This window comes from Streptomyces sp. NPDC038213, assembly GCF_055600495.1.
The window spans coordinates 1-54002 of record NZ_JBVJYM010000036.1 but is presented as its reverse complement, the minus strand read 5'-3'; the positions used below and the strand labels follow the sequence as shown (position 1 = coordinate 54002).

The window sequence follows — 54002 nt, the reverse complement described above, 5'->3', positions numbered from 1 at the left end:
GGCTCAGCCGACTCCTGGACGGCTTCGCGATCCTGTGGGTCCTCTCTCCGTACGGCGGGCCGCGCAAGGCGCACGCCGCGAGCTCCCCGGGCCGGTACGGGTTCGACGCCCTCGGCCTGACGGCCACCCAGCTCGTCGAGCTCGGCCAGTCGCTGCGGGTGGGGGCCTCCGGCCGGGTGATCGCCGCCCACCTGGCGCCGCCCATGGCGGCCTCCGTCCTCGCCGAACCGGTTCCCGCCGGCGCCGGGCCCGGCGCCATCGCGGACTCCGCGATGTTCGCCGCGGCGCTCCAGCGGGTGCGCGAGACGGGTTACGCCGTCGCCCGCGGGGAGGTCCTCGGCTGGACCTCGGTTGCCGCACCTGTCTTGTGGGGTGAAGCGGTCTACGGCGCGGTGACCGTCCTCAAGCCGTCCTCCCTGATGCCGAGGGACCTGTCGCTGCCCATCACCGCGACGGCGGCCGCCGCCGAACGGCTCTCCCTGCTCGTCTCCGGAGTCGAGCCCATCACGCGCTCCTTAGAGGGCCGCTCGATGCGGCGAATCCCGGTCGGAGACCGTGTCGCCGCGTAGAGCCGTCTGTTGGTAGGACATGCGACGAATGATGATCACCGGCGCCGTCCTGCTGTCCGTCACCGCCCCGGCGGCGGCCGCACTTCCCGCAGCGGCCGCCACCGCGGCGGTGACGCAGGAGTTCAACTCCTGCGGCTACCACCCCAAGACCACGATCCACCTGCGCACGGGCCCGAGCGCCCGGCACGCCTCCCTCGGGCTGCTCCAGCCCGGCGACTCGATCCGGGCGTACGAGGAGCGCGGCGGCTGGTACCGGGTCGACCTGGACTACGACGCCAAGTCCGGCCTGCGTGCCGGCCGGAGCGGGTGGGTGGCCAAGAAGAACGTCGAGCCCGCGGTCTGCATGAGGCTGAGCTGACCTCCTGCACGCACGAGAGCAGAAGAAGAACGCCGCGCACGGCTGTCCGTGCGGGGCGTTCCCACGTATCAGGGTGCGGCGCCACGGGGGGAGCGCCGCACCCTGATGAGCAGCGTATCGACGCCGTCTGTCGTCCGCCGCCTCATTCCGCGTGGAGAAACGGCCGTTCCCTCCTTCCTCAAACTCACCTCTTAAGAGGTGAGTTTGAGGAAGGAGGGAACGGCCGGTGGGCTCAACGGCCCTATCGGCCCTGTACTCCCGAAGCTGCGGCGAAGTGACAAGTAGCCGAGAGTGACGCTCTGGGGTCTGCTCCCTCTGGTGGGGCTCCTCCGATAGCTTGCAGCCGGAAGACCTGGCAGAAGGGGGCGGAACGGTGGCGAAGCGGTGGGTCCGGTACGTGGTGCCGGTGATGGTCGAGGTCGATGTTGACGACGACAAGGTGACCCGTGTGGTCACTCTGCCGGAAGAGGTTCGCGAGGACCGCGACGACATGGGCCACTTCCTCATCTACGACGAGGAGTTCGTCCGTCGGAGCGGCGACGACCAGCCCCAGGTGCACGCCTTCTGCGTGGGGAAACCTCGATGGGCAGACGATCGGTTCCGGGTCGGCGGCCCGGCGAACTGGCCGGAGCGCTGGGAAGAAGGCTTCGGCCGGGATGAGTCCGACGACCGGTACGAGGAGATCAGCCCGTACGAGCTGCGCGAGCGGTAGAACCCCCGCTGGGCCCGGTACTCCCGAAGCTGCGGCCAGGTGCCAATTGGCACCTGGCCGCAGCTTCGGGAGTACCGGGCCCTATCGTGGCGGCATGACACCACGGCTCGACGACACCCTCGACGCGCTCTCGCTGGACGACCGGCTGGAGATCGTGCGGCGGGTCCGGGTCGGCTCCCTGACCCTGCGGGAGGGCGACCGCGTGAAGGCCGCCCGTCGGCTTCGCGGGTCGTACCTCGACGAGGACCTGGAGGCGGAGGGGGAGGACTGCCGCGAACCGTACGACGTGCCCGCCGGCGCCCTCGGCCGCATGATTCGGGTCCGCCGCTACGTCACCCCGTTCCCGTATCGCGTCGTCTTCGACACCGGCGTCGAGCTGAGCCTGGCCGTGGGCGACATCGAACGGACCGAAGAGCAGCCCTCGGAGTGGGAGCGCGAGCAGGACGAGACGCTCTGGCACATCCCGGACGCTGAGTTCTTCAGGAGCCGCTGCTCGCGCTGGATTGACCGGGTCGGTCGTCCCTGCCCGCAGCTCCCCTCCCATCGGGGACCGTGCGGCCTGCCGCCGCAGCGATAGCTCCCAGGGCCGTCCTTGCCCCACGTACCGCTTACGGTGAGGGCGTGTCCTCCGATCCGCCGCCCGCTCCCGTTACCGTCGTCATGCCCGACGGGCAGACGCTCGCGGCGCGTCTGATCGAGCGGGAACAGGTCCCTGGCGGCTGGCGCTACCTCGTGGGCATCGCGGTCTGGAGGAACACTGATCAGGGCCAGGTGGAGGCGGCGGAGTACCGGGTGTGGCTGGACCCGGTGGCGCAGGTGAAGCCCATTGATGGGGTCTCGTACGACGACGTCCCGCGCAAGCTGCTGCCTCCGCCGCCGACGTACCCGGACCCGGGGCCGGGCGAGCCGTGGGGCTGGGTGCTGGAGAAGCTGCCGCAGCGCGGCCGCGGCCGCGGCGAGTCGGTGCTCCACGTCTCCGACTGCCCGGAGGCACCGGCCGGTGCCCCGGTGCTCAAGCTCGAAGCGGCCCTCACGGCTGCCGAGAACCCGCGGGTGAGGACGTGCACCGTGTGCCGGGCGGCCATCGAGCTGGACCCCTTGCTGCGCGGGTTCGGGCGCGAGAACGACTGAGGCCCGCGCGCAGACGACGGTGTGAGGGTGCACGAGGCACGCCCCCTCCGTACGGGGCCGAGGGCGCCCACGGTGGTGGGGCGTTCCTCGAGCACCCGCCCCGAAGGGGGCGTGGGGATGCGGGGTGTTCAGGCGTTGGCGGCCGCGAGCGCGGTCCCGGCGGGAGCCCCGGCAACGGGGTCGCCAGGGGCCGCCGGCCGCGGGGTGAAGATGTTGCCCCGGCCCTGGGACATGCGCACCAGGACGTCGCGCGCCGCGAGGGCGTCACCGACCGCACGGTGGCCGCCGCCGAGCCGGAGCCAGCGTGACGATCCCAGCCACTCGGCGTACGCGTTCATGAGGCAGTACCAGGACTCGCGAGGCTCCAGGTGCACCGGCTTCTTCCCGGCCCGCCGGACGTCGCCCAAGATCACTTGCCTGTCGAAGTCGACGTTGTACGCACACACGATCCTGTCCTTGGTGACCTTCCGCAGGCGCGGGAGGACCTTCTCGAAGGGCCGGGCGTCCGCCACGTCCTCGTCGGAGATGCCGTGCACGTAGTAGGCGCCGCTGGTGATCGGCTCCGTGGGCTTCACCAAGGTGTCCTGGAGCACCTTGCCCGTGGCCGCGTCCACGACGCCGAGCTCGATCGTCTGCCCGTACAGGTCGGTGGTCTCGGTGTCCAGGACGACCGCAACGTCCGGCTCCAGGAGCTGCCGGGCCCGGCGGGTGATCCGGCCCCAGGTCGGGCACAGGGTGATCTCGTCGGCGTAGGAGCCGACGACCGGGTCGGCGGCGAGCTCTGCGCGGACCGTCTCCTTCGTCGGGCCGCCCTCGGTGCGGGCCCAGTCCAGCTCCCACCCGCCCGAGTACGGGGAGTGCCACGCCCACACCGTCGTGCCGTGCCGGTCGGCGAGCTTCTGGCAGAAGCCCTTCACCGCGTCGGCGCGGGTGGGCGCGAGCTTGGCGTACTCGCGCAGCGGGGACGGCTTGCCCTTGGCGACGCCGCGGGCGGCCTCCCAGTCCACCCCGGGCATGTCCCGCAGGTCGCGGACGTCGCCGAGCCGGTAGAGCACCACGGTGACGGTGCGGTAGCGGCCGACCTCGCGCTCGTACGTATCCGCCGGCGCGATCCATCCGGCCGCCTCGACGTACTTCCAGTCTGCGGGCCTGATCTCCAGGACATCGGCGGCGGCCTGCGCGGTGATGTACTGCTCGCCGTCGGCCTCGGCGGCGAGCTTGTCCAGGTCGGCAATCAGGTAGCGGTCCGCGCGTCCGGTGGTGATGCGGCCCTCGCGGCCCATGCGGGCGATGTCGCGCCAGTGCCAGCCGATCCGCTCGGCGGCCTCGTCCCTGGTCAGGCTCGCCTCGAACCACGCCACCCGCTCGGCCACGATCGCGCGCAGCAGCTCGATGTCGACTTCGCGCGCGGCCTCCGTGGAGTACATCGGCCAGCCCTTGTACTCGTCGACCGCGACCAACACCTCGCGCTCGACGAGCACTTCGACGTCCAGCGCGCGGACCGGCTCGCTGGTGACCTCGGCGAGCATCCCGGCCAGCCGTTTGGCGCCCAGTGCCTCCGGCCACGTCTTCTCCTCGGGCGGCGCTGCCTGCTCCGGGACGGTCGCCTCTGCCGTCGTCGTGGTGTCCGTCATCGGTGTACCTCCGTGGTCTGCGAATCGGTGGGTGGGGCTGCCCGCTGCGGGGCGGCCGTCAGCTCGGTGGGGGGTGAATCGGTGGCGGGGGCCGGTGGTCCCGGGGGCCTTCGCCGGCCCCCGGACCCCCGCTCCCCCGGCACCGCCCGGCGCGGTCAGGTCGTGGGGGGTACCTGCCGTTCGCGCCGGTCGGCACCGGGGCCTGGTTCTGCGGGTGCGGGCTGTCTCAGGCCGGGGACTCGGTGCTGTCGGAGGGGGCGAGAGCGCGACGGCGGATGCCACCCCGCGGGCCGAACTCCAGCACCGCGTAGGGCGTGCCGGCGGGGCGCGGGTCGGTTCCGGGCTCGCCGTCGACCTCGTACAGGAAGATGGCGGACTCCTGGTTCCCGTAGAACTGGGCGTCGGTCTTGACCAGGCCGTCCGCCCGGCGCTCGGGGTCGATGTTGGTGGTGCCGGGCTTGCGCGGGCTGCGGGCTCGGAGCGAGGCCTCGGCGGCGCGGCCGGAGGGCCACCACTCCAGCGGGCGGGCGTAGATGCTGTTCCGGGGGTAGGTGTCCGTGGCGATCGGCTCCCAGACGCCCCAGGTGCGTGCGGCGATGCTCACTGTGGCGCCCCCTCGTCGTTGCCGCGCTCGGTCAGGGCGATGACGGCCGCGTGTTGGTCCGGGCTGAATCCGAGGGGCTTGTCCCTGTCCTGCTCCTGGTCGCTCAGGTACAGGTGGTGCTGACCGTCGGCCCACTGCCGCAGCAGTGCGCGGGCGTCGTCGGGGCTGATGTCGAGCGCGGCCGCTACCTCGGCCCAGGTGGCGCCCAGCTCCAGGGCGGTGTGCAGGCGGGTGCCCCGGCCGTTTTCGACGTCCCGGCGGATCGACTCGCGCAGCGCGAGCTCCGCCACGGCGTCGTGCGCGGTGCCCCGCTCGACGGGGTGCGGGAAGTCCGCCGGGAGGTTGTTGTCCCAGACACGGACGGCGTGCTCGTAGGCCCTGTCCGCCTGCCAGCTCAGCGGAGTACCCGCAGGCACGTCGTCGGGTCGGCTGACCCGGAGGGCCTTCCACTGCTCGAAGTCGGCCATCAGGTGTTCTCCTCGGTGTCGGTGGTGGTGGCGTCCAGCTCGGACGCCACCCACTTCGCTGCTGCGGTGACGCTGGTGAAGGACTTCTCGCCGCTGTTCTTCGCCCAGACCGCGTAGCCCGAGAGGCCGCGGGCGGGCGGGTGGAACTTGGGCCCGATCGCCGCGTGCCACACGGTGGCGCCGCGCTTTCCTCGGCCTTCGGTGACCGCGCCGACGATGTCCTCTTCCGACAGCCGGTCGACCTTCTCCCGGGAGCAGAGGTAGGCGCCGGGCGTGTTGTACTCCCGCAGGCGGAGGAGCGGCGGACCGGGGTAGAGCCACAGCCCGGCCACCCGCTTGGGGGTCTGCCCGTAGCCGATGCGCGCCGTGGTGGTGGTCTCGGTGTCGTGCTCCGTGCCGCCGATCAGGCGGACCGTGTCGCAGGCGCGGCACAGCAGCCGCACGGTGATCCGGTCGTGGCGGTCGCCGTGGCCGCACTCCTCGTTGGGGCACACGTGCTCCGCGCCTTCGTGGCGGGGCCGCAGCTTGCCGTACACGACCTGGTGGTCGACCTCCCACACCGGCTTGGAGCAGTCCGCCCGGTGCGCGAACGGCTCCCACTCCAGGTGGGCGGCGAGGGCGTCGGAACTGCTCATCGAGCGGCCTCCGTCGCGGCGCCGGCGGGCGGGAAGCGGTAGTCGTCGCCGAGGTCCGAGCCCGCGAACAGCTCGTAGTACCGGTCCATCCGGCCCTCGGCCTGCTTGGCGGCGGCGTACTGCTTCACCGCCTCGGCCAGGTCGAAGCCGGGGATGCGCGTGATCCACTCAGCGGTGAAGCAGCCCGGGGGGAAGATCCGTCCAGCGTCCGGGTCGCCGGCGGACAGCCGCACCAGGTTGGCGTCCAGGACGGTGGCGGCCGCGAGCTCCTGGGCGTGATCGCGGGTGTACTCGTCCGCGGCCGACGCCCAGGCCCGGGCCGCCGGGGCGTCGGGGTGCTCCTCGCCGAGCTCCATCTCGTACTGCTCTGCCGCCGCGCGGCACCGCTCGTCGATGCACAGGACGCGGATCTCGCCCAGCTCCCAGGGGCCTTCCTGCCGGAAGGTCACCTTCGTCTTGGCGGTGGTGGCCGCACGCAGCGCGGCGCACTCGCTGGTCTCGCTCTCGACGGCGAGGTTGTGCAGCAGGGTCGCGACGAGTTCGGCGCGGTCCTCGCTCTCCCCGCGGCCGAGGGACTCGGTGTGCACGACGGCCGGAGTGCCTTCGGGCAGGGTGACGGTGGTGATCAGGGACATCGGGCTACTTTCCTTCCGCGGTGAGCCACCGGAGGAGTCCGGTGCGGGCGTCATGGATGGCGTCGTCGTTGCCCGTGAGAACGGCGTTGAGTAGTCCGAGGCCGGGCGTGTCCTCCCGGTAGACGAGGACCGCGGCGCTGTCGTCGGCGGGGAGTGACTCCGGGAGGGTGCGCAGCGACATCACGCTGCCGGGCCCAAGGCCTGCGGCTCGCGCCTCCCATACGTCAACGATCTTCGGACGGTCGCGGACGCGGTGCAGCAGATCGTGGGTGGGGTTCCCGTCCGGCTCACAGTCGTGCGGCCAGCGGTCCGGGCAAGTCGGCCGGGACGCCTCGCCGGAACTGGCCGCCGCCCCGCTGGCCAGGAGGGCGAGACGGGCTACGACGACGTGGCGGGTGTCCCCCTCGGCAACCTGACGGGCCACCTGCTCCAATTCGCGGACCAGGTGTTCCGGCGCCATGAAGGCGACGTCCTCCGGGCCGGGCGTCCAGGTGGTGAGGGAGGTCTGTCCGTCCGCATCGGTGATGCGGTGGGTGGGCTCGACGGGGAACGGCTCGCGGCCCTGTCGGATCAGCTGCTCGATCTGCGCCGTGGCCTCGTCAGCCGTCATGCCGGGGAACATCCCTCCCTCGCGGACCAGGTGGGCGAACTCGTCCAATCCGAGAACGACGCGATCGGTGGCACCTCCGGTACGCCAGCGCTGGGAGGCCAGCACGTAGTCGACCAGGTCCTGAACGGTCTTGCCGGGCATCGCCGGTTCCAGCTCGCCCCGCAGCCGCAGGAGTTCGACGCTCTGGTCGGTGAGCTGGCGGGCGGCCCAGTCGCGGGCGGCGTCGGCCTCGATGTCCTCGTCGGCGTCGCGGCGGTAGCGCTCGGCGACGGCGGCGCACTGGTCCTCGGTGCACAGCACGCGGGCCACAGCCTCGGCAGAGCCGTCGGGGTTCTCGGTGACCTCGACGTCGGCGTTGGTCAGTTCGGCGGCGATGCACTCGGAGACCAGCCGCAGGCCTCGCTCGGCGTTGGCCCCCAGCGCGCTGAGGTGGTCGGCGGTGAGCGGCCGGGAAACCGAGCCGACGCTCCAGCGCACGCGGTGCAGGTGGACGGTGTAGTGGCGGTCCGGCTCTCCCGGTGTGAGGAGGAGCGGCACGTTCAGCGGCATCGGATGGTGACCTTTCCGGACGGCGGGATGGGGAGGGTGGAGGCGGTGCGGGCGAGTTCCTGGAGCCGGTCGAGGTCCTCGTCGGTGAGCGGGCCGCCGTCGGCGCGCGCGTAGTCGATGACGATGGGCGGCTTGGGGGTCGAGAACAGGGCGCCCTGGTCGGGGTGGACCTGTACTGGCTCGTCGCTCATTCGCTGGCCGCCTTCTGCGCGGAGGGGGCGATCTTCCGGAGGCGATCGGCCAGGGCCTCAAGCCGGGTGATCTCGACCCGGATACCGGCGTGCGCGTCGTTGTCGGCCGGGATGAGCCCGGCGCCCTCGTCGAGGAGCCGGGCCACCATGCCGAGGACGTCGGCGGCGTCGGTGATCCCGCCGGCCAGGTCCCCGTCGGTCACCAGGCGCAGTTCGGTACGCGCGAGCCGGTCCAGGGGCTCCAGGCCGCCCCGGTCGAACTCGGCACCGCCGTCCTGGGAGCGGTCGACGCGTACGGTGGTGAGCCCCAGCCCGGGCAGCATCAGCGGCGGCTCGTCGGGACGGTCCGGGTCCGGCTGGCCGATCGCGGCGGCGCAGTGCGCGACCACGACCTGGACCGGATCGGGGTGCAGGGCCTGGTCGGAGCGGACGTGCTCCTCGACGAAGAGCGGGGTGTCGGCGGGCAACGCGGCGGCGAGCGCCGCCAGTTCCCCCGTGGTGTGGATCTCGCGGGACGTGGACAGCACCTCCTTGAACCGCGCGACGTCGGCGGCGTTCTTCCGACGGTGTTCGGACTCGGTCATCACACGGCCTCCCTGCTGGTCAGGTCCTCGTCGGTGCGGCCGCGGAGGATGCCCTCGGCGATCTCGCGCTCCGCCGTCGCGCGACGGCGGCGTTCAGCGGCGGCGGGTTCTTCGATGGCGGCGAGCCGCTCGAAGACCTCGGCACGGGCGAAAAGCCGGGCGGCCCACACCGCGTTCTTCTCCTCGGCGGCATCCGTGCCGACGGCCTCCATCGCCGCGCGGTACGCCTTGTCGCACTCCACTCGCAGTTCCTCGGCCCGTCGCTCAAGGTGTTTCACCTCGGCGCGGCGGTCGTTGGCCTCCTGGCGGGCGGTTTCGTCGCGCAGGGAGGTCAGGTGGCGGCTGATGCCGCCGGGCGCCTCCCCGGTGAGGCTTGCAAGCCACTGATCCAGGTTGTGGGCGTGCTCTGCCGGGTCGGCGGGTCCGCGGCTGATGCCGTTGCGCTGGCGGCCCATCATCATCCAGGCGGCGACTTTGGTGTTCCACCGCTCGTGGGCGGTCTGCCTGGAGGTCCCGGCGGCGTTGCCGATGGCGGTCCAGCTGGAGCCGCGCTCCCGCTCGACGATCACCGCCTGGTCGACCAGCCGGTTGGCGATCCCCTGGACGAAGAGCGCGTCGCGGAGCAGGCCGCCGGGGTCGTCGAGCGGGTACGGGGCGTCGACGTCACGCAGCACCGCCTCGCCGAGCTCGAAGAGCGTGTGCGCGCGGGCGAGCATCGCCTCGTCGACCGGAGTGAGGGCCGGAGGCCGGGACTGCTCGTCGGGTTCGGTGGTCTCATCCATGAGCGTCAGGCTAGACCTGACGACTGACAGTGTCAGGGTTTTGCTGACATCTTCGGCCGAATTCACCCGCCCGAGTGACCGGAACGAACGCACAGGATAATTACAGTTATCCTGTCGGGATGCTGACACCGGATCAGAATGACCCGCAATCAGGTGAATCACCCGACATGCCGGGTCCGGAGGTGGCGTCCGCGCTCGTTCCCGTCCCGCCGGCCGGAGAACTGTCGACCGGCGTCCGCGATCCGCGCGACCTGTGGCCGGAGCACGCCCGCAGGCTCTACGCCCATCTCGTCGACCTGTACGGCGACGGTGACGTCCTGCCGCCGCTCGCCGGGGCCTGGATCGCGAACCAACGCTCGGACAACACCCGGCGCGCGTACGCCCGCGGGTTCCGGGTGTTCGAGGAGTTCGCCCGCGAGCACGGCACCCACCCGATGGCCGTGAAGTTCGCCCTGGCTGATGCGTTCCGGCTGTGGCTGGAGCAGACGCCGACCTGGGTCCGGGTCAAGGGCGGTGCACGCAACGAGATGGTCCGCAGCGGCCCGCCGTACTCGGACGCCTCGCGGGCCAACGCCCTCTCGGCCGCCTCTTCCTTCTTCTCCTACTGGGACAAGGTCAGCGACGCGGGGGTCAAGAACCCGTTCGACGCCGTGCAGCGGCCGGTGATGGATCCGGACTACTCGCCCACGCCCGGCTACACCGAAGCCGAGTGGGCGACGCTCGTGGCCACCGCCCGGGACCACCACCGCATCGCCGCGTACCGCAAGCGCGCGTACGCCCTGCTGCTGATGCTCTACACCCTGGCCCTGCGCATCGACTCCCTCCTCAACGCCCGCGTGGAGGACCTGGGCGAGGACCAGGGTCACCGGGTGCTGCATCTGGAGAAGATGAAGGGCGGCGGCCGGAGGAAGAAGCCCATTCCGCCGGTGGCCTGGAACGCGCTCCAGGACTACCTCGACGGACGCACCACGGGGTGGCTGTTCTGCACGGCGTCCGGCGCCCAGCTCGACGAACCGGCCGTCTGGCGGCTGTGCGCCGCGCTCGCCCGTCGCGCTGGCCTGCCCATCCGCGGCCCGCACGGCGCCAAGGGCGACGGCATCACCCACGCCCTGGCCAAGCCGAACGCCCGCCCCGACAAGGTCCAGAGCTGGGCCGACCACAAGGACTCGCGCACCACCCAGCGCTACAACGCGAGGAAGCAGCTCCTCGACGACAGCCCCGGCTACGGCCTCGGCGCCGACCTCGCCGGCGCGTTGGCGACCGACACCGACTGAGAACCGCCACAGCGTCCCCCAGGGCCCTGAGCTAGGCATACGCCCAGCTCAGGGCCCTTCTCACGTGGTGCGGAGGTCGCTCAACTCGCGCCGGGAGAGGGCCGGTTCACTCGTTCGTGCAGAATTCTGGCCAGATTCTCCCGGGGTCTGGACGGGCCGGTCTCGGTTCCGCCATGCTCCTCCCATGCAGAACCGAAGTAAGAATCGGGCAAGAATTCACCGGAGGCCTTCGTGAAGATCACCATCGAAGGTGCCTCCCCGGACTTCGAGCGGAAGTTGCTCGAACTGCTCGCCGAGCACCGCGAGGAGCTCGCCGTGGCGGTCGACACCGCGTGGAACGTCGAGCGCGCCGTGCAGTATCTCGCCTCGCTGCCGGCCAACGGGCTCACCTTCGCCCGTCTCGTCGTGGAGGCCGACGGCGACAAGAGCGCCGAGGAGCTGCGCGCGGCCTTCGACGGCAAGCTGCGCGGCCCGACCATCGCCCTGTCGCGCGCCATCGGCCGTGGCGAGCGCCGGAAGTGGTGGCCCGCGGGGCTCGAAGCCCCGATCTACCCGCACTACGACCCCAACCACACCAGCTGGGAGAAGGCCATCGCCTACCGGATGACCACGGAGAACGTGGCCGTCTTCCGCGAGGCCTTCGACCGCATCTTCAACCCCAAGTAGAGGAGAAACGCCCATGTCACGGACACAGCAGATTGGCGCCCCCGACCCCGACGAGGTAATGGCCGCGGCCGCGCGCGCTCTGCTCCTGACCCGCTACCCGGCCGCGACGTTCGACGCAACGGGCAAGGTGTCCACCGCGGGGTTCCTGTGCGGCTCCGGCCTCCCCGGCGCCGCGCAGGTGCGCGTGAGCCACCGCACCCCCTTCCCGGGGAGCGCCCTGAACGGGCTGTCCTTCGCCGACGCGGCGGCGGAGGAGTACGTGCTCGTGTCCGCCTACGCCGATTTGCTGCGCGAGCACGGGTGGTCGGTCCGCGAGCTGCCGACCGATCGGCACCGCCTCCTGCTCTCCGCGCCGTTGTGCCCGGAGTGCGCGGCCTCGACTCAGCCCTTCGAGGCGGAGGGTGAGTCGCTGTGGCGCTGCCCCGCGTGCTGCCGGCGCACGTACGGCACGGACGACCCGGACCGTGACTCCGACCTCCCCTCGTACACCGAGACGGACGCCGACGGGAGCGTCACCGTCTACCACGGCAGCGGGGAGGTCGACATCGAGGCGACCGCCGAATGGGCCTCTCAGAGCAGCGAGGAGACGACACTGTGAGCCTCTTCGACCACCCCGCCCTCGCCGCGGAGACCCTGTGGCGCCGCCTGGTCGAGCACCAGCCCGCCGTCGCGGCCGCCCTCGGCCTGCACGTACGGGAGCTCCCGCAGGACTGGCCGCAGCGCGAGCTCGGCGTCTTCCGCCCTGAGGCCGCCTTCCGCCTGGCGCCGTCCGAGCAGCACGAGCGGGTGGAGATCGAGCCGTACGACACCGACTGGGAGAACTGCGGCGCCTGCTCCGAGGCCTCGGACCCCTGCCGGTTCCACACCGGCTTCGAGACCGGCTACAAGGCGCTGCATCAGCCGCTGCTCGACGCCATGGCGCTCGACCCGGCGGCCACGGTGGCCGCCGTGCTCCAACGGCTGGCCGACGACCACGACACGGACAGCGACCCGCAGGTCGCGCCGGAGAACACCGGAAAGGCGCAGGGATGAACGACACCACGCAGAACAACCAGCAGGAGCCCCGACCGCTCTTCGTCGCCGTCGGGCCCGCCGGTTCGGGCAAGTCGACCGCCGCCGCCTGGTTCCCGGTAGATGCCGTGGTGTGCCTGGACGAGCTGCGCCGCGAGATCAGCGGGGGCAACCCGGGCGACCAGTCGGTGACCCCGGCCGCCGTCGCCCGGCAGAACAGTCTGCTGGACGAGCACCTGGCCGCCGGCCGCGCGGTGTTCGTCGACTCCACGAACGTGGAGCCGCAGGTCCGCGCGGGCCTCCTGGAGCTGGCCCGTCGCCACGGACGCGGGGCCTTCGCTCTGCGCTTCCCGGTCGACCTCGACACCTGCCTGGCCCGCAACGCGCTGCGGGCGGACGACCGTCGTGTCCCCGAGGCCACGCTGCGCTGGCAGCACGGCCTTGCCCAAGAGGCCACTCCGGAAGCCCTGCTGCGGGAGGGCTTCGCCGAAGTGCACGACATGCCCGACTTCGACCCCGCAGCGGCAGGAGCGACCATGTCCATGGACGACGCCCTTGCCCCCGAGCGGATCGCGGATGCCGTCGCCCTCCTGCGCAAGGCGCAGGAGGGCGACCAGGAGGCGCACGAGGACCTCGGCAACTACTTCCCCGGGTACGAGAGCCTGGTGATGCAGACCGACCACCTGCGCTACCTCGAACTCGCCGCCCGGGCCGGTCTGGAGGCCACGCACCTCCTGATCATGCACATCGAGGCCGACACGTGGGGGGCGTCGGTGGACACCTACACCTCCGACCTGGGGAGGCCGCTGGCGTCCGTGAGCCTCGGGGACTACGCCAGCAGGACCGAGGCGGTCCGGGAATCGGTGCGCGCCGCGACGGACAACGGGTGGGTGCTCGCCCCCGAGCACGAGTGGGCGGACTTCGACTGCGGCGGCGGGGAGATCCACATTCCGATCCACGTGCGGCCGGTCGCCGGGTGAGCGCGGCCGCCGACGCCCCGCGTCTGGACCGGGCGGAGACGTACGCGGAGACCACTCACCGGATCTACGGCGACCAGCGGGCCTCCCCGCCAGCGCGGGAGCTCCTGCTCGCCGTGGCGTACGCCCTCTTCGTCGCCCCGGGCGAGCCCGGGCGGGTGCTGAGCACCGCCGCCCGGGCCCTGGGCCGGAGTTCGACGACGGGCCGCCCCTTGTTCGACGCCCTGGTCGCCGACGACGCACCCCGCTACGAGCCGCCCGCCGCGGCGGGCGACTGGGGCCCGGGCGGCGCGCCGGGCTGCGAGGCGCCCCGCCTGCGCCCCTACGTCTACCGGCCCCGCATCAAGACCACCGGGCCGGAGGAGGGCGCCGCAGTGCTCCTGCGGCCGCCGCCCACGCCGCTCCTGCACGCCTCGGGGGGCTTCTCCCCGCCTCCCGTCGACCACCGGAACGCGGAGGGCATCTGCGGGTCGAACTCCCACCACAAGGTGCTGGAGCTCGACCCGCGCACCGGCTGGACGATCCCGCACTGGTTCTGCAAGCGCCACCACGACCACGCCGAGCGCGTCGCCGGGCAGGTGCGCGAGCAGAACGCCGAAGCGCCCGAGCCGATCCCCAACCGGGGCGGGCTGCTGCCCTCGTACTTCAAGGCTCCCTGGGAGAAGGTCTACCGACACTACGCCCCGGCGAGCTGGAGGCCGCCCGCGTACGGGCTGGCCGCCGACGACTGGCCCGACCCGGGCAACCCTCCGCCGCGACGCCGGCGGCGCCTACACGCCGTCTCCGACTGACCCTCCTGACCCCTCGGCCGCTCTGCACCGGATGCGGCACGGCGGGGAAAGACGCACAACAACGCGAGCTCCACCCCTCCCTCACGGAGCGCCGGAGCTCGCGGTTTATCTGGCCAGAAAGACCAAACCAGGGGCGGGGCCACCCGCCCCCCTACGGAAGGAGATCCGGGTGGGTACCTACGAGACCGACCTCGCGGCCGCGAAGCGCTCGCGCACGGCGTGGGGTTGCACCTGCGGGGCCGACAACCCGCCGTCGTACGACGCCTGCCACGACTGCCAGCGCCCGTCGTGGTCCTGCGCGGCCTGCGGCACCGTCAACCCCTCCGGCCGCAGCCATTGCGACCTGTGCGACGGCACGATGCCCGCCGAGCTGCTGGGCGACCGCGAGGAGGGGTTCGAGATGACCTACGAGGAGTGGATCGCCACCCAGGTCGGCCCCCGCGTCGTCGGTGGCCGGTACGACCACGGCCACGCCGAGAGCGTCTACGAGGTCCTCGCGATCGAGCGCGGCCCGCGCCCGCTCGGCGTCGGGCTGCCCGTGTGGGACATCACCGTCCGGTTCGAGAGCGACGGCCGGGAGAGGACGCACTGCACCGGCTGGGACCCCCGCCGCGACAACGTGGTGGCGCCGCCGGCGGCCGCCGAGGAGGGCTCGTGCTGAGCACCCTGCTTGCCGTCCTGGGGACGCTGCTCGGCGCGATCGTCGCCGGAGCGATCCAGCACCGCACCACCCGCGCCAGCCTGGACGCGGCCCGGCAGGAACAGCGCCGGGACAAGGAGTTGGCGGCCGCGACCTCCTTCGCCTCCGCCCTCGCCGCCCACCGCCGGGCCATGGCCGTCCGCGAGGGCCTGCGGCTCGCCGGAGCCGCTCCCGGGGTCTTCGCCGCGGCCCGGGCCGAGTCGCACGCCACCCGGTCCGCCGTGGAGGCGCCGATGGTCACGGTCTCCATCCTGATGCCCGACCTGACCACGGTCGCCGAAGCAGCGGCGCGCGCCACGTACGCGCTGCGTGACGCCCCGGACGACAAGACCCTCGACGTGCTGCGGGCGCACGCGCTCGCGGCCGCGGACCGGTTCGTCGCGGCCGCCGCCGGCCACTTCTCCAACCAGGGCGGCTGACCCCGGCGCGGCCTGAACGGCAGGCACCGAGGAGCGGTAGACGCACAACGACGCGGGCCCCGGCTCCCCTCTTGCGAGGGGGAACCGGGGCCCACGGGTTATCTGGCCAGACAGACCGTTCCTACTCGGCGGACTCCGGTACGGCGAAGCTGTGCATACAGTCGCCGCACATGATGTTCCTCTTGGCCAGGGTCTTGGGTGAGACCCGGATGACCGCCGGCGCCGGGCACTGGCACTCGGCCTTCACGTAGTTCCGGTCCTCTTTCTCTGGACGCGGCGGCTTCTCCTCGCCGTCATCGTCGGCGTCGTCGTCGAGCCCGGTCTCACCCGTGGTGGTCTTGCCCTTGCCCCCGCCTCCGGTACTGACGGGGATGTAGGCGGGGACGCGGGTCGCCTGGATGGCCTTGTCCAGGGCAGCGATCTGGTCGGCGTACGCCTCCTTGGCCTCGGCGGAGAGCACCGGGAACGCGAACCCGTACTTCTTCTTGTCCCTCGGGTCGACGGTCTTCGTGTAGACCATGCCGAGCTCCAGCGCCACGGCCTTGAAGTTCTTGTTGTGGTACTGGCTGATCGAGCAGTCGTCGATGCCGCGCACGCAGTTGACCCCGTGAGTGGCCTCGTGGACCAGGGTCTCCATGGCCTCCACCGCGCCCCTGAGGAGCGACTCGGCGGTGACGAAGACTTCGTGGTGGGTCGCGTCTCCCGCCCTCGCTTTCCAGCGGTTGCGGGAGAAGTGGGCGAGCTTGACCGCCGACTCTCGGCCGCCGGTGGCCATCGTGATGATGGCCTCGGGTACGTCGCTGTGCCGGGCACGGATGGCGTTCCAGGCCTCCACCAGGGCGTTGGTGATGGCGAGGCCGATCTCGGAGATCGGGGTCGTGGGGAGGTCGGGCACGAGCTCCAGCGACGGGGTGGGCGCGGGCTCGGGGATGACGGCGATGTCGACTGCGGCCTCTGTGGTCATGGCCCCACCTTATCGAAAACTCACCTCTTAAGAGGTGAGTTTCTGGGGTGAGTTGGGCTCGTCCCAGTTGACGGAGACATGGGCGAGCCCCTGCCGGGCCGACCCGGCAGGGGCTCTGGGCGCCTGTGCCCCACGGGGGGAGGCCACAAGGCGGTCTAGGTAGGGCGCTCGACGAGGAGCTCGGCCCCGGCGGCGGCCCGGTGGGAACCGCCGTCCGTGAAGCGGATGGTGAGCATCAGGCCCCCTATGGCCCCTGGCGCCGAGGAGGGGGTGCCCTGCACGGTGCGGGTGGTCCCGTCGTCCAGGTGGACGACGTCCCCGCTGCGTACGGTCGCGGCGACGCGCGGCCGGGGATCAGCCACGGTGCCCGCACTCACTGGGCGGTCGCCCGAAGTTCGGGCAGTGCGTCGGCGGCGGCGTTCAGGACCTCGGCGAGCGCGGTGGCCGTGCCCGCGTTGCAGCCGCCGAGCTCGACCCGGCCGTTGCCGTTCACGGGGAAGCCCGCCTGGAGGCTCGGGAAGACGATGCCGACGCGGGCCAGTGCCTCCTTGAGTCCTGCGGCGGCGACGTCGCCGGCGCGCAGCGCGTCCGACTCCCGCGCGTTGTGGGCTGCTCGTTCCTTGGCCGTCATGGTCATCGGTCTACCTCCGTCGTCTCGTACAGGGCGTCCAGGGCGATCTCCCACTCGCGGCCGCCGCTGGAGTCGGCCCGCCGCAGGAACGCGGTACGGCCGATCTCCTTGTCGGACACGGGATCGCGGCGTATGACCAGGGCCGTCACCCGCCACCGCTGCTCCTCGTGGTCCCGGAAGACCGTCTTGCGCAGAGCGGCGGGGAGCTCGCCCGCGTCGCGGTACTCCAGCTGCGCCATGGTGTCGACCGTAGGACGACATGACGCCCTGTCAGGGGACAAGCTGTCCCCCCACGTCCAGGGGGACAGCTTGTCCCCCTGCCGGGCGGCGATCGGAGGGAACCGGGCCCGTACGCCGCGGCGGGCCACTACCGTCCTGCACATGACCGACGAAGCCGAGTTCCCGGTTCTCTACCTGGTGAAGCGCTGGCTGTTCACCTGGGAGCAGCACCGTCCGGGCGGCTGTCGGTGCGTGTGCCGCATCTACCACGGCGGATCCGGGACGTGCTTGGCGGCGGCCGAGCCCGGCCGTCTGCTGCGCCTGATCACGCGCCCCGCGGTGGAGGCGTTCGGGCCAGCGGACATCACCGAACCTCTGCCGCTGTGCGGCGCCTGCTACACCTCTCTGGCCCCGCTCAGCGAGCCGGAGGGCGACCCGCTCCTCGGGTAGCCCTCCGGCGCCGGCGCGCGTTCCGGGGTCAGGCAGCGACGCCGATGTCCTCGGCGAGCTGACGCGCCGTGAAGGCGAGGGCTCCGGTGGACGTGCGCTCCAGGTCTGCGGCGAGGGCCCGGCCGGAGGGCACGTACCGCACGGCCTCCGGGGAGGTCTCGTAGGCGAGGCGCAGGTACTGGAGGGCGGAGGCCCTCTCCTTGCGTACGTGCTCGGCCTTGGCCGCGTCCAGGAACAGGCGCGAGCGCCGCTCGACGGAGGGGATCGAGCCGGGGTCGGTCTCGGTGAGCTGTTGCAGCGCGATGCCGGGGGTCCGGAGGTCCGCGCCGATCGTCACGGCGTGGACGACCACGTTGCCGGTGCCGAACATGGTCCACGGGTGGGCGTACTGGCTGCCGAGATTGGTGGCCGTGCGGTCGGCCTCGCCGTGCCAGCGCCACGCGTCGCCGTCGCGGCCGTCCTGGGCGGCGGTCACCGCGGCGTGCAGGCAGAGGCTGCCGAACATGCCGCGCAGCCGGTCCGAGCCGCCCTCCAGCTGCGGGCGCAGGATGTCGGCGGCGTCGGCCACCATCCGCAGAGCCTCCTCGGTGTAGCCGGAGACCCTCAATCCGTTGCCGATGATCCAGGCCGCCGAGGCGAGCGCGATCGGGTCGTCGGCCTGCTCGGCGGCCATCCGGGCCCGGTCGACGATGACCCAGTACAGCTCAGGCTCGACGATGTGGGCCACGTACTGCTGGGCGAGGGCGTAGGTCTCGGAGAGGACCACCGAGGCTCGGCGCTTCTCGGCGCCCTCGGCGGACCGCACCGTGGCGTGCCCGGCCTCGATCAGGCCGGGTAGCACCGAGGCGACCGCCGTGCGCTGGTCGCGGGCGCGGTGCCAGACGTCCCACGCCTGCCGGACCCGTCCGGCCAGATGCCCGACGTCTTCCGGCGTGCCGGCCGCGGCGAACAGCGGCGCGTGGATCGCCGAGCGCAGCGCGGTCACGCCGGAATGGGTGACCTTGCCGCCGTCGTACACCGGCACGGAGACATCCGCCCGGGTCAGCTCGTTGACGTCCTGGCAGCCCAGTACCCGGGCCAGCTGCACGATCATCGCGAGCGACCGGACGGTGCGGTCCCCGCGTTCGACCTTCTTGACCCAGTCCTCGCTCCGGGCGACCAGGCCGCCCAGCGCCGAGCGGCTGAGCCCGCGATGCTCGCGGCGCGCCTTCAACAGCTCGCCGTCTACCGTCATCTGCACGTTGTCATCAGGCATGTGAGCCCCCTCAGCAGGGATATACCCGCCAGGGTAGGGGCTTCCCCGGGGCCGGGCGGCCAATCCCGGGGAAGCCCGCAGCTAAGGGGGCGTCAGGCGTCCTCGCGGCGCCATGCGCTGGGCACGATGCCGGGCATCCGGTGGTCGACCTGGTGCTCGCCCTTGGTGCAGCCCGCGAACGGGCCTGAGGAGGGGCGGAGCTGCGCGAGGCAGGGGTCGAGATGGTCGCGGTGCCACGTCGAGGGGCCGGTGTAGCCGCAGGTGGCCGGGTCGGTGAGCTCCTGCCACGCGAGCCAGCACGCGTGGAGCCGGGCGACGGCCACGGGGTGCTCGAACCAGTTCGGGCACCAGCGGGCGTCGCTGCTGGGCTCGGCCAGGTAGCCGGGGACGAGGACCCCTTCCACCCACTCGATCAGGCCGCGGAGCTCGTCGTCGTGCTGTGGGGAGTCCAGAAGGAGGATGAACGGCGGGAAGGCCCACTCGTCCCCCTCCTCGTCCGTCTCCTCGGGCTCCTCGCCGGCCGCCTCGTCGTCGTCGGCGAAGGCCTCGCCCGTCCCGCCCGCGCCGCCCTCGGTCAGGGTCTTGACCTGGGCGGACAGGGCGGCGACTTGGGCCTTGAGGTCTTCCATGTCCTGGAAGAGACCCATCGGGACCTCGAAGTCGGGCCCCGGCTCGGGGTCATCAGCCACGGCGGGCGGCCTTCCTCTCCTCGTGCGCGGCCACGGCGCGCTTGGTGATGGCCGCTTCCTCGGCCTTCATCTGCGGTCCGATGTAGGCGAGGTCCTTCTCCTCGTACCAGGGCCTCAGCGCGATCTGCGCGACGGGCATACCGGTCGACATCAGCAGCGCCGTCCCCTTCTTCATCGCGCGGATCTCGGCGGGATCGAGGATCTGCTCGCGCTGCTCGGACCAGCTGCGGCTGCCGCCGTCCTTGCTCTTGGAGTACGAGCCGCGCTCGATGTAGTGGGCGCCGACGAGGTTGGAGAGGTCCTGGGCGAACTTCGCGTCGTCGATACCCACGCCGATGATCTTCTTGGTGGCCGCTCCCCACATGGCGTCCATGCCGACCTCGCCCCAGCTCTTCACGCCCTGCCGGTAACTCTGGAGGATCACGAAGGGGTTGATGCCGCGCGAGCCGAGGTGGCTGAACAAGTCGGGCAAGTCCGCGATCTTGCAAATGTTGGCGGCCTCGTCCAGGACGGCTCGCATCGGCTCGGGCAGGCGGCCGCCGTGCCGCTCCCCCGCCTCGGCGCCGGCGGTGAACACCGCGTCGGCGACGGCCGCCACCAGGGCGCTGGACGGGCCGCCCTTCTTGCTCAGCAGGTAGAGCGTGTCCTTGCTGGTCGCGAAGGCCTCGGGGTCGAACCTGGGGAGGTCCTTGTCGGGGGTCACCCACGCGAGGACCTTTTCGTCCCGGAGCGCGCTCATGGCTGTACGGGCGTTCTGGAAGATGCCGCTCTGGGTCTCCTCGGCGATGTTCACCGAGGAGTCGACCTGTTCGGCGAGCACCGGCTCGTGCGCGTACAGGATGTTCATCGGGGCCTTCTCGCGCGGGTCCGACAGCCAGCGCATCACCTCGCGGACCGTCGCACCGTCCCACCACGCGGCGCGGAAGAGACCGGTCAGCAGATCCGCGGCGGCCTGCGACCAGAACGGGTCGGCCTGCTCGCTCGTGATCTGGTTGGTGAAGTGGCTGGCCAGCCGCTCGGCGCCCTCCAGCGTCTCGGCCTGGGCGATGAGGTCGATCCACATCTTCCGCTCGGCCTGGGCGACGCCCTGGGTGTCGAAGAGGAAGGTCTGCCCGATCTGGGAGCGCGAGCCCATCGTCGCCGCGTAGACGTCGGCCTTGTTCGACGTCATCAGCAGGGCACCGGGGGCCTCTTCGGCGACGGGGATCGCCAGGGAGGTGGACTTGCCCGCGCGGGGCGCCATGATGGCGACGAACGTGTCCTCGTCGCTGCCGCGGAGCTCCACGCCGGAGGGCATGTGGTTGCCGAGCAGCACGCCACGGTCCCGGGGTGCGACCTCCTTCGGCTTGGCGCCCTTGAGGGAAGCCCGCAACCGGGTCGCGGTGAGGGCCGCGGGCACGGGGGTGAGCTCGCGCAGCTGGTGGAGCGTGGCCAGCGAGCTGGGGTTGCGGAACCACTTGAAGGACACCTTCAAGCCCCACACGATCAGGGCGACGACGGCGACATCGAAGAGCCCGGCCCCGATGCCCGAGGCGACCGGGGAGCCCGCCCACACGGTCCCCCAGTCCTCGACCATCCGGTAGACGGTCAGCGGGGACAGGGGTGCCACGTCTTCGCCCGTCACCACCGCGCCGGCGGCGGCCCCGGCCCACGTGGAAGCAGACAGGGCCACCACGCCGCCGAACACGATTCCTCCGGCCGCCCAGTGGCGGTCGTTCTCCGTCATCATCAGGCGTCGCCCCCCGTGTGCCGTGCCCGGCGCTGGTTCGTGTCCGTGCGGTACAGCCGCTTCTCGGTGTTGGTCAGCTCCAGGGCCGACGCGATCCCGGGGCGGGTGCCGATCTTGATCAAATACTTTCCGCGGCCCGGGTGCCGGGCGCCTTCCTCCTCGACCAGCGGCCGGTCCTCGCTGCCTTCGCCGAGGACGGTGGGGTCGATGTCAAGGCCGGTGGAAGTCGCCGAGGACCAGGAGCCGATCATCATGCGCTCCTGCTCGGTCAGGCTGCGCTTGCCGGTGACGCGCCGGAGCTCCTCCTCGGACGAGGCACCGATCACCCAGGTGTCGCACCGGTCCATCAGGCCGCGCGCCTTGGCCCGGTCCTGCTCGGTCGGCAGGGCCTCGACGTCGAGCAGGGAGTGCGTCACGTAGATGGTGACGTCGTCCGTCGTCCTGTTCAGGCGGCTGATCGCGTCCATGGCGTCGACCAGACCCGGGCCCGAGCGAAGGGCCCGCCACATCTCGTCCATGGGCAGGACCAACTTGCGGTCCATCAGCCCGATGGACCGGGCGGAGTCGATCGAGCTGTAGGTGTACGCCCACGTCGCGATCATGCCCGCGCTGACCACGTCGTTTCCGCGGGCCCGGAGTGCGGAGATGTCCACGCTGACCGCGGGGGCGTTGATGTCCAGCGCCGTGGTGGTGGGGCCGTCGAAGAGTCCCCGCAGCGGTCCGCCTATCAGGTTGTCCAGTCCGGCGATCACCGAGCGGGTCAGGTCCTGGTAGCGGTCGCCGTCGGCGGCGAGCTTGCTCCTCAGCTCCTCCGGGGCCGCGCGCAGGACGCGGACGACGTCGGCGACGATCGGGTCGCTGCCGGACTCCTGGGCGTCGGAGGCCACGTGAACGGCGGTGTCGAGCGCGCTGCGCTCGATCTCGTCCGGGGTCCGGCCGAGACCGTGCTTGGTGGACAACAAGGCGACCAGGGTTTCGAGCCGCCGGCCGTTGAGGACGTCGAGCAGTGCCTGGCGCCGGTCGACCGGCAGCGTGGCGACCCGCCCCTTCAGGGGACCGGAGTCCAAGGGGTTGATGCGGCCGATGCCGTCGCCGATCCGTACGACGGACCCGCCCAGTTCGGAGATCAAGCCGCTGTACTCGCCCTTGACGTCGCCCGGCACACACACCATGTGGCCGTACGCCGAGTAGACCAGGCATACGCGCTTGACCAGGGCAGATTTACCCGCACCCGGCTGCGACATGACCCAGACGCCTGGGTTGGTGGTCAACTTGCCGGTCCAGCCGGACGGGTCGATGCACACCAGTTCGCCGGTCAGGACGTCCCGGCCGACCGGCACGCCGCGCGGCGGCAGACCGGATCCGAGGAGGAACGGGTAGATGCCGCCCACCTGGGTGCTCGGGCCGGTGTAGACGGTGCCGGAGTCCTCGACAGCGACGCGGCCGCCGAAGCGGCCGCCCCACCCGAGCCGCGGCGCGAACCGGGCCCGCAGCTTCTTCGCGGCCCGCCGCTCCTCGCGGGTCGGGCCCTGCTCGGCCACGCGGACCACGCGCTTGGGCGTGGTCACCGCGGGCGTCTTCGTCTTCTTCGCCATCGCCGTCAGCCCTTCACCAGCGGGTTGTAGCCCAGCGGCAGACCGGCGGCGAAGACCGCCGCCTGAGCGCCGTACGCGGGCCTCATCCGGACGCCGCGGGTGGCCTTGACTGCGCGCTCCAGCTCCTGCCGGGCGGCGGGAAGGTCGGCGGCCCGGCGGGCGGTGACGGTGACCATCAGCGTCCAGTCGACGACCTGCGCGCCGCCGGCCACCTGAGCGGCGGCCTCCTCGGCACGCTGTGCGTCGGCCTTTTGCGACCACTTCGCCCGGCCCTTGACCTCGGCCGTGGCCTGCGCGGTGTTGTAGGCGGCGCTGATCTCGCGCTCCAGGACCGCCTCGCCCTCGTGCGGGTCGAGCACCCGGTAGGCGAGGGTGATGCGCCGCTGGTACCGGCCGGGTGCGAGGAGCGGCAGGAGCACGCTGTAGGAGATGGGGCGGCGCGGCATCTCGCGCAGCACCCAGGAGACGGAGATGCCTCCGTCGTGGGCGTACTCCTCCCACCCGTCGTCGGCGGCCTGCGGCCCGCACTCCGACCACGACAGGTCGGCGAACTCGGCATCCCTCGCGTTGAACACGTCCGGGTCGTAGGCCGACCTCACCAGGCGCCGCAGGTCGATGTCGGTGGCCCGGCGCTCGATGTCCGTGCCGGTGCCGGACAGGTCGATCGAGTCGACCGCCTTGAGCGCTTCGGCGACCTGCTCGGCAAGGTCCGTCGGGGGGTTCACCGAGGCGTTGGGGTCGACGGTGACCGACATCCACGGCGCCACCGAGGCGGTGGCGTGCGGGGTGGTGCGTACGAGCTCCTCGACGATCTGCTTCGCCAGGGCCGGGGCTCCGGGGTCCTGACGCGCCTTCACGTCGTCGCCGAGCGCTTCGCCGGCGCCGGGGGTGATCTGGATCGTCACCGAGGCGCCCTTGATCTGGTCGTCGGTGCTCATCGCTTCCAGCACGGACGACCAGGTGCGCAGCGAGCTCTGCACGGCCCCGGTGGGGGCCATCAGGCTGCCGCCCGGGGCAAGCAGGGTGCTGATGGTCATGTAGCCGGTGGCCCGGTCATGCACGACGCCCACGCTCCGGCCCGAGGTCGGGTCGTGCGCCTTGACCAGGGTGGAGGAGGCCCCCACGCCCGGGAGGTCCAGGGCGTAGGGGAGCTCCAGCAGGAGACGGCGGTAGGAGTTGGCTTCCGACTTCGACGCCCGGCTCCACGCAGCCTTGGCCCAGTAGTACGTCAGGGCGGACATGCCGTGACGGCGGGCGGCAGCCAGGCCGACGCCGACGAGCGCGGTAGGCAGTGTCACCAGCAGGGTGACCGGTGACTGGGTGGCGATGAGCCCGACGGCGAGCAGGGTCAGGGCGGCGCCGATCGTCGCGCCCTTGGACAGCCCGCCGATCCCGAAGGACTTGCGGACCCGAAATCCGTTCACCATCAGCGCCTTGGGCACTTCGTGCGCTGAACTCACACTCACTGCTGGTTCCCCCCGCCGCCGATCTGTCCGGCCGCCCCTTGGATGCCGTCGTTGATGCCGTCCAGGACCTGGACGCCGAGGGCGACGCCCGCCGTGGCGGTTCCGGCGGCGACGGTGGTCGCCGTGCCGGTCGTGCCTGCGGTGGTGGTCGCCCCGGTGACGCCTTCGGGTCCTGCCTGTGCCGGGATGCTCGCGGTGGCCTCGTTGCGGGCCGCCTGCGCTTGGACGTCGCCTCCCTGGCCGCCTTCCTGTCCCTGGCCCTGGCCCTGCTTGCCCATGCTCTGCTCGACGAACTGGGCGTGCTGGACCGCGTTCACATCGCCGCCACCGCTGCCGCCGCTGTCGCTGTCGCCGCCGCCGGCCTTGCCGCCGATGTAGCCCGCGGCCGCGCCGAGGGCTCCGCTCGCGCCGCCGGACGCCATGCCCGCACCGACGACCTCGCCGAACGGGGCGAAGATCCGGGTGAGCGGGCCTGGCGCGATGACGCCGAGGATGAGGGTGGCGCATCCGCGCAGCCATTCCGCCAGGGTCTGGGAGTGCCCGAACTCGGCGAAGCCGGTGCAGATGATGATGGCCAGGATCGGCTTGTACGTCACGACGACGAGACCGGCGGTGATGAGCTTGGGTGCCCACTGGCGGGTTGCGTCGCCGCCGGTCCGGCCGCCGCCGGCCACGGGCAGCAGCAGGCAGATGATCGGGATCGCGGACTGCCGCAGGAACACCATGATGAGCTGGATGAAGCCGACGATGAGCAGGACCTGGACCACGCCGAGCATCAGGATCGGGTTGGAGATGCCGTTGGGCATCATGACCGCGAGGATCCGCTCGTAGGCCTTGCCGTCGTCGGCGAAGGTGGCGTTGACGAGTCCGGCGGACAGGGCGTCGGCTGCGATCAGCAGGAGCGCGAACAGGGACACCCCGATCGCGGACAGGATGATGTTCTCCACCCACCCCGCCATCGCCCGGCCGAGGTGTTTGACCTGCCCGGTGACTGCCATCTTGCCCAGCTGCCACATGACTCCGCCGGCGGCGATGACCAGGCCTAGCCACATGAGCATCCCGGAGAGGGTGGCGTCCTTCCCCCACAGTCCGGTGGCCGCGAGGTCGACCGATGGCCCCAGCAGGGCGACGGTCAGAACCTTCTTGATGATCCACTTCACGCCGTCGGCGGCGGACTTGATGACGTCGCCCAGGACGGAGTCCCAGACGTTCTTCCACTCTTCCTTGATCTTCTTCTCGGCCGCGTCGCCGAGCTTGTCGCACAGCGGCGAGCCGGTCAGGCCGCCGATGCCGGTGACCTTGCCCTTGATGCCGAGGATCGTCCCGAGGACCGGGCCGGAGGCGAAGCGGCATCCGCCCTCGATGGCGTTGCCGATGGGCCCGTCGGCCCGGGCGGGCTGGGGTGCGGCTACCACCGAGACGCCGAAGACCGCGACGAGCGCGAGCAGCAGTGCTGCGAGTCGGCGCGTCACGATGCCTCCCGGATAGCCGTCCATCCAGCGGTGTTGAACACCTCGTCGCCGGGGGCGGCCATCGTCGGCTCCGCCTTGCCCTGGGTCTCCTGCTGGGCCCGGGCGGTGGCGTCCGCGGTCATCTTCCAGTCCCCGTCCACCCACTGCGCACCGACCAGGGTGCGGGTGTACGAGCCCTTCTCCTCCGCCGTCTCCCCGTTCTTCTGGACCACCCGGGCCAGCAGCCACGCGGAGACCTCGTCGCCGGACTGCTTGATGACCTTGTAGCCGACGACGTGGCTGCGCACGTACGCGCCGGACGGCAGCGGCTGCCCGGCCGGAACGCCCATCTCCTTCGCGAGCGACTTGTCGGTGGCGATCGCGTTGAGCTCGATCTGCTCGGCAGCCTCCGACGACTGGTCGGCCTTGCCGATGTACGTGTTGTAGATGCGCAGCTGCTCGGTCCTGTTGGACCGGTCGCCCTCGATGCGCGTGGTGTTGCCGGCCGCCATCATGGCCACCGCGCCTTCGGCGGTGTGCGGGAAGCCGAGCTGGCTGCCGCGCTCGTCCGTGCGCTGCCCCCGCGGAAGCGCCGTCCATCGCTGCGGCTCGGTCCAGTCCGGCGGCTGCGCGTACGTCGGCTCCGGGCTCGCCGAGCCCGACGCGCTCGGGTTGGCGCTGCTGCCGCCCTTGCCCCCGGTCCTCGACTCGTCGTCACCACCGCCGCTGAACGCGGCGTAGGCCGTCAGCAGCAGCATGGCGGCCAGCGAGATACCGGCGATCCATGTGCCCTTGGTGTTCCACGTCCCCCTGGTCCGCGACATGCCTGCCTCAGCCTCCCGCGATGCCGTTGAGGATGGTGATCAGCGACCCGGCCAACAAAATCGTGGCAACGCCGCCGCCCATCCACTTGAACGGCTCGGCGCCGCCGCCGTTCCTCGACTTGTCGCTGACGGCGAGCTTGTAGACGCCGAAGCCGGTGCCACCGACACCGGCGAGGATGAGCAGCCACAGGCCGTATCCGAAGATCTTCGACACGGGGCCGTCGAGCCCCGGGATCTTCGTGGGGGTCGACCCCGGGATCAGGCCGTCGGCCGCGAGCGTGATCAGCTCGTTGGTCATGGTCATCGTTTGGTCCCTTCCATCGTGCGCCGCAGCCTCTCGGCAGCGGTCAGAACGCTCTTGTGCTCCATGGCCTCGGCCGGATCTTTAACGGCGCGAAGGACCGGCAGGTACGGCACCCGCGCCACGCCGGCCAGTCGCCCCTCCAGGGCGCGCACCAGGAACCGGGCATCGGGCACCGGCCGGGTGGGGGCGTCCGAGATCAGCACCAGCCACGGCTTCGGCAGGGTGCCCCAGCGCGCGAGCATCGCCTCGACCTGGTGGGCGCCGTACACGGTCGTCTCGGCCAGAAGGACCGACTGGGCCCCGTACGGAATGGGCTCGGCCATGCTGAGGAGCCGGGCCCGGGCGCCGTCGGAGTCGTCGTCGAGCATCCGCGCGACGGTCGCCACCGCAATGCCGTACCCGTGGACGGGAATCAGCGCGTACCGAAGTGCAACCGGCGGATTGACGGCCGGGGTTCGGCTCTCCGGATGGGTAATCACACCGCAACTCCCCCCTACAAGCGTGTGTTTCCACCACGGCTTTGGGCTCGTGGGACTCCTGAGGCTAGCGTGCACCGGGGACAAACCCGATCACGGTTTTCAGGCCCTGGGGAGGTCAGGTCAGGTGAGGTCGCTGCACGGGACGGTCCGCACGCACGAACAGCGCTCCGGGACCGCCCTGCGGAATGCGGAAATGCGCCATGCCGGATTCGGCCACATCGCCGATCGTCGTGCGGAGCCGAATAGCCATCAGTCACACCCCCGAGTTCCCAACGCCTGCACGTCCGAGCCGTTCATTTCGCACAGCGAAATACGGCAGGCGGGATTTCGCTGTGCGAAGTCACCCGACGCGAGGCGTGAGCTGACCCTACGTGAGGCCGGAAGGAAGCTGAGCGCTGACCCTGCCCCCTTCGCCGACCTGACGATCTCGCGCACAACACCCGGACGGCGTAGCGGACACCGCCTTCCCGAGCACCCCCGCCGGCGGCCCGGGACCGCACGCAAAGAGGCCTCAGCCACAAGGACGCTCATGATCTAGTACGCCGAATCCACACAGCAGACAGGACAGCGAGCGCACGGAACAGCACGGGGGGAAGCATGAAGTGGTTGGTCGGGATCGTCCTGGCGCTGGTCGGCATGATGCTGGCCGGTGTCGGACTGATTGTGATGCTGCTGATCGACAGCGACGCCAGCGCCACCGAGAACACCGACGGCGGCGGCGGCCTGCGCGGCGTCCCCACCGAGTTCCGCCCCTGGATCCTCAAGGCGGATGCCGCCTGCAAGCACCCCGAGATGACCCCGGCCTACCTCGCCGCACAGCTGTGGAAGGAGGCCAACTTCTCCACCAAGCGCGACAAGAGCGCCATCAGCGACATGGGCGCCCAGGGACCCGCCCAGTTCATCGACGGCACCTGGGCGACCTGGGGTCGCGACTACGACGGCAACGGGGAGATCTCGCGCTGGGACATTGGCGACGCGGTGATGGCGCAGGGCGCCCTGATGTGCTCGCTCCTCGGTGACGCGAAGTCCTCCGGATACCCGGGCGACCCGCGGGCCCTCGCGTTGGCCGGCTACAACGCGGGCTGGGGCCGGGTCGTGGAGTTCAAGGGCGTACCGCCGATCTGGTTCGCCCGCCGCAAGGGCGAGACCGAGGGCGAGACCTACGCGTACGTCCGGATCATCATGGCCAAGATCAAGGACTTCGAGGGGCCGGGCCTGCTGGAGGTCTCCGGCAGCGGCATCGGCGCGGACGCTCTGCGCCGGGCGGCGGCCCGGGCGGGCACTCCGTACTCCTGGGGCGGCGGTGGCCCCGGCGGTCCCTCGCTCGGGTTCTGCGACGGTCTCAACGGCTATTTGAACGGGCAGTGCAGCGCCTCCAACACGGTCGGCTTCGACTGCTCCAGCTTGGTCCAGTACGCCTACTGGCCGACCACGAAACTCCCCCGCGTCGCGGCCGCCCAGTACGGCGAGACCTCCCACCGTGCAGTCGCCCGCGACCAGCTCAAGCCCGGCGATCTGCTGTTCTGGAGCAAGGGCGGATCCGGCTCGATCTATCACGTGGCGATCTACGCGGGCGACGGCAACGTGCTGCACGCGCCGCGCACCGGCCGGGTCGTCGAGCTCCAGCCGCTCACCTCCGCCATGCCCGCCGACGACTACTTCGGTGCCACCCGGCCCTGACCCGCACCACCCCGAGAACGACGTGTGCCGCAGACCCGGACCGGGGTCTGCGGCACACGTGCGTCGGGCGGACTACTTCGCCTTGCCCGGCTTGGCCGTGGGACCGGTCTGCCGGTGTGCAGCCACCCCGGCCTCCGCAGGCGCCGCCGCCTTGGCAGCCTGCGCCTTAGTAGGACCCACCGTCGTCGACTGCGACCGCGCGGCGGTGGTGGACACCTTCGGACGCGCCGCCGGCGGGGCCTCCCCCGGCGCGTGCCGAAGAACGTGGTTGGTCGCCTGGACCAACCGCGAACCGATCTGCCCGTTCGGGCCCGCCGTCCAGGACACGTCCTTCGCCAGCCCCGCCAGATGCTCGGCGACCGGCTTCTTCTCGCTCTCCATCTTCGCCATCCGCGCAGCAACCAGCGGCCACTGCTTCGCGGTGATCGCGAGGTCGACCTCGCGCCCGTAAGCGGGCAGCGCGTCCTTGAGCATCCGGGCGTACCGCACGTTCTCCTGCGGGGAGATCGCCAACTGCCGCAGGGCCCTTTCCCGGTCGTTCAGGTCGAGATCCTTCGGGATGTCGAGTCCGTCGGTGAGCGGTCCCCACGACAGCAGTGCATCCCGGCTCGTGGCCGGAGCCTCGCCAGCCGCGATCACCTTCGCCACGGCCTGGTCGACGCCCAGTCCCTCGTCGTGCGCGGACGCCAGGATCTTCCGCACGTCGACACCACGCTCGTCCAGCTTCGCCATCGTCGCCGCAATGTCGGGCCACGTCGGCGAGGACAGGATCGCCTCACGCACCGGACCGGCGGGCAGGGTCTCGCGGAGCATCCGCTCCCACTCCCCCGTCCCCTCCTTCGCCACCCGCTCCGCGTTCGCGGCCACCTGATCCCGCACGGTCACCGCGATCTCGCCGACCCGGGGCAGCAGCTGCTCCAGGTCGACCCCGGCCTTCTTCAACGCCATGAGCTGCTGTGCCAACTGCGGCCAGTCCGCACCGGACAGCAGGGCCATGGAGACGTCCGCGGGGAGGAGGTCCTTGAGCTCTGCCTTCGCGTCCTCCTTCGCCTGCTCGGCGGGCGGCAGCTCCTCCTCGGCTCCCTTCTTCTGCCGCTGCTGGTGTCGCCGGACCGCGTCGGCGATGGCCATCACTAGCTTCACTGACATGACGGCGGTCTGCACCGCCTCGCCCGCCGCTTCGGCGAACGGCTCCCCTGGTGACGCTGGTGTCGTCATCTGCTGCTCTCCCCTCGTTAGCGGGTCCTTCGCGGACCCTTGCGCGGCTCGTCGCCGGGCGGCCTGCGCCGAGGCGCGGGTGCCGCCTTGCGGGTCGGTGCGGCGCTTCTCCCCGTGCCGCCTCCGGCCGTCGACGACGGGCGTGTTCCGGCGGACGCATCTGCGGTGGCTCCGCGCTGGTTCCGCCATCCGACCAGTCGCCATGAAAGCACTTCGGCGACCGACTCTGCTGAGCTCAACTCCCGGCGGGCTGCGACCGTTGCCAGCACTTCGACGGGGTCTTCGCCCGCTCGTTCGAGCTCGATCAGAACGTTCCGCAGGGTGGGCCAGGCCGGGTCCGCCAGGATCACCCGCGCGTGCTTGGGAACGGCCTGCTGCACCACGCCCGCCATGGGGCGCTCGCCGGGCGCGGCTGCCGCACGTTGGCCTGCTGCGGGACGCGCCGCGGACCGTTTGGGACGGGGGCGGTACTCGCGCGCCGCGCTCGCGCCGGCGGTTACCTCGACCGCTTCTCGTAGCAACCGCCCGGCCCGCCCCGAGGCCTGCGCGTGGATGCGGTGCTCCTGTGCCTCGTGCCAGCGACGGGCTGCCTCCACGGCTTGCACCAGGGCGAGCAGGAAGCCCAGGGCGGCGGCCGCGTTGTTGTGGCCGACAGCGGCCGCCGACTGCGAGAGAACCTGCGCGGACTCGCGGTACAGCGCCCTCGCCTGACCCTCCAGGGCGCGGTCGCCCGGGGCTCGTGATGCCCGCTCGAACTCTCCTGCCGCCTGTCTGATCTGCTCGCGTACCAGGCGCGGCGAAACGATGGCGGCGACCACAATGAGGTCCCCGAGAGCGGCTACCTCACCGGCGCCGTGGTGGAGGCCTTCGGCCCCGAGTCGACCAGCTGCTTCGCGGACCTTCTCTTCGGCGATCCGCCACATCTCCGCCGGCGCCGCGCGCGGTGCCGGAACCGGGTTCGCCCAGCGTTCGCGGACGCGTGGCAGAGACAGGTCCGGTGCGAGCTTGGCGCCGGGGAACCAGATCGGTGACTGCTCCGGATTCCGGTCGCCCTGCATCGCCACCGAGTAGCCGGTGATGTTCCCGTCCGGGGCGATGCGCTGCTTCACGCGCACGCCCGAGGCGGCGAGACGCTCGAAGAAGTCGGCGTCGCTCGTCGCTGCGGCCGCCGCCTCGCGCACCGTCCGCTGAAGAGTCACGCGAGGGGCTTCGCTCAGGCCCCGCCGCTGCGCCTTCTCCAGCTCGCCCGGCTTGCGCCAGCGCGATGCGGTCTTGTCCCCGTTCTTGAGCCTGCGCAGTCCGAGCTGCTCCTCGAAGATCCGGGCCGCAGCCTGCATCTTGAAGATGTCTCCGCGCAAGTTCGGCTGGCGTCCGTCTTCCCGGGCCTTCGTCGCCACGAGGTGGATGTGGTCGTCGGCATGGCGCACGGCCACCCATCGGCATCCCTCGTCGTCGCCATGCTCGGCGATCCCGGAGGCATGCATCATCTCGCGCGCGATCTCGGCCCATTCCTCGTCGCTGAGGATCCGGTCCTTCTCGTCGTTCCGGACTGCCACGTGGTACACGTGCAGCTTCGGCTTCTTGCCTCGCATCGCGAATACGGGTGCGTCTAGAAGGAGCGCAAGGTCCGAGATCGTCATGTCGGGCGAGCGTGCCGGATCGTCGACGTAGGGGTCCCACGCGGCGACCATGTGCGGGTTCGTGTGCTCGTCCCGCCGGCCGGGCCCGTACAGGTAGGCCAGCAGGCCGAAGGTGTCGCTGCCCTCGTCGAGCTTCTGCGGGATCACCCGCGCTCCTTTCGCTCCCGCATCAGCTGGAGCGTGGCCGCGTCCAGGCGCTGGATGGCGGTCACCAGGGCTCGGTGCACGGCGGCCATCTGCGCGTCAGGCACCTCGCCATCGGAGTTCATCACCTTGGCGATCTGGTTGTAGTTGGTCCCGACTCGCTTGAGCTGCTTGCGTGCCTCGATCAGCTCTCCGACCACTGCCTTGGCGTTGACAGGCGTCGGGACGAGCATCTCTTCTGCAACGTCTAGGGCGACGCGTCCGATCCAGGATGCTGTCGCTTGGCGGTCGCGTTCGGCGGCCGCTTTGACGAGCTCGTGCTCGTCGTCGTTGTACGAGACCTTGATGCGTGTTTCGCGAGCGCCGCCGGCCTCGCGCTCACGCCTCCGCGTAGCGGGGCGCTGGCGTGTCTCATCCGCTGCTGGCTCTGCCACAACAGCCCCCTCCGGGGTTCCCCGGTCCGTGCTCGGACCCATGATCACCGGCCGCCAACCCTACTGGAAGAGGCGGCCGGTGATCCGCTTACTGGGCCCAGTAAGCACTATCTTGCTACCGGCGTCTAAGGGGGTGCCCTTAGACGCCGGTAGCGCTCTGACCTGCGGTCAAAACCCTAGGGCGTGGTGCTGATTGCTCAATTTCGAGCGGTCGAATCGACCTCGGGAAAGTACGATGCGCGCATGTCTGCACACGAGATGAAGCAACGGATGGAAGCGATCCTCAAGGCTCGGGCCGAGGCCATCGAGCCGCTGGTGGACGTCCAGGGGCAGCGGGCCGATCTCCTTGACCAGCTCGCTGCACTCGACGAGCCGTACGGCAGGGCCTACGCCGGTGCCGAGGCGGCTGGCTGGACCGCCGAGGAGCTGGCGGAGATCGGCGCGGAGGAGCCGACGAAGCGGCCGAAGGGGCGGCCGCGGGGTCGGCGCACGTCGGCGCGGAAGGGAGCGTCGGCCGCGGGGTCGGAGGCATCCTCGCCGGCGGCGAGCGTTCCGGCTCAGGACAGCACCGGGAGCATTCCGCCGGTCGCGGCGGCCGGGCAGTCCGGCTGACGTCGAGCAGCACGAAGAGGGGGGCTCCGGTTCGTCGGGGCCCCCTTCTTCGTGTCCGACGGACGGTGCGCACATCTGGGCCGCAAAGAGCCCCGGCGGGCCGCTGGTTCTGCGGCCCGCCGGGGCGGTGGGTCAGGCGGCCTGGGGCTGGCCGCTGGCCTCCTCGTCGAAGAGAATCATCTGCTCGATCCGCTGCCGCGGGATGGTGGGGACGGCATAGATCCGGCGGACGTAGACCCGGGTCTTGTCCTCCCAGTCCGCAATGCCGAGGATCCGGCCAAAGACTGCGGCGGCGACCATCGGGCAGACCGCATCAGCTGCCTGCTGGGCGACGTTGCGGACTCCGCGGCCGCGCCCGACGTGGCGCCAGGGGAAGTCGCCGGGGAAGCCCACCAGACGGCCGATGTCGGCCTGGGTGATGCGCTCGCCGGTCTCGGAGTCCGTCCACCCGTAGATGGTGGCGGTCACGCAGGTGGAGGGTCGGTCGGCGGACCGGCTGCCGCCGCCCTTGGCTCGGCCGGTCTCGGGGTCAACGGGCCTGTGGCCCCGCGTGAGGATGGTCCTGCCGGTGGGCCACCCGACGACCTCCGCGAACGTCGTGGCGGGGAACGGGGCGGTCGGCGTGAGGTCGACGAACGGCTTCGTCTCGCCTCGGTAGGCGGCCATGAACCGGCGCTTGCGGTGCGAGGCGGCGCCGTAGTTCACCGCGTCCAGGGTCCACGCCTCGGTGGTGTGCCATCCGGCGCCGGTGAGCTCCGCGAACAGTGCGTCCTCGATCTGGGCGGGCAGAGCGGAGGACTGCTCGACGGCCACCCATTCCAGGGAGTCGTTCCACCTGGCCAACATCGCAAGCGGCCAGATGATCACTTCCGCCATGAGTCCCGCACGCTCGTCTTCGAGCTCGGCGAGCGGCGCGCGGACTTCGTCCCAGGTGAGCCCGGACCGGGGCGCAAAGCCGGTCGGGGAGCCGTCCCAGGGGAGGAATCCGGCGGCCGCGGTGGCCTCCCAGATGACCGACAGAATCAGGTTGATCGCTCCCGCGTACCGGCCCTTGCCCAGGCCGCTGGGGGTGAACGCCTGGCACGGCGGGGTGAGGGCGATTCCGCTGACCCACTGGAGCGCGGGCGACTCGGGGTTGAGGTCGGTCACGTCGGCGTGGATGACGCGGAATCCGGCGGCGACAGCGGTGGCGACGGCGCCGCCATCCAGGTCGATGCCGACGATGTCGACGTCGGCACCGAGGACGTCGCGCAGGCCGACCGAGAGCCCGCCGGGGCCGTGGAAGAGGACGATGACCCGCTTGCGGATGATGCGTCCGAAGGTGTCGCGCTCGGGCTCGAAAAGCCACTCGATCGGGAACGGGGCGGCGTACCACTCCAGGAGTCGGCGGGTGTCGGCGTCCAGGGCGGCGAGCGTGTCGGCGGTGACGCGGCCGCGCTCTTCCAGTCGGCCGCACGCCATCGCGGCGCGCTCTCCGCGGGCGGCGGTGTAGCACTCCTCGACTCGGTCGGTGTCGCCCTCGGTGATGGCGCGGGCGCAGTCGACGACGCGCTCGACCGCTTCGAACTTCCACTCTTCGGCCGGGCGTCCGGGGTGGAGGCTGGCGTATTCGGTGAGCAGTGCGGCGGCGGTCTGGCACTCGACGAGGGCGGGGTGACCGGCGGCCGCGGTGATGGCGGCGGCGTCCTCGGCTTCGTGCTGTGCGATGTCCTCCAGGGCTGCGGCGCTGAGGGGCCGGGGGCCAGGGCGCAGCAGGCTCATCAGCCCGCCGGCGGGCACGCCGGAAGTACGGGTCTCGCCCATGAGATTCCTGTCGGTTGAGGTCTTCGGTGTGGTGGGCCTGGGCCCGCGCCGGTCCGGAGGATTCCCGCCCTCCCTCTCGACGTACTAATACTCTCAAGTTTTGCGGTGTGGGTCAAGACTAAAAGGCCAGGTCAGAGCACATTTCTCGGCGAGTTGCGCGCGTCGGCTCGCGGCCGGAGCGCCCCTCCGGCCACCCGGAAATGCCCGGCGACCCGCGCGGAATGGGATGGCACCTGCCACATCGCGGCAGCTGCTGCTCCCCCTCAACCACGACCTCGGGGTGCGATCGCCTCACGCTCCTGCATCCGCGACGGCGTGGGTACGGTCCGCGCCCCGTGCGGCCCGGCAGTGCGCCGTACCGGAGCGCAACCCGGCCACCCTCCCCTCGCTGCTGGCCGTCTTTTCCTCGCCCGAATCACCCGCAGCCGCCGACGCGCGTGGCCACGGAGGCTTACGGACCGTGGGCGCCTCGCGGGTGCACACAGCAGGGCCGCACGCTTCACTTTCGCGGGGCTCATCGGACCGACTCGCTGCCGGAATCCGGGCACGGGCGCGATGGCCTGTGAGCACGGAAACGGCCAGCACCCCCGGGGCGGTTTGGGGCGTGCTGGCCATGGTCGTGACCTGCTACTGCTGCGCCTTTTTGCGGGCTTCGGTGACGACCTTCTTCCAGGTGTCGATCGACTGCCCGTGCTCGCGAGCGAGTTCGGCGGCGACTTCGCCGGCGGCTCGCTCGGGGTTCGCGGCCAGAGCTTCGGCGGCCCGCTGGAGGCGGGCGGCGGCCTGCTCCTTGTTGCCGCCCGACGGGCGGCCGCCGCGGCTGCCGAGGCCCGGGTTGGCGTCCGCGAAGTCCCACAGCTGCTGCCGGGTCCTCCATCGCCGGACGCGGGTGTTCAGCTGCTCGGCGCGGCCCTGCGGCCACCCCGGCGGCGGCTTCTTGTCGTACTGGGTGATGCGGCTGGGGTCGACGCCGAGGACCCGCGCCTGCGCTGCCGGAGGGAGTTCCTCGTCCGGGTCGCCGGTCCGGTCGACCGTGGGCTCGGGGCGGGGCGCCTTGGCCTCCTCCTCCTGGCGGTGCTGGTCGAACCAGGCGATCCACCCGTCGAGCTCCCAGTGGAGGGCGCCGTCGACCGTGAGGGCATCGGGGTGGCCGTTGGTCTCGCGTGCGCTCCACAGTTTCCACAGGGTGTCCCTGCTGTAGCCGCTGCGCTCGACCAGCTCCTCGCGGGTCGCCCACTGGTGGCCGTCGATCGTCTTCACGGGGTCTGCTCCTGGGTGTCGCGGTTGATGGATACGATGGTGCCTGGTTCGGTTTGCGGCCTGTTGAGGGCCCTCGGTGCCGAGCCGCCGGCCCGGCGGGATTCCCACGCTCTTGCGCCCCGCCGGGCCTCTTGCTGTCTGCGGTCAGTTCTTCCCGCGCTCGATGATCTCGCGCAGGGAGATGTTCGCCTTGAACTGACCGAGCCTGTCCTCGACGGCGGCGTACTCCGCGAAGAGCTCCGGGTTGAGCTGGGCGGAGCGAACGAGGTCGTCGGTGTGGGCGAGCGGGCAGGCCCGGCAGCTGAGGCGGCCCATTCCCATGCGGTAGGCGTCGTGGCGCTCGATGCCGTTCTCCTCGTGCATCTGCCACACCTGGTCGGTGGTGAGGTGATGGATCGGCAGCCACGTCGTCACGACGCGCAGCGTGCCCTTGCCGCTCATGCGGTGCCGCTCCACGACCGGCTTCTTCGCGCGTGCCCGGGACTCCTCGGCGCGCATCCCCATCGCGTATCCGGCACGAATCGGTTCGCGCAGCCGGAGCTCGGCGCGGAGCTCGTCCACGTAGGCGCGGCCGGTCGCGGTCTTTGTGTCGCTCGTGCAGTAGCGCGCGAAAAATCCAGGCCACCGGCCGTGGGAAATCATGCGGTCCCACAAGGACGGCCACCGGGTGCTGCGGCGTACGGCGAAGGGGACGCCGTACGAGGCGGCGCGGCGACGGGCGACGTCGGCGGCGCCCGGCCATTCGATGCTGTGTCCGCCGGGGGTGCTGCCGAGGTCGCAGTGCAGGATGCGGACCTTGTGCAGCTGGCCCGCAGCCTCGGCGGAGCTGCACACGGTGTGCACCGTGGCGCCGCTGTCCTTGCCACCGGAGTCGCCGATCACCACGACGTGCTGACTGTCCCAGTCGAAGGTGTCAGTGGCGGGCGCGGCCGGCGGTTCGGCCGGCTGGGAGAAGAGCGCGAGTTGGGCGGCTCCGCACTGGGCGGCGCACGGGGGAAGGGTCTTCGTCATGACGGGCTCCGTGGTGTTGAGGTGTTCGGTGGGGCCCGGTCGGCGGGGATTCCCGCCTCGCCGGCCGGACCGGTGTGGGGGCCGCGTGGCACGGGCGCACGCGGCCGGGGCCCGGGCGGGCGTCGTATCCCGCCCGGGGCCAGGGGGTCAGCTGCGGGTGGCGGCGGCGTTGAGGGCGGCGAGCCTGCGGGCGTGGTCCGCCGCCAGGGCGGCGGACCACGTCGTCTCGGGGTCGTTGCGCCAGTCGACGACGTACGCGGCCAGGTCGGCGGTGTCCGCGGCGGCGAAGGTGCGGCCCTGGAGCTGGGTTCCGTCCGCGTCCCACAGGAGGACCACCCACTCGTCGGCGTCCGTGATCTCGCGGTCGACGGTCATCTCGTCCTCGTCGTCCCGGTCGTGGAGGTAGACCGCGAGGGAGGGCTCGTCGCCGGTCGGGTAGGGCGAGCGGTGGAGCGAGTCGATCTCCACCCAGCTGGTGGGCCCCTGACCGATCACGGCGCGTGATTCGCGGTGCAGGGGCAGGCCGCACTCGGCGAGCGCGTCGCGCAGGATCCACTCGGCCCGTCGGGCGGTGTACTTGTCGGCGGCCTCGGCCAGCGTGAGGAGGTGGGCCGCGGCTTCCTCGGAGGAGGCGAAGCTGCCGGACCACACGGTCGCGCCGAGGGGGATCACCCGCCAGATGCGCCCGCGGCGCGCCATGTAGCCCAGCCGGTGGGCGCCGCGGCGGACCGGGTAGTGACCGGCTCCGTCGGCGGGGTGGACCTGGTAGCCGACCGGCGGAAAGTCGGCGTCCTGCGTCGTGTGCTCGCCGCCGTGCGCCGCGATGAGGTCGCCGACGGCGTCGGCGGGGACCTCCAGGCAAAGGGTGCCGCTGGCGGTCTGGCCGGTCAGTACCAGTTCGTCGTCCTCGGCCTCCCAGTCGTCGGTGTCGGGGGCGGCGAGGCCGGGCGCGAGGTAGACCTCGTCCAGCACGGCGGAGTTGGGCATGGCCTTGACGTAGACCATGAGGTCGTCGGCGAGGCGGATGCGGGTGTACCCGCGGCCCGTGCCGGCGGCGGCGATGCGGTTGAGGCGTTCGGTGAGCATGTGGGGCTCCTTCGGTCGGTGAGGGGGCCGGGCCCGGCGTCTGCCGGGCCCGGCGGTGGTCCTGCTGGGCGGGGCCTACTTCTGGTAGGCGGCGATCAGCTCGCGGACCTTGTCGTCACCGATGCACCCGGCGGGCGCCTTGAACTCCGCGGAGGCGGGGTGCCGGTGGGTGCTGGGCAGCCCGCCGTTGCGGCCGCGCTGGTGGGACCAGTAGCGCGGGCCCTGCCAGCCGCACAGCTCGCACTCCTGCCACCACGGGTTGTCGCTGCCGGGGAAGCCGGTGTACGGCTTCCAGCGGTGCAGCGCCAGGGCGGCCATGACCTTCTCTGCGGCCTCGACGTTGCGGGGGCTCTGGGGCATCCGCGGGTGAAGCAGCGGCACCGGGCCGTCGAGCACGGGCACGGCGGCCGTGACGTCGGCCAGGGTCATGGCGGTGATGCGACCGGCGGCGTACTCGGCGGCCACGTGCCCGGCCGCCGTCTGCGCCGCCGCCCGGGGCACGCCGCGGCGGCCCTTCTCGGGGCGGCCGAGGTTGTGCTCGCCCTCGCTGGTGAGGGCGAGCCAGTCGCGGTGCCAGCGGAAGACGGCGCCGATCACGGTGTCCGTGCCAATCAGGACGGGGTAGCGCTGCTCCCAGTCGGGCTGGCCGAGTCGGTACGCCAGGGTGGTGCTGGTCATGGTGGTGCTCCTTGCGTGTTGAGGTGTTTCGGTGCGACCGGGCCCGCGGGCGGACGGGGATTCCCGCCCCCGTCCGCTGCGGGGAAGCCGGTCAGTTGGTGGTGTCGCCGAAGTTCGCGGGGTCGAAGGCGAGCTCGTCGGCGAAGAACACGTCCTGGAGGGCCTGGAAGGCCTGCTCCTCGCGGTACGCGCGCTTGGCCAGGAACGCGGCCTCGCCGTGGCTACGGGCCTCGACCGTCAGGAATCGCAGCGGCGACTGCGACGCCAGGGCCGAGTGCGTGAAGTCGGCGCGCTGGAGCTCCCGCTCAATGTCGCAGTCGGCGGCGCGCTGGACGTCGAGCACGTCCCGCTCCCCCGCCCAGTCCGCCTGCCACTCCTTGCCGCTGTAGACGCCCTCGTCGTCGGCGATGACGTAGTAGGTGCCGGGCTTCTTGAAGAGATCCACGCGGTACTCGACGCGGTCCATGTCGGGGCCCATGAAGGGCCTCCTTCCGTTGAGGTCTCGGTGCGGTGGGCCGGGGGCCCGCGTCGGTCCGGAGGATTCCCGCCCCCCTTCTCGACGTACTAATACTCTCAAGTTTTGGGGGGTGGGTCAAGCCGAAAAGGCCAGGTCACGGCGTGTTTCTATGCGAATTTTCGGGCACCTTGCCGAGCGCCCGACCCTCGCGATGCCCGCAGCGCTGGACAGCGATGCCGGGTTCGGCCACATCGCGGCAGCGGCCCGCTCCCCCTCGGCCACGACCGGCGGCGCGGTCGCCTCACGCGCCCGCATCCGCGACGGCGGGGGTACGGTCCGCGCCCGACTCGGCCCGGAATTCCGGCAATCCGGACAGCCACCCGGGCACCCCTCCCCCCGCCGCCAGCCGTCTTTGCTCAGCCCGGAGCACTCGCGGCCGCCGGCGCGCGTGGCCACGGAGGCTTACGGACGGTGGGCGCCCCGGCCACCAGTCCGCCCGCCGGTCGAGACCGTACGGAGGGTGCACGAGGCGCGTCGGCAGACCGTACGACCGGAGGTTCGCCCACCGGCCGGGCCGACGCTCCTCGAGCACCCGGCCCCCAACGGGGCCCGCCCCTGGGAACTCACCTCTTAAGAGGTGAGATTAACGCCCGGCCCCTCCGCTGGCCCCTGAACACGACGGGCCCGACGAGAGGGTTCTCGTCGGGCCCTGGGGTCGGTGCCGGTCAGTACAGCTGTACGCGTGTGAGGACGATCTGCGGCGGCTCGGCGTGGGCGACGATGACGTACTCGGCGACGCCGAGGGCCCCGTCCTCGCCGAGCGGCATACGCCGCTGCTCGGGCCACTTCGCCGACGCGGTGGCGCCGGGTACCTCGCCCCTCGTCGTGTTGATCAGGACGGTGGCGGCCACCACCGCGGCGAACACCTCGGCCGGGAGAGCCTTGTCCAGGAGGAGACTGGTGACCTCCTCGGACAGCACGCACGGCCAGCCGTCGCGCTGCTCGTGCGAGTCACTCAACGAGGCCGCCCGCCTCACGCCGGCGGCGGACGACGTCGGCAACTGCGGTGATCGACAGGGTGCCGTCGATCGCGGCGGCGACCAGCCGGTCTCCTTCGGGGTCGGTGTCGAGCATCGCCTCGCACCACCAGCGGCGCAGAACGCCCTCGGCCTCCTCGGGCGCGGCCGCCAAGAGCTGCCGGTAGAACTCCGCCCGGCGCGGGCCTTCGAGTGCATCCGCGATGCCGTTGGCGTTGCGCGGCACCCGCTCGGGCTCGTGGTGGTGGATCGGCTGTGCGGTCATCGCGCGGTGCCCCTTTCGGTCTGCTTCGAGTCTGCCCTGTCCCCCGGGTGCGGGTCGACCTGTTGCTCCGGACCGGGAGCCTTGGTGAGCATCATGTTCGCCGTCCTTCGTGTAGGGTCTCGCGGCCCGTGGCACAGGCCGGGCCGCTGACCAGCGGCTTTCGATCTGTCTCGCGGCGATGGCACACGGCTCAGTCTCACGAAACGTGGCACTTCCTCCGGACCTTCGCGAGGGCTTGGGCCCCTGACCTGCGCGTCTCACTGATGTGCCGTCATGTGCCAAGATCGAATGAGACTGTGCCACGGGATTTGAGACCCCACACTTCGGTCTCAGAAGTCCTGGCCCATGGACTCGATCTTGCTGAACCGGCCGCGGAACCCGGCGGTCACGATTCCGGTGCTGCCCTCTCGGTTCTTAGCGACGATCAGGTCGATTTCGCCGGCGCGCTCGCTCTCCGGCTCGTAGTAGTCCTCGCGGTGCAGCAGGACGACCGCATCGGCGGCCTGCTCGATCTCGCCGGACTCGCGCAGGTCCGACAGCTGCGGGACCTTGCTCTCGCGGCCGGTGGTCTGGCGGGAGAGCTGGGCGGCGGCGAAGACCGGGAGGTCGAACTCAAGAGCAATCTCCTTGAGGCCGCGGGCGATGGCGTCGACCTCGTTAGTGCGGTTCCCCCCGCGCCCCTGGAGGTCGGGCTTGGCGATCTGGAGGTAGTCGAGCGCGAGCGCGTGCGGCAGGCGGTCATCGATCTGCCAGCGGCGCAGGGCCGAGCGGATCTGCGGCACGGTGATGCCACCGGGCGGGACGATCAACCGCAGCGGCGAGGCGACGATCCGCCCGCGGACCTTGTCGTACTTCTTCCACTGCGCGTCGTTCAGTGAGCGCGTACGGATGTCGTGCTGCGGAATCTCGGCTTCAGCGGCGATCAGCCGGTTCACGATCTGGCGCCGGTTCATCTCCAGCGAAACGAACGCGGCCGGACGGTCATGGACAACGGCGAGGTGACGCATCAGGTCGAGCAGCGCCACCGACTTACCCATGCCGGGGCGGCCCGCGACGATTACCAGGTGACCGGGGACGGTGCACAGCATCGTCTGGAGGTCCTCCCACGGCATGGGCAGGCCCGGGTTCTCCCCTGCGGCCTGATCGTCCTCCCAGGCCTCAACCAGCTCCTCCATGGGCGTGTCCCACCCGGCGGGGTCCTTGCCCGTGTCGAAGGTGGCCTGGAGCGCCAGGAGGCGGGCGGCGGAGGCCTCGATCACCTCGGCCGGGTCCGCGTCCTGGCTGTAGCCCATCGCGGTCACCTGCGTACCGGCCTCGATCGCCTGCCGCAGCTTCCACTTGTTGCGGACGATCTCGGCGTAGTACGGGGCGTTCGCCGCCGTCGGCACGGCCTGCACCAGGGTGTGGAGGTAGGACGCTCCGCCGATCTTCGCGATCTCACCGCGCTTGGTGAGCTCCTCCCCGACCGTGATGGGGTCGGCCACGTCGCCCTTGCCCCACATGTCGACGATGGCCCGGTAGATCGTCTCGTGGGCAGGCTTGTAGAACTCGTGGCCGCCCTTGAGGATCTCCACGACCTCGGTGATCGCGTCCTTGGACAGCAGCATCCCGCCGAGGACGGACTGCTCGGCGTCCCGATCCTGCGGCGGGATCCGCTCGAAGTCGGAGGGCGCAGCCCGGAAGGTGTCGGGAATGTCGCCACCACGGTCCTGAGCAGGCAACATCGCGGGGTCGCCCTCGAACAGGTCGCTTTCGCCGGCGGGGGCCTGCGGTGTCATGCTGGTCATCGGATCTCTTCTCTTCACTGGGTTGGGATCAGCACGGCGGCCGGTTTCTTCGCGGGAGCACGGCCGCCGTGACGTTTTCGGGGGCGGGTCAGACTGCGGCAGGTTGCCGCACACCGCCCGGGTGGCACTCCGGGCACTTCACCAGGCGGCCGCCCTGCCGACGGAACCGCTCGGCGACGATCTCCGGCCGGGTGCCGTCGTTGCACTCGCCGCACCACTCCAGGACCGCGGGCCGCTGCCCGGGCACCTTCGTGCCACGCGGCGCCGGGCACTGCGGGTGGGTCTTCGCCCGGGCCAGGTCCAGGTAGTTGCGGCTGACCATGAACGGGACCACCGACTTGGTCAGCCACTCCGCGGAATCTTCGGCCGCGATGGCCTCGGCCGCGTCCAGCGCGATGCCGTCCAGCTGACGGCGGCTCGGCCGGGTACCGCGCTCGGCCTTCCACAGGTTCCCGAACTCAGCAGCAACAGCGGCGGCCGCGGTGGCGAGCTCTGCGCCGTCGGCGGCGCTCTGCGCCGTCGTGGTCTTGGTCGGCGCAGCCGGAGTCTCTCTCTCCTCGGCCGCCTCCTCAGCCACGTCACCGGGTACCGCTGGGGCACCCGTGACAGGAGAGAGAGAAGACCTAATAGGAGCCTGAATACCCCCCTCGTTTCCGCTGGTCAGCGGCTTGTCGCCGCTCGATTTCTGCGCTCGACTGCTCGATTTCTGCTGAGCGTCGCTAGAAATCGAGCGGTCGAAACGACCTGCGGTTTCGTCCTGGGGACCCTCGGGCTCGGCCTGTTCGTCCAGGTCAGTACGTCCGCTCAAATTCGAGCGGACGATGCCGTCGGAGGTCTTCGTGTGGGTCGGCGGGACGATCGGGTTCTCGCGCCAGTCCGGCCGGTACGCGTCCAACTTCTGCCACGTGTTCGCCCAGCCGACGTGGGTGTCCGGGGGAAGGTCGTGGACCTTGTAGCGGCGGGAGATGGTCTGGATGCCACCCTTGCCGGTGGACTTCACGATGCGCTCGCCGTCCGGGTTCGTGACGAGGTTGGCCTTCTCAAGGCGCTTGAGCGCGGCCCGCACGGTCGACTCGCCGACCGGCTTCTCGCCCTCCTCGGTCAGCAGCCAGCACAGCTGGTCGACCGACATCCGGCGCAGGCCCCGCGGGCTGGACGTGAGCATGGCGCGGAGCAGGATGTAGAGCTTGAAGTCGGTGGGCTTCATCTCGGGCAGGTGCAGGAACCAGTGCCGCACCACCGCGGCCGACCAGTAGTCGGTGATGTCGCCTTCAAACAGGTACTCGCCCTCACCGCTGTCCGGCATCGGGCGGCGAGGGAGGCTTCGACGGCTCACAGCGACACCGCCGGCGGGAGCTCGCCCGGTGCTGCGGCGACGGAGGGAACGGGTGCCGCGACTCTGTGTGTCGCCAGCAAGGTGTGGATCATGGTGCGGGGTCTCCCCTGGGTGTTTGGGGAGCCGCAGACCGGCAAGTTTGACGGAAACGAGACGTGCTGACTGGTCATCGCTGCTGCGAGTTGACTGTCGCGCGCTCTATCCTGGGAGTGGTGACCTCGGGCCTGGCAGGGCTCGGGCCCCGGCGTCATCGCCGACCTACGACTCGGGCACTGAGTCGATTGCTGGATGAGATGGCCGCCCTGGCAGGGGCGGCCATCGCCATTTCACGGCGACCGTGAGAGCCCCTGGCCCGGGCGGGTGGATGTTCCAGCTCGCGGTCTGCGGGTTGCGGGATGCCATCCTTTGATCTTGCACCGCACCCGGGCGGGGCTCGAACTCAATTTCGGAGATGTCGAGTCGGGTCGCCGGGGGGCTTGACGGGTGGACTGCGTGCTGGTCACGACGTGGTGCCTTCCTGGTTCCGTTGGTTTCACCGCTGCTGCGGCTACTCGGATGCGTAGACCTGACCACCACAATCAGCGTCCACGGCTTGCGGGGCCCTGGTGATCGGCCCTTCGTTCCTGCGCATTGTGCACCCCTGCGAAGGCCTTCGGCGTCACGCCCCCCTCGTCGGAGTGTCGTTGGGGGGCGAGAGCCGTGTGGAGGAGCCTAGTCGCCGGCGGGCGGTTCCACGGGGGGCACTGGCCACTGTGCCGAGTCGCCCCGCTGGAGTTTTCCCGACAACTCAACGCGGTCGCCCGGGATCACACGGATCGTCACCTCGACCGGTACCCCGGTGCGCGCGGACGTGCCGACGATCGTGGACTCCAGCACGGGGATGGACTGAGCGATCTCCAGCAGCTTCGCTTCCTCGCGGTCCGGCATACGGATGCGGGAGGTCTCGGTCCAATCGAGCGGGCCATGTCCCGCCTCCTCAAGGCGGTCCAGGTATCCACCCGGCCCCGGGGAAGGCTCGGCGACACGGGGAGCGTCCGCGACTGCGGCCGGGCTGATCCAGGTGTCAACGAGCTGGAAGGGCGGCTCGCCGACCGGGCTGGTCACTCGTCGCCGGCGCAGTACCTCGGTGCCAGCGGCCAACTGGAACTCGCTCGTGACCTGGATGGGGGCGGGCAGCTCCTTGCGGAAGGGGCGCCCGTGAGCCTCCCACGGTTCATCCGGACGGGACGCCGCGGGGAACACGTATCCGCGCGCAGGGTCCCGAGTGACGGTCACCCCGCGCGTGATGCGTCGGCGAACCGGCGGCTGGAGGACAACGGATCCGCGACGCTGAACGGTTCGCACGAGACCCTCCTTCTCCAGCTCCTTGTAGGCAGCGCGGACGGTTTCGTGGTGAACGCCAAGCTCGGCTGCGTAGGCCTTGAGCTGCGGCAATGTGTCGCCGGGCGCGTAGGTGCCGCCCTGAATTTTCTCGCGCAGATCGGCGGCAATCTGTCGCCACTTCGCGGTGCGGGGCTCGGTCATGGGACTGCTTCTCTCCTCGGCTACTTGGCGTCACCACCAACACTAGATCAGACCTAGGTTTTAACGCCTATCGGGCGGCGGTGTCCAGGACACGAGGGAAAAAACCTAGGGTTATTGACAGTCGGAGGTGATCGTGATGTCATCTTCTCGTGGCCAGCAAAAACCTAGGTTTTAGCGGGTCGCGGAGATGCTTTGCAGTACCGCTGTGCCTTGTCGGCCTCAGTGAACTCGCCTTCGCGGGCGGGGTGATGGGTGGCCGGTCGTTCCTTGAGAACTCCACAGAGTGCTTTGAATTTCGGGCCGCGGCGCCCCTGCCGTCATTGACGAGATGACCCTCTCACCTGCGGATTTGCGCGGGTGAGGTCTTGAGCGGGGGGCTGGCCGCATGGCAGCCCGAGAGCGGATCTGAGTAGGGCCCCTGGGGTTGGGGCCGAGGGTGCAACACCCCATCCGCTTACTGCGCCGACCCACCCGGGTACGGCGCGACCCCCGACACAGGCGGTGCAACGCCTGTACGTGCCGGGGGTCTGCACGGACCAATCACTCAGTCGAAGGAGCTTGATCCGCATGACCATTATGACGACCAACGCCGCCCCGCTCCGCACCGAGGCCATCCAGGACGGCGTCAACGAGCTGACCGCCGTGGCGTGGCAGGCCCGCTCCGAGACCCAGGGCCTCGCCCGCATGGGCGTCGCGACGTCCGTGACGCTGTCCAACCAGGACAAGATCACCGTCGACATGAACTTCGGCGCCGAGACCGCCCACCTGCTGCACGGCTTCGTGGCCGGGATCGCGAACACCGCCCTCACGCGCACCGACACCGGCTTCACGGTCGCCGGAACGACGTTCCACGGCGCCATCAACATCAAGGCCACCGTCGCCTACGCCGCCATCAGCGTCGCCGACGCGGAGGCCCTGGTCGCGGCCGTCGACACCGACCTCGACGACGAGGTCTCCGTCATCGACTCCACCGTCCTGCTGTGACCGACGCGGAGCGCGAGGCCATGCACTCCAACCTCGCGAAGAAGAACGAGCAGTCCAGGACTCAGTCCGGCAAGAACGGGTTCGTCGCCCTGACCGGGGGCGGAGAGGTGGTCACCGTATGAACGCCCTGCTCAACACGCCGAAGCGCGTCACCCGGCGGTTCCACGCGAACCACGGACCGATGACCAGCTGGACCGCGGAGGAGTTCGACCTCCTCCAGGAGCTGCTGGTCATCGCCTGGCGCGGGCCGGTCCCCCGTTTCCGGCTCCGCCTGCGGCTGCTGACCTGGACCGCCGCCGCTCTGCCGATCGCAGTCCTGGGCTCGCTGCTGTGGACCTTGTCCAACCGGGTCTCGCCGCAGCTGGAGAGCATCACGGACCACGTGGACGACCGGTGCACCGACATCGAGAACGCGTGCACCCGGGCCGGTGACCGGGCCTTCGTCGACCGCATCGGCGGGGCCTGCAACCGCTTCGTGGACCGGTTCGACCGACTGACCGACCGCCTCGTCAGGGGCTGACGGACCGCACATCAGGTGGCCGCCGGGAGGCGGCCACCCGCACGAGAGGAGAAGGCGTGGCGGCCCGAACAGCCACCCGCAAGACCAACCCCCGGAAGGCGGCGGCCCGTAAGCCGCCGGCCGCGACCCCGTCGCCGCGACGTTCCCCCGACGCGACGACCGTACCGCCCAGCCCGGAGGTCCTTGAGGAGAGGGACACTCGGGCCGCAGACCTTCGTGACCGGTCCGCCGACGTCCTTGAGGGCGCTCGGTGGGCCGGTGCGGAGGAAGCCGCGGAGCTGATCCGCGAAGCCGAGGCCCGCGTCGTACAGATCCGCCGTGCCGCGGCCGCCGACGCGCGGCGGCTGCTGACCGAGGTGACCGAGGAGGCGGCGGAGCGACTTCGCCGCGCCGAGTCGGAGGCCGACGGGATCCGCGGACGGGCACACGACGACCGGCAGGCCCTCCTCGACGCCGCCCGCGGGGAAGCCCGGCGGGAGACCGAGGCGGCCATCGCGGCCGCCGGGGTTCAGGCGGACGAGCTGCTGGCCGAGGCGGAGAGCCGAGTCGGCAACGTGCTCGCCGAGGCGGAGGAGCGCGCCACCGCGCTGGTGGAGATGCGCCGCGTCGCCGCCGAGGCCGCATACGGCAAGGCGTACGAGGAAGCCGGGACCGTTCTTGCGGACGCCCACCAGAAGTCGGGTGAGATCACCGCCGCCCGGGCCTCGCTCGACGCGGAACTCGACCTGACCCGCCGCCGGGAACTGCTCGTCCTGGACGAGGAGCTGGCCGAGCGGCGCAAGGCGATCGAGGCCACGCTCACGCAGGTTCGAGCGGAGTGCGACCAAGCCCGGCACGAGCTCGACGACCAGTTCCGCAAGCTCGGCGAGCAGCACCACCTGGAGCGCAAGGCGCAGAAGGACCGGCTCGCCGAGGAACTGGAGGAGATGCGGGCGAACGGCGAGACCGCAGCCCGGAGCCGAGCCCGGGAGATCGTCGCCGCGGCCGAGCGCGAGAAGACGGACCTGGTCCGCGAGGCGAACGCCGCGCTGGCCAGGGCCCGGCAGCACGAGGCCGACGCGGAGCAGTACCTCGAAAAGGCCCAGGCCTCGGCTCGCCGGACGTCGAAGGTCAAGGGCGTCACCGGCAGGCTGTGGAGGGCCGCCCCCTGGGTCGCGCTCGCCGCCGGCGTAGGACTCGCCGCCAGCGGTGAGTTCCAACTCGCCAAACTGGTCGGCTTCCACGAGTACGTCGCGCCGCTGTTCCCGCTCTCCGTCGACGTCTACGCGATCGTCGCCTTCAAGAAGAAGCGCGACGTCCGCCCCGCCCTGTCGATCATGGCGGCATCCAACTTGGCGTACCACCTGGCCGAGCGGGGCGGAGTCCACGACCCGGCGAACCCGTACGGCGGCGCGATCGTCCTCGGGCTCACCGCCCTCGTCGTGATCACGTTCGTCGTCATCATCTGGCGGGTGCACGTCCTGCTGGAGGGGGACCACGCCGAACCGGTAGCGGACTCGCCGGACACCGGTACCGCCAGCGACACGGCGACCGGTAGCCCGAGCGGTACCGGCACCGGTAGCCCGACCGGTAACCGGCCCCCTACCGGTACCGGTAGCCAGCCTCCTACCGGTACCGGTAACTCGACCGGTAACCGCCCTCCTACCGGTACCGGTAATCCGAGCGGTACCGGCACCGGTAACCCGACCGGTAAGGGCGGCGGTAAGCCGGGCGCCAAGGGGAGCGGTAAGCCGGGCGGTAAGCGCCCCGGTAACCCTCCCACAGCCGAGCAGCGCCAAGCGGTTCGGGCCCGGGTCGCCGAGATCCTCAAGGGCGGTGGAGTGCCCTCGCCTACCGCTCTCGCCGCCGAGTTCGGCGGCCTCGACCCCGAGTGGGTCCGCAACCAGATCCGCGCCGTCCGTCCTTCCTGACGCGACGGCGGTAGAACGCCCCGCGGGCTGGGCCCGCCTCTGCCCCCGAGAGACGGCGGGCCCCTTCCCGAAAGGAGAACCACCCCGTGACCGACATCGACAACGTCAACCGCCTCCCCGCGGATTACCGGCCGCTGCTCAACCTGGAGGCCCTGTCGCGCTGGACGCTCGACCGGCAGCGCGAGCACACCGCGGACCTGGCCACCTACGAGGCCACCCTCGCCACCTTCGAGACGGCGCTGCGCAGCCAGCACGTGCCCGGCGACGGCCGGTGGGCGGCCCGCCGCCGGGCCCGGAAGGTGGAGAAGCACCTCAAGGCGCTGGTCAGGGCCTCGCAGAACGCCGCGCAGGCCGCCCAGAACGTGCGCACGGCCTACGCCGACCACGTCCGTGTGGTGGCCGCCCTGCCGGCGCAGCGCGAGCAGAAGGCCCTGGACAAGGCCGCTCGTCGCCAGCGCGGAAGCGAGCTGGCCACGGCGTCCCTGCAAAAGACGGCCGAGGTCATGCGGAACGCGGGCCGCCCCGAGGGGCCCGCCGACGGTGAAACCGCTGGTCAGAGCACCGAATCCACGCCCGGGCCGCCGCCGGTCCGGGGCATCGGTGACCTGTTCGGCAAGAAGGGAGCCTGACCCCCATGTCGACGATCGCGGATGCTCGCGCCGAGAACCAGCGCAAGCACTGGGCCGCGCGCCAGGAGCGACAGCTCCAGCGCGGCCCGCGAGGACTCGCTGAGGCCTGGTGGGACCGGGTCAAGAAGCAGTGCGCGGAGGCCGAAGCGGGGGGCGATCCGGAATTGTGGAACGTCCTCACGCGGACACTGGAGAACTTCCACGCCAGTCACAACGCGTAGTCATCATCACCATCATCACCACGGCAGACGGACCGGATCGGGAGCCCCAAGGCGGGCGCGCGGGCCCGCGGGCGCGCGGGCGCGCGAGGATGCCCGATCCGGTCACCGTCTGTCAACCCTGGAGGACCAGTGGATGACGACGACCGGAACGTTCTGACCTTCCGGCCGAGGGGTGGTGGAGGGGCCCCGCCGGGGCTCCCGCCCCTCCCGGGGGCACCGCCCCCCGGGCTCCCCCCGACCCCGGGCGGCACTCCCCCGCCGCCCGCCGCCCCGCCGCCCCCGGCCGACCCGCCGACGGGAGGTGGGGCGGATCTCCTTCCGGGCCGCTCCCGCCGCTCGGCCGCCGACTCGCTGGCCGCGCTGACCGCACCGCCGCCGGCCGCGCCGGGGTTGCCCCCGGTGCCCGGGGCGGCGACGGCCGACACCACGGTGGCGATGCGGGAGGAAGGCCTCGCCGAACCCGCCGCCCGCGACCCGGAGACTCCGGGGCTCGGCGCGCTCGGGCTGTCGGCGGCCCTCGCGGTAGCGCTGGCCGCCCTCCGCGGCACGGCCACGTTCGTTCAGGACTGGCGCCAGCGCCGTATGGAACGCGAGGCGGAGACCGCGCCGCTGCGCGAGGCCCGACTCAAGCACCTGCTGGCCAACGAGGAAGCCCACGCCAAGCACGCGGCCGCCATGCAGGCGGTCGGCGACAGGGCCGCCCAGAAGAAGGGCGTCCCCTCCAGCCAGGAGTTCGGCCGCAAGTCGCTGGCGAACGGCGGCGGCGGGCGAGGGAGCTCCGGGGGCGGAGGCGGGCGCGGCCCCGCCGGCGGAGGCAAGAGCCCCGCAGGAACCGGCCCCAGCCGAACGCCGAAGACGACCCCCACCCCGGCAGGGTCCGGCGGCAGCTCCAAGAAGCCCTCCTCCTCGCCGCTGGGCAGTACCAGCGGCAGCAAGGGCTCCGGCAATAAGGGCCTCGGCGGGGGGAAGGGCTCCGGGGGGAAGGCGGCGCCGGACAAGCCCTCCAAGGGGATCAAGTCGCCGATGGGCGCCAAGGGCAACGGCGCCTCCGCCGGAGGGACCGGTCCGGGGCGTACGAACACCCGAGGCGATCGAGCGGCCGCCCGGCAGGGCGCCCGGGCGGACCGCCGCATGGCCAAACAGGCCGCGCAGCTGGAGAACAAGGCCAAGGACCGGGACGCGGCTCGCGAGCAGGAGACCGGCGTCAAGGCCGCTCGGCAGGCGCTCAAGGAGAAGGGCCGCGCGAAGCGGATCGAGGGGAAGCAGGACAGGGCGGAACAGGCGCGCGACGCCCGGTTCAAGGCGAAGCAGAAGAAGCGCGAGGCCCGGGCGGAGGCCCGGGAGAAGAGGAAGGAGGAAGCGGCGGCCGCCGACGCGGGCCGTACGACCTTGGGGCAGGCGGCGGTCACGGAGGCTCGGCGGCGCTGGAACAAGCGCGGCAAGCACCGCCCGACCCCGATCGTCTCCAAGGTCAAGAAGCGCAAGAAGAAGGGCGGCAAGGGCAAGCCCGGCTCCGGATCCGGCGCGGCGGCCACGGCGACCCCGCCGAAGGTCGACCTGACCAAGAAGCCGAAGCCGACCGCTGGCGGCACCACCGTCCCGCCGAAGGTCGACCTCACGAAGAAGCCCAAGCCCCCCTCGGCGGCGGGCGGCACGACCACTCCCAAGGTCGACCTCAGGAAGAAGCCGAAGACGCCGACGGCAGGCGGGACGAGCACGGCCAGCCCCGGCAGGAAGAAGGCCAGGGTGAAGCCCAAGCGCAAGACCAAGGGCAAGACCTCGGGCGCGGGGCCCGCCGCCGGCGGACCTGGCCCGTCGGCCCGCCGTAAGGAGCGCCGCAAGGACCGGGTCCGCCGCGCGAGCGAGCGAGTCAAGGCGAAGGCCACGGCCGAGGAACCTCCCGCCGGCCCCGGCGGTGCGAGCGGTCCGGAGGCGGGCGGGACGTTCTGGCCCCCGCCCCGCGGGGAGCGGCGCAGTGCCTACGAGTCGATGTGGGCGACCGACCCGAATCAGCAGACCGAGTGGGTCGTCGAGTCTCTGCACGTGCCCGGCTCCCGGGAACGCAAGTGGGAGCCCCGCGAGCCCGCGGTCCTGACGGCCGGGACGGCCACGGCGGCCGCACCGTCCACCAGCACACCCACCAAGGAGGCGCCTGTGAGCGCAGGCTTGTCCATCCCGTCCATGCGGTCCCAGGCGGCCGCCGAGCACATGACGGAGGTGACCCTCGACGACGTCCTCGACGCCCTCGCCGATGCCAAGGACGACTGCATGGAGACGTACGACGAGTGCGCGGTCCTCGCGCAGCGCGCGGTCAAGATCCGCGACGCGCTGCGCGAGCTCGCCGCCGAGCTCGCCGAGCACCACAACATCATCGGCCGCCTCACCTCGGCCGCGATGACGCGCCTGGCCGAGTCGATGGACCTGCTGGCCAAGAAGGCCAACCAGATGCGCGGCGAGGCACTCGTCGCCGCCGAGTCCGTCGAGCTCGCGCACGACGAGATGCACGACGCCTACCGGCCCGTGCAGCAGGCCGCGTTCGACGCGGGCCTGGCCATGCCCTCCGCCCGCATCCACAACGAGGACTGACCATGAGCGACATCGTCCCCTATCAGGCGCCGCCGCTTCCCGTGAAGGGCGGCAAGCTCGGCTTCCTCAGCCTCGCCGCGAAGATGGCCACCCTCGCGGCCGCGGCCCTCAGCCTCAAGGAAGGGCTGTGGCTGCTGAAACACCGAATGGAGAAGAACGCCGACCGCCACGACCGCATTTCCGAGATGTGCGGCGAGGCGGAAGTCGAGCCCCGATTCACCGCCCTCATCACCGACTCGGCCACCGCACTCCGGAAGGTCGCCGAGGCCTCCGCCGAAGTCGCCGGGGCCGCCGATCAGATGGAAGCGAACTCCCGCGGCTTCTGCGACGCCCACAGGGCCGAATACCAGGGCGTCTACGAGGCCGTGAAGGCCCGCCCGGACGTGCAGCAGGCGAAGCCGGGCTTCTACCGCAAGCGCTGAGCAGCACGAAAACGCACCACCCGCGAGGGGTCCGGCGAATCCGCCGGGCCCCTCCCTTATTCCCCCATTCACCCCCGGACCGGGAGAACATCGTGACGACCGAGATCGTGAAGGCCGATGAGGCCGCCACCGTCCCCGAACCCCGGGGCCTCACACCGCAGACCGCCCGCCGCCTCGCCCTCGCGGAACGCCTGCTCTACGGCGCCGCCGGCGCCTGGGCCGCCGTCGGCCCCATCACGGACGTCCCCTGGTGGGCCCACGGCGGCGTCGTCCTCACCGGGCTCGTCTCCGGACGGCGCCTATGGAAGCGCACCGGTCAGGAGGACGGCCCCGGCCTCCTCCTGGCCTCCATGCGCTCCCTGCCGGTCCTCGGGTGGTCCGGGGCCTACACCGCCGGACTCCTCGCCCCCGTCATCGACTACCCCAACGGCTGGCCGATGCTCGGCGCGGCCGCCTGGACCGCCGTCATGGTGCCGATGGCGCCCTGGACCCGCTCGCGCGGCCTCCAGCGGACCATCGCCCAGATGCCCGAGTACGCCGCGGCCACCGACGAGACCGTCGTGCAGGAGATCGTCCCCGCGCCCACCACCTACGAGGGGCATCTGCGGCTGATGTGGACCACGTCCCCGGCGACCGGGGACACCCAGCTCACCGGCATCCGCCAGCACCACGAGGACCGCCCCGACTTCGACGCGGTCATCCTCGCCCCGGCCGGGCAGGCGGTACCCCCCTCCGTGACCCAGAAGAACGTCGCCGCCGTCTTCGACGTCCCGCCGGCGGCCGTCCACCTCGACCCGGTCCCCGGATACGGCCCCGGCCGCCTCGCCCTGCGGGTCACCCCCGCGGAGGCGCAGGAGGACGCCCAGCGGGTCGGCCTGGAGTACCTCTGGCACACCCGGGTCTCCGGCCCCGGCGGAATGCTCCCCGGAATGGAGATGATCGACCACCGCATCGACGAGGACCGGATCCGCATCCTCGTCGAAGCCGACGACAGCGCGATGATCGCCCTCCCCCGCAAGAAGCTGGCCCGCGCGCTCAAGGTCGAAGACCCCGAGCTGGTCATGATCGAGACCGACGACATGTCCCGCGGCGTCGTCACCATCTACCGCGAGCACCCCCTCATCAACATCCGCGAGGCCACTCGCGAGGACCTGACGATGGGCGCGGACGGGTTCATCCGCATCGGCCTGCGCCACGACGGGCGGCTGTTCAAGATGGCCCTCTACAGCCCCGAACTCGGCGGCCTCACCGACCTGGCGGTCGGCGCCATGGGATCCGGCAAGTCCGTTTTCCTCCTCACGGTGCTGGCCGCCGAGCGGATCAGCGGCGTCATCTCCCTGGTCGCCGACGCCCAGTCCGGCATGTCCCTCCCCGAAGCGAAGGGCCGCGTCTACCACTTCGGC

Annotated in this window: 61 protein-coding genes and 1 pseudogene (1 of these 62 running past the window's edge); 25 read left to right on the top strand and 37 right to left on the bottom strand. The window is 71.4% G+C overall.

Going from position 1 to position 54002, the window contains the following annotated elements; all coding sequences use genetic code 11:
• The 5 genes from ACZ7JZ_RS31965 to ACZ7JZ_RS31945 form a co-directional block, all read left to right on the top strand.
• Window positions 1-569 carry the 3' portion of an IclR family transcriptional regulator domain-containing protein gene (locus ACZ7JZ_RS31965; protein ID WP_470945585.1) on the top strand. Its footprint begins 283 nt before the window's first position, so only the last 569 of its 852 coding nucleotides appear in the window; its start codon lies off the left edge, out of view; it ends in the stop codon at window positions 567-569.
• Between the two features lie 19 nt (window positions 570-588).
• Entirely contained in the window at window positions 589-927 is a 339-nt protein-coding gene (locus ACZ7JZ_RS31960) for an SH3 domain-containing protein (RefSeq protein ID WP_470945583.1), read from the top strand.
• 373 nt (window positions 928-1300) lie between these two features.
• Window positions 1301-1639: a hypothetical protein gene (locus tag ACZ7JZ_RS31955; RefSeq protein ID WP_470945582.1), complete on the top strand. Its 339-nt coding sequence runs from the start codon at window positions 1301-1303 to the stop codon at window positions 1637-1639.
• A 94-nt stretch (window positions 1640-1733) separates the two neighbouring features.
• On the top strand, window positions 1734-2216 hold the full coding sequence (locus tag ACZ7JZ_RS31950; protein ID WP_470945580.1) for a hypothetical protein: 483 nt from the start codon (window positions 1734-1736) through the stop codon (window positions 2214-2216).
• Window positions 2217-2260: 44 nt separating this feature from the next.
• Window positions 2261-2770, top strand: coding sequence for a DUF6233 domain-containing protein (locus ACZ7JZ_RS31945; RefSeq protein WP_470945578.1), 510 nt, complete (start codon window positions 2261-2263; stop codon window positions 2768-2770).
• Between the two features lie 128 nt (window positions 2771-2898).
• Here the strand turns inward: ACZ7JZ_RS31945 and ACZ7JZ_RS31940 are convergent, their stop codons facing one another.
• From ACZ7JZ_RS31940 to ACZ7JZ_RS31900, 9 genes are all read right to left on the bottom strand, one after another.
• The gene (locus ACZ7JZ_RS31940) at window positions 2899-4404 is read right to left on the bottom strand and encodes a 3'-5' exonuclease (RefSeq protein WP_470945576.1); all 1506 of its coding nucleotides are present in this window, start codon (window positions 4402-4404) and stop codon (window positions 2899-2901) included.
• Between the two features lie 226 nt (window positions 4405-4630).
• Window positions 4631-5008: a hypothetical protein gene (locus ACZ7JZ_RS31935; RefSeq protein WP_470945575.1), complete on the bottom strand. Its 378-nt coding sequence runs from the start codon at window positions 5006-5008 to the stop codon at window positions 4631-4633.
• The gene (locus tag ACZ7JZ_RS31930; protein ID WP_470945572.1) at window positions 5005-5475 is read right to left on the bottom strand and encodes a hypothetical protein; all 471 of its coding nucleotides are present in this window, start codon (window positions 5473-5475) and stop codon (window positions 5005-5007) included. The genes ACZ7JZ_RS31935 and ACZ7JZ_RS31930 overlap by 4 nt, the downstream gene beginning before the upstream one ends.
• Window positions 5475-6110 carry a hypothetical protein gene (locus tag ACZ7JZ_RS31925; protein ID WP_470945571.1) on the bottom strand — a complete coding sequence of 212 codons (636 nt, stop codon included), beginning with the start codon at window positions 6108-6110 and terminating at the stop codon, window positions 5475-5477. Before ACZ7JZ_RS31925 ends, ACZ7JZ_RS31930 begins: the two co-directional genes overlap by 1 nt.
• Window positions 6107-6745, bottom strand: a complete 639-nt coding sequence (locus tag ACZ7JZ_RS31920) for a hypothetical protein (protein WP_470945569.1) — start codon at window positions 6743-6745, stop codon at window positions 6107-6109. Before ACZ7JZ_RS31920 ends, ACZ7JZ_RS31925 begins: the two co-directional genes overlap by 4 nt.
• Before the next feature lie 4 nt (window positions 6746-6749).
• On the bottom strand, window positions 6750-7904 hold the full coding sequence (locus tag ACZ7JZ_RS31915) for a hypothetical protein (RefSeq protein WP_470945568.1): 1155 nt from the start codon (window positions 7902-7904) through the stop codon (window positions 6750-6752).
• Complete coding sequence (locus ACZ7JZ_RS31910; RefSeq protein WP_470945566.1) at window positions 7895-8095, bottom strand: hypothetical protein; 201 nt, start codon at window positions 8093-8095, stop codon at window positions 7895-7897. The genes ACZ7JZ_RS31915 and ACZ7JZ_RS31910 overlap by 10 nt, the downstream gene beginning before the upstream one ends.
• Window positions 8092-8679, bottom strand: a complete 588-nt coding sequence (locus ACZ7JZ_RS31905) for a hypothetical protein (protein WP_470945564.1) — start codon at window positions 8677-8679, stop codon at window positions 8092-8094. Before ACZ7JZ_RS31905 ends, ACZ7JZ_RS31910 begins: the two co-directional genes overlap by 4 nt.
• Window positions 8679-9461, bottom strand: a complete 783-nt coding sequence (locus ACZ7JZ_RS31900; RefSeq protein ID WP_470945563.1) for a hypothetical protein — start codon at window positions 9459-9461, stop codon at window positions 8679-8681. The genes ACZ7JZ_RS31905 and ACZ7JZ_RS31900 overlap by 1 nt, the downstream gene beginning before the upstream one ends.
• 167 nt (window positions 9462-9628) lie before the next feature.
• Between ACZ7JZ_RS31900 and ACZ7JZ_RS31895 the strand changes: the two genes are divergently transcribed.
• The 8 genes from ACZ7JZ_RS31895 (at window position 9629) to ACZ7JZ_RS31860 (ending at window position 15299) form a co-directional block, all read left to right on the top strand.
• Window positions 9629-10735, top strand: a complete 1107-nt coding sequence (locus tag ACZ7JZ_RS31895; protein ID WP_470945561.1) for a tyrosine-type recombinase/integrase — start codon at window positions 9629-9631, stop codon at window positions 10733-10735.
• Between the two features lie 231 nt (window positions 10736-10966).
• Complete coding sequence (locus ACZ7JZ_RS31890; RefSeq protein WP_470945560.1) at window positions 10967-11401, top strand: hypothetical protein; 435 nt, start codon at window positions 10967-10969, stop codon at window positions 11399-11401.
• 13 nt (window positions 11402-11414) lie between these two features.
• Window positions 11415-11999, top strand: a complete 585-nt coding sequence (locus ACZ7JZ_RS31885) for a hypothetical protein (protein ID WP_470945558.1) — start codon at window positions 11415-11417, stop codon at window positions 11997-11999.
• Window positions 11996-12433: a hypothetical protein gene (locus tag ACZ7JZ_RS31880; RefSeq protein WP_470945556.1), complete on the top strand. Its 438-nt coding sequence runs from the start codon at window positions 11996-11998 to the stop codon at window positions 12431-12433. The genes ACZ7JZ_RS31885 and ACZ7JZ_RS31880 overlap by 4 nt, the downstream gene beginning before the upstream one ends.
• A complete protein-coding gene (locus ACZ7JZ_RS31875; protein WP_470945554.1) occupies window positions 12430-13392 on the top strand; it encodes an AAA family ATPase in 963 nt (320 codons plus the stop codon). Before ACZ7JZ_RS31880 ends, ACZ7JZ_RS31875 begins: the two co-directional genes overlap by 4 nt.
• A complete protein-coding gene (locus ACZ7JZ_RS31870; RefSeq protein ID WP_470945552.1) occupies window positions 13389-14180 on the top strand; it encodes a hypothetical protein in 792 nt (263 codons plus the stop codon). Before ACZ7JZ_RS31875 ends, ACZ7JZ_RS31870 begins: the two co-directional genes overlap by 4 nt.
• A gap of 169 nt (window positions 14181-14349) precedes the next feature.
• Entirely contained in the window at window positions 14350-14841 is a 492-nt protein-coding gene (locus ACZ7JZ_RS31865) for a hypothetical protein (protein WP_470945549.1), read from the top strand.
• Window positions 14835-15299 carry a protein kilB gene (locus ACZ7JZ_RS31860; RefSeq protein ID WP_470945547.1) on the top strand — a complete coding sequence of 155 codons (465 nt, stop codon included), beginning with the start codon at window positions 14835-14837 and terminating at the stop codon, window positions 15297-15299. The genes ACZ7JZ_RS31865 and ACZ7JZ_RS31860 overlap by 7 nt, the downstream gene beginning before the upstream one ends.
• A gap of 121 nt (window positions 15300-15420) precedes the next feature.
• On the opposite strand, the gene ACZ7JZ_RS31855 is transcribed toward ACZ7JZ_RS31860, so the two are convergent.
• The 4 genes from ACZ7JZ_RS31855 to ACZ7JZ_RS31840 form a co-directional block, all read right to left on the bottom strand.
• Entirely contained in the window at window positions 15421-16263 is an 843-nt protein-coding gene (locus ACZ7JZ_RS31855) for a hypothetical protein (RefSeq protein ID WP_470945545.1), read from the bottom strand.
• 155 nt (window positions 16264-16418) lie between these two features.
• Window positions 16419-16625, bottom strand: coding sequence for a hypothetical protein (locus ACZ7JZ_RS31850; RefSeq protein WP_470945544.1), 207 nt, complete (start codon window positions 16623-16625; stop codon window positions 16419-16421).
• Between the two features lie 11 nt (window positions 16626-16636).
• Window positions 16637-16900 (bottom strand): hypothetical protein, encoded by a 264-nt coding sequence (locus tag ACZ7JZ_RS31845; protein WP_399823750.1) that lies wholly within the window; start codon window positions 16898-16900, stop codon window positions 16637-16639.
• Window positions 16897-17133 (bottom strand): hypothetical protein, encoded by a 237-nt coding sequence (locus ACZ7JZ_RS31840; RefSeq protein WP_470945542.1) that lies wholly within the window; start codon window positions 17131-17133, stop codon window positions 16897-16899. Before ACZ7JZ_RS31840 ends, ACZ7JZ_RS31845 begins: the two co-directional genes overlap by 4 nt.
• Before the next feature lie 142 nt (window positions 17134-17275).
• Here ACZ7JZ_RS31840 and ACZ7JZ_RS31835 point away from each other — a divergent pair, with 142 nt between their 5' ends.
• Window positions 17276-17563: a DUF6372 family protein gene (locus tag ACZ7JZ_RS31835; protein WP_470945541.1), complete on the top strand. Its 288-nt coding sequence runs from the start codon at window positions 17276-17278 to the stop codon at window positions 17561-17563.
• Between the two features lie 28 nt (window positions 17564-17591).
• Here ACZ7JZ_RS31835 and ACZ7JZ_RS31830 read toward each other — a convergent pair whose 3' ends face one another.
• The 10 genes from ACZ7JZ_RS31830 to ACZ7JZ_RS31785 form a co-directional block, all read right to left on the bottom strand.
• A complete protein-coding gene (locus tag ACZ7JZ_RS31830; protein WP_470945539.1) occupies window positions 17592-18818 on the bottom strand; it encodes a helix-turn-helix domain-containing protein in 1227 nt (408 codons plus the stop codon).
• Window positions 18819-18910: 92 nt separating this feature from the next.
• Window positions 18911-19507: a DUF4913 domain-containing protein gene (locus tag ACZ7JZ_RS31825; RefSeq protein WP_470945537.1), complete on the bottom strand. Its 597-nt coding sequence runs from the start codon at window positions 19505-19507 to the stop codon at window positions 18911-18913.
• Window positions 19500-21236 (bottom strand): type IV secretory system conjugative DNA transfer family protein, encoded by a 1737-nt coding sequence (locus ACZ7JZ_RS31820; protein WP_470945534.1) that lies wholly within the window; start codon window positions 21234-21236, stop codon window positions 19500-19502. The genes ACZ7JZ_RS31825 and ACZ7JZ_RS31820 overlap by 8 nt, the downstream gene beginning before the upstream one ends.
• Entirely contained in the window at window positions 21236-22831 is a 1596-nt protein-coding gene (locus tag ACZ7JZ_RS31815) for an ATP-binding protein (RefSeq protein ID WP_470945531.1), read from the bottom strand. The genes ACZ7JZ_RS31820 and ACZ7JZ_RS31815 overlap by 1 nt, the downstream gene beginning before the upstream one ends.
• 5 nt (window positions 22832-22836) lie before the next feature.
• Entirely contained in the window at window positions 22837-24297 is a 1461-nt protein-coding gene (locus ACZ7JZ_RS31810) for an SCO6880 family protein (protein WP_470945530.1), read from the bottom strand.
• Window positions 24294-25769 (bottom strand): hypothetical protein, encoded by a 1476-nt coding sequence (locus ACZ7JZ_RS31805; RefSeq protein ID WP_470945528.1) that lies wholly within the window; start codon window positions 25767-25769, stop codon window positions 24294-24296. Before ACZ7JZ_RS31805 ends, ACZ7JZ_RS31810 begins: the two co-directional genes overlap by 4 nt.
• Complete coding sequence (locus ACZ7JZ_RS31800; protein WP_470945526.1) at window positions 25766-26572, bottom strand: hypothetical protein; 807 nt, start codon at window positions 26570-26572, stop codon at window positions 25766-25768. Before ACZ7JZ_RS31800 ends, ACZ7JZ_RS31805 begins: the two co-directional genes overlap by 4 nt.
• Window positions 26573-26579: 7 nt before the next feature.
• Entirely contained in the window at window positions 26580-26876 is a 297-nt protein-coding gene (locus ACZ7JZ_RS31795) for a hypothetical protein (protein ID WP_470945525.1), read from the bottom strand.
• Entirely contained in the window at window positions 26873-27262 is a 390-nt protein-coding gene (locus tag ACZ7JZ_RS31790) for a hypothetical protein (RefSeq protein WP_470945523.1), read from the bottom strand. The genes ACZ7JZ_RS31795 and ACZ7JZ_RS31790 overlap by 4 nt, the downstream gene beginning before the upstream one ends.
• A 208-nt stretch (window positions 27263-27470) precedes the next feature.
• Entirely contained in the window at window positions 27471-27605 is a 135-nt protein-coding gene (locus tag ACZ7JZ_RS31785) for a hypothetical protein (RefSeq protein ID WP_470945521.1), read from the bottom strand.
• A 347-nt stretch (window positions 27606-27952) separates the two neighbouring features.
• On the opposite strand from ACZ7JZ_RS31785, the gene ACZ7JZ_RS31780 reads away from it, so the two are divergent.
• Window positions 27953-29035, top strand: a complete 1083-nt coding sequence (locus ACZ7JZ_RS31780; RefSeq protein ID WP_470945520.1) for a C40 family peptidase — start codon at window positions 27953-27955, stop codon at window positions 29033-29035.
• 72 nt (window positions 29036-29107) lie between these two features.
• Here the strand turns inward: ACZ7JZ_RS31780 and ACZ7JZ_RS31775 are convergent, their stop codons facing one another.
• From ACZ7JZ_RS31775 to mobC, 3 genes are read right to left on the bottom strand one after another with little or no spacing between them, the layout of a single operon-like run.
• Entirely contained in the window at window positions 29108-30253 is a 1146-nt protein-coding gene (locus tag ACZ7JZ_RS31775; RefSeq protein ID WP_470945518.1) for a hypothetical protein, read from the bottom strand.
• A 17-nt stretch (window positions 30254-30270) separates the two neighbouring features.
• On the bottom strand, window positions 30271-32040 hold the full coding sequence (locus tag ACZ7JZ_RS31770; protein WP_470945516.1) for a relaxase/mobilization nuclease domain-containing protein: 1770 nt from the start codon (window positions 32038-32040) through the stop codon (window positions 30271-30273).
• On the bottom strand, window positions 32037-32471 hold the full coding sequence (mobC, locus tag ACZ7JZ_RS31765; protein ID WP_470945514.1) for a plasmid mobilization relaxosome protein MobC: 435 nt from the start codon (window positions 32469-32471) through the stop codon (window positions 32037-32039). The genes ACZ7JZ_RS31770 and mobC overlap by 4 nt, the downstream gene beginning before the upstream one ends.
• A gap of 243 nt (window positions 32472-32714) precedes the next feature.
• Here mobC and ACZ7JZ_RS31760 point away from each other — a divergent pair, with 243 nt between their 5' ends.
• Window positions 32715-33083, top strand: coding sequence for a hypothetical protein (locus tag ACZ7JZ_RS31760; RefSeq protein ID WP_470945512.1), 369 nt, complete (start codon window positions 32715-32717; stop codon window positions 33081-33083).
• Window positions 33084-33215: 132 nt separating this feature from the next.
• Here the strand turns inward: ACZ7JZ_RS31760 and ACZ7JZ_RS31755 are convergent, their stop codons facing one another.
• From ACZ7JZ_RS31755 to ACZ7JZ_RS31705, 11 genes are all read right to left on the bottom strand, one after another.
• On the bottom strand, window positions 33216-34886 hold the full coding sequence (locus tag ACZ7JZ_RS31755; protein ID WP_470945511.1) for a DNA cytosine methyltransferase: 1671 nt from the start codon (window positions 34884-34886) through the stop codon (window positions 33216-33218).
• Between the two features lie 627 nt (window positions 34887-35513).
• Window positions 35514-36146 carry a hypothetical protein gene (locus ACZ7JZ_RS31750; protein ID WP_470945510.1) on the bottom strand — a complete coding sequence of 211 codons (633 nt, stop codon included), beginning with the start codon at window positions 36144-36146 and terminating at the stop codon, window positions 35514-35516.
• A gap of 144 nt (window positions 36147-36290) precedes the next feature.
• Window positions 36291-37157 (bottom strand): phosphoadenosine phosphosulfate reductase domain-containing protein, encoded by an 867-nt coding sequence (locus ACZ7JZ_RS31745; RefSeq protein ID WP_470945507.1) that lies wholly within the window; start codon window positions 37155-37157, stop codon window positions 36291-36293.
• Between the two features lie 147 nt (window positions 37158-37304).
• Window positions 37305-38243: a hypothetical protein gene (locus ACZ7JZ_RS31740; protein WP_470945505.1), complete on the bottom strand. Its 939-nt coding sequence runs from the start codon at window positions 38241-38243 to the stop codon at window positions 37305-37307.
• A gap of 75 nt (window positions 38244-38318) precedes the next feature.
• Window positions 38319-38921 (bottom strand): hypothetical protein, encoded by a 603-nt coding sequence (locus ACZ7JZ_RS31735; RefSeq protein ID WP_470945504.1) that lies wholly within the window; start codon window positions 38919-38921, stop codon window positions 38319-38321.
• A 91-nt stretch (window positions 38922-39012) separates the two neighbouring features.
• Complete coding sequence (locus ACZ7JZ_RS31730; protein WP_470945502.1) at window positions 39013-39399, bottom strand: hypothetical protein; 387 nt, start codon at window positions 39397-39399, stop codon at window positions 39013-39015.
• A gap of 704 nt (window positions 39400-40103) precedes the next feature.
• Window positions 40104-40397: a hypothetical protein gene (locus ACZ7JZ_RS31725; RefSeq protein ID WP_470945501.1), complete on the bottom strand. Its 294-nt coding sequence runs from the start codon at window positions 40395-40397 to the stop codon at window positions 40104-40106.
• Entirely contained in the window at window positions 40390-40680 is a 291-nt protein-coding gene (locus ACZ7JZ_RS31720; protein ID WP_470945500.1) for a hypothetical protein, read from the bottom strand. The genes ACZ7JZ_RS31725 and ACZ7JZ_RS31720 overlap by 8 nt, the downstream gene beginning before the upstream one ends.
• Window positions 40681-41009: 329 nt before the next feature.
• Window positions 41010-42467, bottom strand: a complete 1458-nt coding sequence (locus tag ACZ7JZ_RS31715) for a replicative DNA helicase (RefSeq protein ID WP_470945498.1) — start codon at window positions 42465-42467, stop codon at window positions 41010-41012.
• Window positions 42468-42555: 88 nt separating this feature from the next.
• Window positions 42556-43773 (bottom strand): hypothetical protein, encoded by a 1218-nt coding sequence (locus tag ACZ7JZ_RS31710; RefSeq protein WP_470945495.1) that lies wholly within the window; start codon window positions 43771-43773, stop codon window positions 42556-42558.
• 741 nt (window positions 43774-44514) lie between these two features.
• Window positions 44515-45327, bottom strand: a complete 813-nt coding sequence (locus ACZ7JZ_RS31705; RefSeq protein ID WP_470945494.1) for a GntR family transcriptional regulator — start codon at window positions 45325-45327, stop codon at window positions 44515-44517.
• A 567-nt stretch (window positions 45328-45894) separates the two neighbouring features.
• Here ACZ7JZ_RS31705 and ACZ7JZ_RS31700 point away from each other — a divergent pair.
• The 9 genes and pseudogenes from ACZ7JZ_RS31700 to ACZ7JZ_RS31660 all read left to right on the top strand — a co-directional run.
• Window positions 45895-46311 carry a hypothetical protein gene (locus ACZ7JZ_RS31700; RefSeq protein WP_470945493.1) on the top strand — a complete coding sequence of 139 codons (417 nt, stop codon included), beginning with the start codon at window positions 45895-45897 and terminating at the stop codon, window positions 46309-46311.
• On the top strand, window positions 46308-46433 hold the full coding sequence (locus ACZ7JZ_RS31695) for a hypothetical protein (protein WP_470945491.1): 126 nt from the start codon (window positions 46308-46310) through the stop codon (window positions 46431-46433). Before ACZ7JZ_RS31700 ends, ACZ7JZ_RS31695 begins: the two co-directional genes overlap by 4 nt.
• A complete protein-coding gene (locus tag ACZ7JZ_RS31690) occupies window positions 46430-46831 on the top strand; it encodes a hypothetical protein (protein ID WP_470945489.1) in 402 nt (133 codons plus the stop codon). The genes ACZ7JZ_RS31695 and ACZ7JZ_RS31690 overlap by 4 nt, the downstream gene beginning before the upstream one ends.
• A 56-nt stretch (window positions 46832-46887) precedes the next feature.
• Window positions 46888-48741, top strand: coding sequence for a hypothetical protein (locus tag ACZ7JZ_RS31685; protein WP_470945486.1), 1854 nt, complete (start codon window positions 46888-46890; stop codon window positions 48739-48741).
• Between the two features lie 86 nt (window positions 48742-48827).
• On the top strand, window positions 48828-49370 hold the full coding sequence (locus ACZ7JZ_RS31680; RefSeq protein WP_470945484.1) for a hypothetical protein: 543 nt from the start codon (window positions 48828-48830) through the stop codon (window positions 49368-49370).
• Between the two features lie 5 nt (window positions 49371-49375).
• Complete coding sequence (locus tag ACZ7JZ_RS31675; protein WP_470945481.1) at window positions 49376-49591, top strand: hypothetical protein; 216 nt, start codon at window positions 49376-49378, stop codon at window positions 49589-49591.
• A 399-nt stretch (window positions 49592-49990) separates the two neighbouring features.
• On the top strand, window positions 49991-52177 hold the full coding sequence (locus ACZ7JZ_RS31670) for a hypothetical protein (RefSeq protein WP_470945480.1): 2187 nt from the start codon (window positions 49991-49993) through the stop codon (window positions 52175-52177).
• 2 nt (window positions 52178-52179) lie between these two features.
• Window positions 52180-52599, top strand: coding sequence for a conjugal transfer protein TraB (locus tag ACZ7JZ_RS31665; protein WP_470945478.1), 420 nt, complete (start codon window positions 52180-52182; stop codon window positions 52597-52599).
• Between the two features lie 92 nt (window positions 52600-52691).
• Window positions 52692-54002 (top strand): annotated as a pseudogene (locus ACZ7JZ_RS31660) (hypothetical protein); the annotation flags it as partial.

What these genes read in the sequence shown, in the direction of transcription:
- ACZ7JZ_RS31960 (WP_470945583.1), top strand. Translation starts at nt 589, where the DNA reads ATGCGACGAATGATGATCACCGGCGCCGTCCTGCTGTCCGTCACCGCC.
- ACZ7JZ_RS31950 (WP_470945580.1), top strand. Translation starts at nt 1,734, where the DNA reads ATGACACCACGGCTCGACGACACCCTCGACGCGCTCTCGCTGGACGAC.
- ACZ7JZ_RS31940 (WP_470945576.1), bottom strand. Translation starts at nt 4,404, where the DNA reads ATGACGGACACCACGACGACGGCAGAGGCGACCGTCCCGGAGCAGGCA.
- ACZ7JZ_RS31930 (WP_470945572.1), bottom strand. Translation starts at nt 5,475, where the DNA reads ATGGCCGACTTCGAGCAGTGGAAGGCCCTCCGGGTCAGCCGACCCGAC.
- ACZ7JZ_RS31925 (WP_470945571.1), bottom strand. Translation starts at nt 6,110, where the DNA reads ATGAGCAGTTCCGACGCCCTCGCCGCCCACCTGGAGTGGGAGCCGTTC.
- ACZ7JZ_RS31920 (WP_470945569.1), bottom strand. Translation starts at nt 6,745, where the DNA reads ATGTCCCTGATCACCACCGTCACCCTGCCCGAAGGCACTCCGGCCGTC.
- ACZ7JZ_RS31915 (WP_470945568.1), bottom strand. Translation starts at nt 7,904, where the DNA reads ATGCCGCTGAACGTGCCGCTCCTCCTCACACCGGGAGAGCCGGACCGC.
- ACZ7JZ_RS31910 (WP_470945566.1), bottom strand. Translation starts at nt 8,095, where the DNA reads ATGAGCGACGAGCCAGTACAGGTCCACCCCGACCAGGGCGCCCTGTTC.
- ACZ7JZ_RS31905 (WP_470945564.1), bottom strand. Translation starts at nt 8,679, where the DNA reads ATGACCGAGTCCGAACACCGTCGGAAGAACGCCGCCGACGTCGCGCGG.
- ACZ7JZ_RS31900 (WP_470945563.1), bottom strand. Translation starts at nt 9,461, where the DNA reads ATGGATGAGACCACCGAACCCGACGAGCAGTCCCGGCCTCCGGCCCTC.
- ACZ7JZ_RS31895 (WP_470945561.1), top strand. Translation starts at nt 9,629, where the DNA reads ATGCCGGGTCCGGAGGTGGCGTCCGCGCTCGTTCCCGTCCCGCCGGCC.
- ACZ7JZ_RS31885 (WP_470945558.1), top strand. Translation starts at nt 11,415, where the DNA reads ATGTCACGGACACAGCAGATTGGCGCCCCCGACCCCGACGAGGTAATG.
- ACZ7JZ_RS31875 (WP_470945554.1), top strand. Translation starts at nt 12,430, where the DNA reads ATGAACGACACCACGCAGAACAACCAGCAGGAGCCCCGACCGCTCTTC.
- ACZ7JZ_RS31855 (WP_470945545.1), bottom strand. Translation starts at nt 16,263, where the DNA reads ATGACCACAGAGGCCGCAGTCGACATCGCCGTCATCCCCGAGCCCGCG.
- ACZ7JZ_RS31845 (WP_399823750.1), bottom strand. Translation starts at nt 16,900, where the DNA reads ATGACCATGACGGCCAAGGAACGAGCAGCCCACAACGCGCGGGAGTCG.
- ACZ7JZ_RS31840 (WP_470945542.1), bottom strand. Translation starts at nt 17,133, where the DNA reads ATGGCGCAGCTGGAGTACCGCGACGCGGGCGAGCTCCCCGCCGCTCTG.
- ACZ7JZ_RS31835 (WP_470945541.1), top strand. Translation starts at nt 17,276, where the DNA reads ATGACCGACGAAGCCGAGTTCCCGGTTCTCTACCTGGTGAAGCGCTGG.
- ACZ7JZ_RS31830 (WP_470945539.1), bottom strand. Translation starts at nt 18,818, where the DNA reads ATGCCTGATGACAACGTGCAGATGACGGTAGACGGCGAGCTGTTGAAG.
- ACZ7JZ_RS31820 (WP_470945534.1), bottom strand. Translation starts at nt 21,236, where the DNA reads ATGATGACGGAGAACGACCGCCACTGGGCGGCCGGAGGAATCGTGTTC.
- ACZ7JZ_RS31815 (WP_470945531.1), bottom strand. Translation starts at nt 22,831, where the DNA reads ATGGCGAAGAAGACGAAGACGCCCGCGGTGACCACGCCCAAGCGCGTG.
- ACZ7JZ_RS31800 (WP_470945526.1), bottom strand. Translation starts at nt 26,572, where the DNA reads ATGTCGCGGACCAGGGGGACGTGGAACACCAAGGGCACATGGATCGCC.
- ACZ7JZ_RS31795 (WP_470945525.1), bottom strand. Translation starts at nt 26,876, where the DNA reads ATGACCATGACCAACGAGCTGATCACGCTCGCGGCCGACGGCCTGATC.
- ACZ7JZ_RS31785 (WP_470945521.1), bottom strand. Translation starts at nt 27,605, where the DNA reads ATGGCTATTCGGCTCCGCACGACGATCGGCGATGTGGCCGAATCCGGC.
- ACZ7JZ_RS31780 (WP_470945520.1), top strand. Translation starts at nt 27,953, where the DNA reads ATGAAGTGGTTGGTCGGGATCGTCCTGGCGCTGGTCGGCATGATGCTG.
- ACZ7JZ_RS31775 (WP_470945518.1), bottom strand. Translation starts at nt 30,253, where the DNA reads ATGACGACACCAGCGTCACCAGGGGAGCCGTTCGCCGAAGCGGCGGGC.
- ACZ7JZ_RS31760 (WP_470945512.1), top strand. Translation starts at nt 32,715, where the DNA reads ATGTCTGCACACGAGATGAAGCAACGGATGGAAGCGATCCTCAAGGCT.
- ACZ7JZ_RS31755 (WP_470945511.1), bottom strand. Translation starts at nt 34,886, where the DNA reads ATGGGCGAGACCCGTACTTCCGGCGTGCCCGCCGGCGGGCTGATGAGC.
- ACZ7JZ_RS31745 (WP_470945507.1), bottom strand. Translation starts at nt 37,157, where the DNA reads ATGACGAAGACCCTTCCCCCGTGCGCCGCCCAGTGCGGAGCCGCCCAA.
- ACZ7JZ_RS31740 (WP_470945505.1), bottom strand. Translation starts at nt 38,243, where the DNA reads ATGCTCACCGAACGCCTCAACCGCATCGCCGCCGCCGGCACGGGCCGC.
- ACZ7JZ_RS31735 (WP_470945504.1), bottom strand. Translation starts at nt 38,921, where the DNA reads ATGACCAGCACCACCCTGGCGTACCGACTCGGCCAGCCCGACTGGGAG.
- ACZ7JZ_RS31730 (WP_470945502.1), bottom strand. Translation starts at nt 39,399, where the DNA reads ATGGGCCCCGACATGGACCGCGTCGAGTACCGCGTGGATCTCTTCAAG.
- ACZ7JZ_RS31720 (WP_470945500.1), bottom strand. Translation starts at nt 40,680, where the DNA reads ATGACCGCACAGCCGATCCACCACCACGAGCCCGAGCGGGTGCCGCGC.
- ACZ7JZ_RS31715 (WP_470945498.1), bottom strand. Translation starts at nt 42,467, where the DNA reads ATGACCAGCATGACACCGCAGGCCCCCGCCGGCGAAAGCGACCTGTTC.
- ACZ7JZ_RS31710 (WP_470945495.1), bottom strand. Translation starts at nt 43,773, where the DNA reads ATGCCGGACAGCGGTGAGGGCGAGTACCTGTTTGAAGGCGACATCACC.
- ACZ7JZ_RS31705 (WP_470945494.1), bottom strand. Translation starts at nt 45,327, where the DNA reads ATGACCGAGCCCCGCACCGCGAAGTGGCGACAGATTGCCGCCGATCTG.
- ACZ7JZ_RS31700 (WP_470945493.1), top strand. Translation starts at nt 45,895, where the DNA reads ATGACCATTATGACGACCAACGCCGCCCCGCTCCGCACCGAGGCCATC.
- ACZ7JZ_RS31690 (WP_470945489.1), top strand. Translation starts at nt 46,430, where the DNA reads ATGAACGCCCTGCTCAACACGCCGAAGCGCGTCACCCGGCGGTTCCAC.
- ACZ7JZ_RS31675 (WP_470945481.1), top strand. Translation starts at nt 49,376, where the DNA reads ATGTCGACGATCGCGGATGCTCGCGCCGAGAACCAGCGCAAGCACTGG.
- ACZ7JZ_RS31665 (WP_470945478.1), top strand. Translation starts at nt 52,180, where the DNA reads ATGAGCGACATCGTCCCCTATCAGGCGCCGCCGCTTCCCGTGAAGGGC.